Annotated in this window: 38 protein-coding genes, 1 tRNA gene and 5 pseudogenes (1 of these 44 running past the window's edge); 19 read left to right on the top strand and 25 right to left on the bottom strand. The window is 61.9% G+C overall.

The features are described 5' to 3' along the window. Both AB8841_RS06820 and AB8841_RS06825 read left to right on the top strand, forming a co-directional pair. Positions 1-361: the 3' portion of a GNAT family N-acetyltransferase gene (locus tag AB8841_RS06820; RefSeq protein WP_370435047.1), read on the top strand. Its footprint begins 131 nt before the window's first position; the window shows 361 of its 492 coding nt (coding positions 132-492); the start codon falls outside the window, past its left edge; the stop codon is at positions 359-361. 46 nt (positions 362-407) lie between these two features. Beyond that, positions 408-965, top strand: a complete 558-nt coding sequence (locus AB8841_RS06825; RefSeq protein WP_370435048.1) for an AAA family ATPase — start codon at positions 408-410, stop codon at positions 963-965. Between the two features lie 60 nt (positions 966-1025). Here AB8841_RS06825 and dinB read toward each other — a convergent pair whose 3' ends face one another. Continuing rightward, positions 1026-2102, bottom strand: coding sequence for a DNA polymerase IV (dinB, locus tag AB8841_RS06830; RefSeq protein ID WP_370435560.1), 1077 nt, complete (start codon positions 2100-2102; stop codon positions 1026-1028). 212 nt (positions 2103-2314) lie between these two features. Between dinB and AB8841_RS06835 the strand changes: the two genes are divergently transcribed. Further along, positions 2315-2770, top strand: coding sequence for a hypothetical protein (locus AB8841_RS06835; RefSeq protein WP_370435049.1), 456 nt, complete (start codon positions 2315-2317; stop codon positions 2768-2770). Positions 2771-2778: 8 nt separating this feature from the next. Beyond that, complete coding sequence (locus AB8841_RS06840; protein WP_370435050.1) at positions 2779-3177, top strand: thermonuclease family protein; 399 nt, start codon at positions 2779-2781, stop codon at positions 3175-3177. A gap of 79 nt (positions 3178-3256) precedes the next feature. Here AB8841_RS06840 and AB8841_RS06845 read toward each other — a convergent pair whose 3' ends face one another. Together AB8841_RS06845 and AB8841_RS06850 are read right to left on the bottom strand one after the other, a co-directional pair. After that, on the bottom strand, positions 3257-3907 hold the full coding sequence (locus AB8841_RS06845) for an aspartate/glutamate racemase family protein (RefSeq protein WP_370435051.1): 651 nt from the start codon (positions 3905-3907) through the stop codon (positions 3257-3259). A 193-nt stretch (positions 3908-4100) separates the two neighbouring features. Beyond that, positions 4101-4562, bottom strand: coding sequence for a MucR family transcriptional regulator (locus AB8841_RS06850; RefSeq protein WP_370435052.1), 462 nt, complete (start codon positions 4560-4562; stop codon positions 4101-4103). A gap of 363 nt (positions 4563-4925) precedes the next feature. On the opposite strand from AB8841_RS06850, the gene AB8841_RS06855 reads away from it, so the two are divergent. From AB8841_RS06855 to AB8841_RS06870, 4 genes and pseudogenes are all read left to right on the top strand, one after another. Further along, the gene (locus AB8841_RS06855) at positions 4926-5174 is read left to right on the top strand and encodes a hypothetical protein (RefSeq protein WP_370435053.1); all 249 of its coding nucleotides are present in this window, start codon (positions 4926-4928) and stop codon (positions 5172-5174) included. A 69-nt stretch (positions 5175-5243) separates the two neighbouring features. Next, a pseudogene (gene rnhA / locus AB8841_RS06860) lies at positions 5244-5696 on the top strand (ribonuclease HI); the annotation flags it as partial. 225 nt (positions 5697-5921) lie between these two features. Continuing rightward, positions 5922-6422: a hypothetical protein gene (locus AB8841_RS06865; protein WP_370435054.1), complete on the top strand. Its 501-nt coding sequence runs from the start codon at positions 5922-5924 to the stop codon at positions 6420-6422. A gap of 8 nt (positions 6423-6430) precedes the next feature. After that, positions 6431-6751: a hypothetical protein gene (locus AB8841_RS06870; protein ID WP_370435055.1), complete on the top strand. Its 321-nt coding sequence runs from the start codon at positions 6431-6433 to the stop codon at positions 6749-6751. A 9-nt stretch (positions 6752-6760) separates the two neighbouring features. On the opposite strand, the gene AB8841_RS06875 is transcribed toward AB8841_RS06870, so the two are convergent. After that, the gene (locus AB8841_RS06875; protein ID WP_370435056.1) at positions 6761-7165 is read right to left on the bottom strand and encodes a hypothetical protein; all 405 of its coding nucleotides are present in this window, start codon (positions 7163-7165) and stop codon (positions 6761-6763) included. A 232-nt stretch (positions 7166-7397) separates the two neighbouring features. Here AB8841_RS06875 and AB8841_RS06880 point away from each other — a divergent pair, with 232 nt between their 5' ends. Next, a complete protein-coding gene (locus tag AB8841_RS06880; protein WP_370435057.1) occupies positions 7398-7700 on the top strand; it encodes a hypothetical protein in 303 nt (100 codons plus the stop codon). Positions 7701-7732: 32 nt separating this feature from the next. On the opposite strand, the gene AB8841_RS06885 is transcribed toward AB8841_RS06880, so the two are convergent. Beyond that, positions 7733-8179, bottom strand: coding sequence for a GrpB family protein (locus AB8841_RS06885; protein WP_370435561.1), 447 nt, complete (start codon positions 8177-8179; stop codon positions 7733-7735). Here AB8841_RS06885 and AB8841_RS06890 point away from each other — a divergent pair. Continuing rightward, positions 8138-8506, top strand: coding sequence for a hypothetical protein (locus tag AB8841_RS06890; protein ID WP_370435058.1), 369 nt, complete (start codon positions 8138-8140; stop codon positions 8504-8506). The genes AB8841_RS06885 and AB8841_RS06890 overlap by 42 nt on opposite strands. Before the next feature lie 42 nt (positions 8507-8548). After that, positions 8549-9037 carry a shikimate kinase gene (locus AB8841_RS06895; protein WP_370435059.1) on the top strand — a complete coding sequence of 163 codons (489 nt, stop codon included), beginning with the start codon at positions 8549-8551 and terminating at the stop codon, positions 9035-9037. A 460-nt stretch (positions 9038-9497) separates the two neighbouring features. Here the strand turns inward: AB8841_RS06895 and AB8841_RS06900 are convergent, their stop codons facing one another. The 7 genes from AB8841_RS06900 to AB8841_RS06930 all read right to left on the bottom strand — a co-directional run bounded on the left by AB8841_RS06900 (position 9498) and on the right by AB8841_RS06930 (position 15921). Further along, positions 9498-10349: a sulfite exporter TauE/SafE family protein gene (locus AB8841_RS06900; protein ID WP_370435060.1), complete on the bottom strand. Its 852-nt coding sequence runs from the start codon at positions 10347-10349 to the stop codon at positions 9498-9500. A gap of 104 nt (positions 10350-10453) precedes the next feature. Beyond that, complete coding sequence (locus tag AB8841_RS06905) at positions 10454-11671, bottom strand: NADP-dependent isocitrate dehydrogenase (RefSeq protein ID WP_370435061.1); 1218 nt, start codon at positions 11669-11671, stop codon at positions 10454-10456. 127 nt (positions 11672-11798) lie between these two features. Next, positions 11799-12503 (bottom strand): fumarylacetoacetate hydrolase family protein, encoded by a 705-nt coding sequence (locus tag AB8841_RS06910; RefSeq protein ID WP_370435562.1) that lies wholly within the window; start codon positions 12501-12503, stop codon positions 11799-11801. After that, positions 12503-13255, bottom strand: coding sequence for an ABC transporter permease (locus tag AB8841_RS06915; protein ID WP_370435062.1), 753 nt, complete (start codon positions 13253-13255; stop codon positions 12503-12505). The genes AB8841_RS06910 and AB8841_RS06915 overlap by 1 nt, the downstream gene beginning before the upstream one ends. A 10-nt stretch (positions 13256-13265) precedes the next feature. Next, the gene (locus AB8841_RS06920; RefSeq protein ID WP_370435063.1) at positions 13266-14066 is read right to left on the bottom strand and encodes an ABC transporter ATP-binding protein; all 801 of its coding nucleotides are present in this window, start codon (positions 14064-14066) and stop codon (positions 13266-13268) included. Position 14067: 1 nt separating this feature from the next. Beyond that, positions 14068-14916, bottom strand: a complete 849-nt coding sequence (locus AB8841_RS06925; protein ID WP_370435064.1) for an ABC transporter permease — start codon at positions 14914-14916, stop codon at positions 14068-14070. A gap of 9 nt (positions 14917-14925) precedes the next feature. Further along, positions 14926-15921, bottom strand: a complete 996-nt coding sequence (locus AB8841_RS06930; RefSeq protein ID WP_370435065.1) for an ABC transporter substrate-binding protein — start codon at positions 15919-15921, stop codon at positions 14926-14928. A gap of 195 nt (positions 15922-16116) precedes the next feature. Between AB8841_RS06930 and AB8841_RS06935 the strand changes: the two genes are divergently transcribed. The 3 genes from AB8841_RS06935 to AB8841_RS06945 all read left to right on the top strand — a co-directional run bounded on the left by AB8841_RS06935 (position 16117) and on the right by AB8841_RS06945 (position 22405). After that, positions 16117-16818, top strand: a complete 702-nt coding sequence (locus AB8841_RS06935) for a FadR/GntR family transcriptional regulator (RefSeq protein ID WP_370435066.1) — start codon at positions 16117-16119, stop codon at positions 16816-16818. Between the two features lie 206 nt (positions 16819-17024). Beyond that, complete coding sequence (locus tag AB8841_RS06940) at positions 17025-18062, top strand: IS110 family transposase (RefSeq protein ID WP_370435067.1); 1038 nt, start codon at positions 17025-17027, stop codon at positions 18060-18062. 611 nt (positions 18063-18673) lie between these two features. Next, entirely contained in the window at positions 18674-22405 is a 3732-nt protein-coding gene (locus tag AB8841_RS06945; protein ID WP_370435068.1) for an autotransporter domain-containing protein, read from the top strand. Between the two features lie 544 nt (positions 22406-22949). On the opposite strand, the gene AB8841_RS06950 is transcribed toward AB8841_RS06945, so the two are convergent. The 6 genes and pseudogenes from AB8841_RS06950 to AB8841_RS06975 all read right to left on the bottom strand — a co-directional run. After that, positions 22950-28370: an Ig-like domain-containing protein gene (locus tag AB8841_RS06950; protein WP_370435069.1), complete on the bottom strand. Its 5421-nt coding sequence runs from the start codon at positions 28368-28370 to the stop codon at positions 22950-22952. A gap of 353 nt (positions 28371-28723) precedes the next feature. Then, positions 28724-35023 carry an Ig-like domain-containing protein gene (locus AB8841_RS06955; RefSeq protein ID WP_370435070.1) on the bottom strand — a complete coding sequence of 2100 codons (6300 nt, stop codon included), beginning with the start codon at positions 35021-35023 and terminating at the stop codon, positions 28724-28726. A 425-nt stretch (positions 35024-35448) separates the two neighbouring features. Further along, positions 35449-36078: pseudogene (locus tag AB8841_RS06960) on the bottom strand (IS6 family transposase). 35 nt (positions 36079-36113) lie between these two features. Beyond that, positions 36114-36614, bottom strand: a pseudogene (locus AB8841_RS06965) (transposase); the annotation flags it as partial. Positions 36615-37029: 415 nt separating this feature from the next. Beyond that, positions 37030-37887 carry an IS21 family transposase gene (gene istA, locus AB8841_RS06970; RefSeq protein WP_370435563.1) on the bottom strand — a complete coding sequence of 286 codons (858 nt, stop codon included), beginning with the start codon at positions 37885-37887 and terminating at the stop codon, positions 37030-37032. After that, positions 37873-38109, bottom strand: a pseudogene (locus tag AB8841_RS06975) (integrase core domain-containing protein); the annotation flags it as partial. The gene istA and the pseudogene AB8841_RS06975, both read right to left, overlap by 15 nt. A gap of 276 nt (positions 38110-38385) precedes the next feature. On the opposite strand from AB8841_RS06975, the gene AB8841_RS06980 reads away from it, so the two are divergent. Further along, a complete protein-coding gene (locus AB8841_RS06980) occupies positions 38386-39606 on the top strand; it encodes an IS110 family transposase (RefSeq protein ID WP_370435564.1) in 1221 nt (406 codons plus the stop codon). A gap of 95 nt (positions 39607-39701) precedes the next feature. Here the strand turns inward: AB8841_RS06980 and AB8841_RS06985 are convergent. Beyond that, positions 39702-40427 (bottom strand): annotated as a pseudogene (locus tag AB8841_RS06985) (DDE-type integrase/transposase/recombinase); the annotation flags it as partial. Positions 40428-40455: 28 nt separating this feature from the next. Between AB8841_RS06985 and AB8841_RS06990 the strand changes: the two are divergent. Further along, positions 40456-40776 carry a cold-shock protein gene (locus AB8841_RS06990; RefSeq protein WP_370435071.1) on the top strand — a complete coding sequence of 107 codons (321 nt, stop codon included), beginning with the start codon at positions 40456-40458 and terminating at the stop codon, positions 40774-40776. Between the two features lie 97 nt (positions 40777-40873). Here the strand turns inward: AB8841_RS06990 and AB8841_RS06995 are convergent, their stop codons facing one another. After that, complete coding sequence (locus AB8841_RS06995; RefSeq protein WP_370435072.1) at positions 40874-41233, bottom strand: hypothetical protein; 360 nt, start codon at positions 41231-41233, stop codon at positions 40874-40876. A gap of 58 nt (positions 41234-41291) precedes the next feature. Between AB8841_RS06995 and AB8841_RS07000 the strand changes: the two genes are divergently transcribed. After that, positions 41292-41528 (top strand): hypothetical protein, encoded by a 237-nt coding sequence (locus AB8841_RS07000; protein ID WP_370435073.1) that lies wholly within the window; start codon positions 41292-41294, stop codon positions 41526-41528. Between the two features lie 245 nt (positions 41529-41773). On the opposite strand, the gene AB8841_RS07005 is transcribed toward AB8841_RS07000, so the two are convergent. The 3 genes from AB8841_RS07005 to AB8841_RS07015 form a co-directional block, all read right to left on the bottom strand. After that, positions 41774-42832 carry a YhcG family protein gene (locus AB8841_RS07005; RefSeq protein ID WP_370435074.1) on the bottom strand — a complete coding sequence of 353 codons (1059 nt, stop codon included), beginning with the start codon at positions 42830-42832 and terminating at the stop codon, positions 41774-41776. Between the two features lie 263 nt (positions 42833-43095). After that, positions 43096-44529, bottom strand: a complete 1434-nt coding sequence (locus AB8841_RS07010) for a DUF6880 family protein (protein ID WP_370435075.1) — start codon at positions 44527-44529, stop codon at positions 43096-43098. A gap of 626 nt (positions 44530-45155) precedes the next feature. Beyond that, on the bottom strand, positions 45156-45398 hold the full coding sequence (locus AB8841_RS07015) for a hypothetical protein (RefSeq protein WP_370435076.1): 243 nt from the start codon (positions 45396-45398) through the stop codon (positions 45156-45158). A gap of 669 nt (positions 45399-46067) precedes the next feature. On the opposite strand from AB8841_RS07015, the gene AB8841_RS07020 reads away from it, so the two are divergent. Together AB8841_RS07020 and AB8841_RS07025 are read left to right on the top strand one after the other, a co-directional pair. Further along, positions 46068-46277, top strand: a complete 210-nt coding sequence (locus tag AB8841_RS07020) for a cold-shock protein (protein ID WP_370435077.1) — start codon at positions 46068-46070, stop codon at positions 46275-46277. Positions 46278-46323: 46 nt separating this feature from the next. Beyond that, positions 46324-46399: transfer RNA gene (locus AB8841_RS07025), tRNA-Pro, on the top strand. A 42-nt stretch (positions 46400-46441) separates the two neighbouring features. Here AB8841_RS07025 and AB8841_RS07030 read toward each other — a convergent pair. Both AB8841_RS07030 and AB8841_RS07035 read right to left on the bottom strand, forming a co-directional pair. Further along, complete coding sequence (locus AB8841_RS07030) at positions 46442-46696, bottom strand: WGR domain-containing protein (protein WP_370435078.1); 255 nt, start codon at positions 46694-46696, stop codon at positions 46442-46444. 13 nt (positions 46697-46709) lie between these two features. Further along, the gene (locus tag AB8841_RS07035) at positions 46710-47006 is read right to left on the bottom strand and encodes a hypothetical protein (protein ID WP_370435079.1); all 297 of its coding nucleotides are present in this window, start codon (positions 47004-47006) and stop codon (positions 46710-46712) included. Positions 47007-47696 lie beyond the last annotated feature (690 nt).

The following is a 47696-nucleotide window of genomic DNA, read 5'->3' on the forward strand; positions in this document are numbered from 1 at the left end:
CCGTTATCTCGTCGCTGTTGGCGGCGGCGGGAAAATCTCAGGTTATTTGATGCTTCAGGGGATTGGAGCCTCGCCTGAAAGCGTCCTGATCAAGCGTATTGCTGTCATGCAACCCGGTGGGGGTGTTGGCCGCGCTCTGATCGAACGCGCGCTATCGGTCATTTTTGATGAGCTAGCCGCCAAGAGGGTCACTTTGACAGTCCGTCCGCATAATGAGCGCGGCGTCGCCCTCTATCGCAGGGTTGGCCTGACCAATGATGGAGTGGAGGAAGTTCTGCGAAACGGCAAGCCCGCTTTCAATACGGTCATGTCGATGAACGCTGACACTTATCGGATCCGTCAGGCCGCGAATTTCCGATAAGCGCCTTTATGGGACCGGTAACAACCCAACAGACCGGAGAGGGTGAATGGAGCGGTTTGTCGTAATTTCTGGCTGTTCCGGCGGTGGCAAATCCACTTTGCTTGCCGAGCTTGGTAGGCGCGGTCACGCCATCGTGGAGGAACCTGGTCGCCGGATCGTCCGACAGGAGCTCGAAGAAGGAGGGTTGGCGCTTCCCTGGAAAGACGAACAAGCATTTGCACATCGTGCAATGACTATGGCCCTAGAAGATCGAGCAGCAGCCACCGCTCTGAACGGGTGGGTGTTTTTCGACAGGGGCCTGGTCGATGCTGCGGCTTTCCTACAGCACCTGACAAATGAGCCAGTTCTGGCTGCACTCGCTCAGGCGCATCGCTACTGCCAAACTGTGTTTCTAACGCCGCCCTGGCCAGAAATTTACGCGAATGACCCAGAACGGCGTCATGGCATGGAGGCAGCCGAAGCTGAATATTCTCGGTTGCTCGAAGCCTACCCACCGCTTGGATACAAAGTTTCTATCTTGCCCAAGGTCAGTGTGTCGGAGCGTGCCAACTTCATCGAAAGGGCTTTGTCCGAGGCGAAGGAGTCGCACTCCTCGCAGCACTAATGAGCCTTTGCCTCAAACACTTCGCAATGTCTCATTTGCTTCGCAACCACCCACCAGGGATCACAAACCAAGGCTCAACTGAGGGCTCTGCGGCCCCTCATCGGTATTCAGCGCGGACAAGGACATCCCCAGGGGACGCACGGGTTGCCCGAAGGGGAGAAGCGAGACCAAGAGGCCAGTTGCGATCTCGTCCAAGCCGCTCCGGCTCTCAACAAGCGCGCCCAGTGTGCGACTACGGGTGATCTGCTGAAAATCGGAAAATTTCACCTTCAGCGTGACCGTCCGGCCCCTCACTCCAGACTGGTCACAGTAGCGCCAGACCTTGTCGATGATCGGCTGAAGCGCTGCCTTCATCTCATCGAGGCTGCTCAGGTCGGCGGAGAACGTGTTCTCGGCGCCGACGGACTTCCGGGTCCGGTCCGGCCGGACCGGGCGGTCATCGATCCCACGCGCGAGCCAGTAGTAATAGCTCCCGGCTTTACCGAACCGCTCCTGCAGGAACTCCAGCGGTCGGGATTTCAGGTCCAGGCCGGTGAAAATACCGAGGGCATGGAACTTCGCAGCCGTTGCAGGTCCAACCCCATGAAACTTCTCGATAAGAAGCGACTCCATGAAGACCGGGCCCATCTCGGGCGTGATGACAAACATCCCGTTCGGCTTGCGCTGGTCCGACGCCATTTTGGCAAGGAAGCGGCAATATGAGACGCCCGCCGACGCTGTCAGCCCGGTCTCTTCGAAGATTCTCGCCCTGATCTCCCGGGCGATTTGGGTCGCATACGCAATGCCCTTGAGGTTCTCCGTCACATCCAGGTAAGCCTCGTCGAGCGACAGCGGCTCGACCAAGGGTGTGTACTCGTGAAAGATCTCTCGAATCTGCAAGGAAACCTGCTTGTAGACGTCAAAGCGCGGCTTCACGAAGATCAGGTGTGGGCACTTCCGGCGCGCCGTGACTGACGGCATCGCCGAATGCACGCCGAAGCGACGAGCCTCATAGCTCGCGGCTGCGACAACCCCTCGCTCACGCGAGCCACCGACCGCGACCGGTTTCCCACGGAGTTCCGGATTATCCCGCTGCTCGACCGAGGCATAGAAGGCGTCGAGGTCCACATGCGCGATACGCCGATCCGTGACGGGTATTGATCGGTCTACCCGCTCCGGCTTGAACCCGGCGGCGGCTGGATCAAGGTCGATGTTCAACGTGGTTCTCACGGCTGAAAACAAGCAGCATCATCCGTCATATAGCATCCTGTGTTCCCTTTTTGTACTCCCGCCCCGGGTTTCCAACCGTTTTCTGCCGGGCCGCCATATCGAGATCGTTTTCGATCAATCCCCGAAATCAGGAGCGTCCCATGCCTGCTGACAAACATAGAAGCCTTGCCCGGCGCACCGCCTACCTGCGCCTGGCGGCCCACAGCGGGTTCGCCGTACAGATCAAGTGGGGCTACGCGGTCACTCCGGATGTTCTGGCTCTCGTTCAGCGTGGACACCTTCGCCGGACCCGGAATTCCGCCGGCGGACGCAAGCGCATCACCTGCATGGAGGTCACGCCAAGCGGCCGCAAGTTCCTGCAGGACACCCTCGCCCGCCGCGGACAGGATTTCGGACCCGTCTCCCTGATCCGGGACCTCGATCCCCGCAAAATCCGCAAGGAGGAAAAGCGCAGGGCCGCCGGCTATGTCAGTCCCCGGGTCTATACGGGCATTCGCCACCTGGATGCTGCGATCGCGGCTCAGCACCTTCGGCGCATCAGGCGCGCCATGGCCTTCCCGGGATCCTACCTCACCGGCTCCACGGCAACGGCCTGAGGCACGGCATGGACAGGCTCATCCCGATCGCCGTCGCCATGCTGTTTCTATGGCTGATCTGGCGGGTCATCCGCCATTCGACGCGGGAAACCATCGATCCACGCACTCTCTGTGTGGTCGACGGGGACACCATCTGGATTCTGAAGCCGGATCGCACCGTCTCGGAAAAAGTCCGAGTTCAGAACATCGACGCACCCGAGCTTAGGCGCCCTCGGTCTCGTCGGGAGCTCAGCCGCGCCGTTGCTGCAACGGAGTTCGTGAGAGACACGATCCGCCAGGCCGATACGGTGACGATCCGTCGGCGAGGCAAAGATCGATACGGCCGAACGCTCGCCCGTATCGCCATTGACGGCCTCGATCTTGGCCGCCTGCTAATCCGCAGGGGGCACGCGAGGCGGTGGACCTAGTGGTAAAAGTCTGACGTGACGTACCCAAAAGCTTAGAGGTCGCATTGGGCGGCGAGCAGACCTCTACTTGTCACGAAAATCAGCCCTTTTGCGAAAGCTGCTCGGCAGCGGCAGCCAAAGCCGCCGTTGGGCTTCTGAGCGGTTTCGGCCCCTTTCTGACAAGATCGGCAGCGCCCGCCATTGATGCCTGAGCCAGAGCGACAATTGAGGCCCCTTCATCATAAGCTGCATCCCCAGCCTCTGCGATTGCCGAAAGATAGCCATCCCGGTCCCCAGCCTTGAACAAAGCCCATGCACCAGGAACAAGGCGAACTTCAACTGTCGCACCGAATTGGTGCGCCGCGTCAGCAAAGAGCTGGCCCGTCGGCTCCATAGTGGTTTCGACAGCACAGAGAACGACAATCTTACCGCCTGCCTGGACGGCGTTTTCAGCAAGCGCCCCATCCGCCCTTAGAATGGGAGCCGACGCAGCCTTCCCGGCTTCGGCGGCAGCAGGCCCCAAGGTCGAGCATGTCAGAACGACAGCATCAGCGTCACGGGCGAGACCAAGCAGCACCGAACCCGTCTCGCTTGCGATATCTGGCGTAAGACCGCCCGCTTGTTCCGCAGCGGCAAGAAGCTCTGGGCGGACTACGTGACGAAGGATTCCATCCGGAAAGCCGAGTTCTCTGGCGGCGGCTTCAAAGACAGCGATATTGCTTTCGGCCGTGTGCAGGCAGACTATTGTCACGGTATTGTCTTCTGTCAAAACGTGTCGCGGACCTCTCGATCAAAGAGAAGCTTCCGCGTCCGTCTACGGTGGCCCTCATAGGAGGCTTTGCATAAATATCCGAACCGGTCCAGGGCGAACACGATTGGCGATCGAAAGTGCACCGCTATCAGCGGGGTACCAAGCGTCAGGTTTTATCCACTAGCAGGAGGTCTCAGGCTGCCGCAGCGCGCCGACTGCCCGTCTTCTTGGCCTTCTTCTGCGGCGCGCCCAGACCCATCGATTTCGCCATCTCGGACCGTTGCTTCGAGTAGTTCGGTGCCACCATCGGATAGTCGGCCGGAAGGTCCCACTTGGCGCGATACTCCTGAGGCGTCAGGCCCAGACCGCGCAGGTGACGCTTGAGGGTGCGGTACTGGCGGCCATCTTCCAGACTGATGAGGAAGTCGGGTGTAATCGTCTTCTTGATCGGCATCCGCGGCGCAAGCGGCTCGCGAGCCTTTTCGGTCTGACCGCCGAGATGAATTTTTGAGAAGGCTGCGTAAACACTTTCGATCAGCGACGGAAGGTTCTCGCGAACGACTGAGTTATTCGCCCCATAGGCGGTCACAACATCCGCTGTCGTTTCGATCAAATTGGTGGTGGTTGAAGCGCTCTTAGATTCCGTTGCGGACATTAGAATACTCTCTTCGGTCGATTGTAGTTCAGAGAATGAAGGAAAATCTTACGGTTGAGATCTTCCTCCGAAGGTTAATTGATTAGGGCAAAAGGCTATTAGGATGTTCCAGTAGCGTTTGTGTTCAATCTGGGATCTGCTGTGTTTTGGATGTCTGGTCAACGGACCAGTTTCAGGGCGAAAAATGGCGGGGCATCTAAATCCCAAAAGGCTCTTAACGTCGAACGAATCTCTTTCCAAGATGTATTCATGTCTTCTCAAATAGCCTCGAAATCGGTTCACAAGATCAGAGAAAACCCCAAAAGTCCGCCGGATATCAACGACGGCGAACAGGCAAGCTGATCCAACACGAGAGTAGAGTACATGATCGCGATCGAAACGAACTCCCGTTACGTCACCCTCACCCAGCTGCGCGACCGGTATCGCCGCATGTACGAGCCGACCCACGGCGCTCTCAAGGCGATAAGCCTCAATCTCATCAGCAGTGAAGATCGGGCGACCCTCATGCTGAATTTTGCGGCCGACACAGGTCTCCCGCGCAAAATGACCGCGGAGGTCTCGTTCGACCCTGGCGCCACGACAGATGCCAGCCTCGCCTCCCGCTGGCACTAGCTTGGGTCACGCGGGGGCGCACACGCGCCCCCAACCGCCTCGAAACCATCCCCAGCCGAGATCCTCTGCATGTTTGACCAGCATTTCGCACGCGATGCCGCGGGCCGCCTTGTCGTCACCGCCTATGTCGACGGCGCCTGCTCCGGAAATCCGGGGCCCGGCGGCTTTGGCGTCGTCATTCTCGACAGGCACGGTCACGCGCATTCCCTTTCCGGCTACGGCAGACCGCAGACCACCAACAACAAGATGGAGCTCTCGGCCGCTATTGCGCTGCTCGAGTTATTCGAATCCGAGAAATGCAGTTTCACGATCCATGCGGACAGCCAGTACGTGATCAAAGGGATCACGGAATGGATCGTGAATTGGAAGCGCAAGGGCTGGCGCAACGCCCAGAACAAGCCGGTCGAGAACCAGGACCTGTGGCAGGCCTTGGATCGTCTTGCGTCCATGCATGAAATCAAATGGGTGTGGGTCCGCGGACACAGCGGCAATCGCTACAATGAGATGGCCGACCGCCTCGCCGTCGACGCCGGCCGGGGCACGATTGTCGTCCCTGACTTCAATCGTGTCGACACTCCCAGGGAGGCATCAGCGACGGTGAGCCTCAGCCCACAAAAATCCCCAGAAGAGCTTCTGATCGGCCACCTGGAGGACGCTCTTGCCTCGGGCTCCCTCGCCGATCTCCGAAGTGCCGCCCGGGCTGCCCTTGACCACCTGAAATCCCGCTAACCCCGCGAGAGGACAATCATGACGATCATTGCACCCCAGGCCCTGGCCTGGGCACGATCCCGCTTGCTCCGAACCATCTGGACCAAGTTCGACGAGGGACCGGTACTGTGCGCAACCGTGATCTTCGTGGCTCTCGCAATTTTCGACATGATCCTCGGCACGTCGATCGCATGGGTATTCCTGATGATCACCGTTGGTGCCGCAGTTCTCAGCTACGTCTCCGCGCGGCTTCGGCGAACCCCAATGCAAAAGCGCCTTGCCGATCTCGCGACCCACCCGCTTCAGCTGTTTGTCACAATCGCCGAGATCAGGGTCGAGCCTCCCCTGGTAGAAAAGCCAGGCTCACTCGTCCTGATGGTCGGCCGGCGGTCCCGTCAGCGGGCAGAAATCGCGGGAAAGTCGGACGGCCAGATCCTGGACCTCCTGTTCGACCTGATGGGCTTCTGCAAGGCACAGGATCTCGACTTCGCCGCGATCATTGCTGACCTCCGGGCCGAGCGCCCCATGATCAATCAGTGAGGCGAACAATGCTCGACAGAGAAAAGGCACGGATCGGCGTCCTAGCGGCAGTCAGGCAGATGGCTGCAGAATATCCCGACGCCTCATATTGCGAGGCTCGCGAGCAGTTTGGGCTGCTTGGCCAAATTAAGCGCATCTGCGGCAACGCCATGCCCACGGCCCGCCGCTACTGGGAGCACATCGGGCTCGACCGCTCGAAGCTCGTCGACGAGTTTACCTTCGCGCAAGAAGATCTAAGGAAGGCAAGCCGCCTGCGGCTCTATCCGCATCAGGAACGAGCTCTGGAAGCGCTGCGGAGGACCGAGCGCTTCATCCTCCAAATGCGGTAAAGAGATCCCTCAGGAACGGCAGAACCACTGCATCCTGGTGACCGTGTCCTTCCAGATATAGGTCCACGTCAGGTTTTCGGTGTCTGCGTTATAGTAGAAGGCGTGGGGGAAGCCCGCCCGCACGCCCGATCCGTAGATGCCGGTCACATCCTTCCGGACAAGGAAGCTATCTCCCTTCGGATCGAAGATGTCGCCTTTGGCTGACCGAAAGCTCCACTCCGGTTCACTCGGCATGTAGCGCGAGTACATGTGAACTTCGTTCGCCACTTCGTCGAGGACAAATCGGTTCACCGACTCCATCCGCTCCGCTTCCACCGGGTCGCTAATCAGTTCGCACCTCAGATTCAGCGCGAAACCTGGAGCCGTGGACAAACACAGCATGGCGGATGCGATAAGGCACTTGGATTTCATCATTCGATCCCAGGGTCGGTCAGGTCGTCGCCAGAAGGGACAGTCCTTTTTTTCCTAAACGGACCGATCCGGCAATCCGGATCGGTGGTCTGGGACATGACGAACGACTCAGTCGCTCCCCTTACCCCCTTGCGAGGTCAATATGGATAACAGCTCACCACTTCCGACTGGCGAGGTTCGTGCCTATTGCGATCTCCATCGCCCGTGCAGCTCGCTGAAAGCGATGACCGGCGAAATGAAAGGCAGAGTTGTCTCCAAGCCGAAGCAGATCGTGCTCAGAGATGTCCGCTTTGAGGTTAGCCAGGCGGGGCTGCGCCGGACGCGAGAGGAGAACGTCCCGAACGTCCATGCCTACGCCAGAGGTTTTGTCCGCGACCAAGACGTCGAGGCAGTCCGAAACCATCCCGATTGTGTTCGCGTCCGATACAATCCTCACCTCTTCGACACCTTTGTCCGTGCCGACACCGAGGAGCCGATTACCAGCGCCCAGGTCCTCGCCATCGATGGCAAGTCCTCTTTCGCCATCGGCGTCGCCTGAAACATGCTCCCGCCCGTCATCCAGCAGGCCCACTATCCACCGACCCAACCCTGATGTTTAAAGATATCGCGATAGATCTCGCGCACTACATTCTGCTTTCTCAGATTGTAGTCCGGTGCAGTCGTTACTCCATCTTTTGCCAGCATTTTTGCATCAGCATAGCGTTGCCTGTCCGCTGGCCGCTCGCGGAGCCAGTCTCGAAATAGGATATGGCGGATGTGCTCGGGGCATCCTGGCCCGAACACGTGCAGATTCACGCGCGGGTTATCATGGCGCAGCATACGGTGCTGATACCACGAGCGCTCCCTCACCGTTGGATCGTACCCAAGCGAGGTCAGAGCCGGGACATAGTCCTGCTCCTGCTCAGGGTCCGCAACGATCAGATCAATGTCGATCACTGGCTTCGCGAGTAGCCCTGGCACTGCCGTCGAACCGACATGTTCGATGCTCAGCGCAACCTTCGGAAGCGCCGCTTCGATCGCCGCACTGCAGCGTTCAAACTTTTATGCCCAAAGTGGATTATAACCTTCGACCTCAATCTCTTCACGCTTGGGCTCGCCCTTGACCCAAGGGTTTTCGTCGGGATCGCCTTCTTCGAAGGTAACAATAGAGGCTTCGTCCGGCCAAGTATCATCGTTCATTTGCACGGCTATCCTTTTACTCTCGAGCGGTTGATGGTCAGCAATCGCCGCCGTTTTGGTGTCGACAAGCAGCGGCTCGGCGGACACACTCTGGCCCTTGAAGCAGGCACCCAAACGTGGGTTCGATTTCCTGTCAACTGCAAGGCAGTGCTTGAACTGCTATGAAGGGCCTTTATAGATTGCGAGTGGCTGTGGTAGAGCGCTACAATGTTGACCGTCATCCATCTCAACGGCCCAATTAATAGTGGTAAATCCTCGGTTGGTCGGGGCCTGGCCGATCTCCTGCCCCGTGCCGTCTTCATTGATGGCGATGATCACGACGCTCCGGATGATGCACCTCTCGACACGAAGATCCAGGCCGCTTTGCGCCGGATCGAGACCCAGATCGCGGAGGCCACAGAGGACTATCTGATTGTGGCTTATCCTCTGGATCAGGCACACTACAACCAGGTTAAAGGTGCCTCAGAGAGGCGGGGAGCTCGCCTCTTGGTTCTCACGCTAGCACCTCCCTTGGAGGTGGCGCTCAGTGACCGGGGAGCCCGGAGGCTCACACCTGACGAGCGAGAACGTATCCTCGAGATGTATGAGGAGGGCTACCAAGCCCGTTCCTTCAGCAATGCCATTCTTGATACGGCTGGACTGACACCTGAACAGAGCGCACAGCAGGCTGCCGAAGCGGTTCTTGCTATCGGGTAGTTTCCGAAAACGGGACGTTATGGAATGCAGAGCCACATGATAGCCCGCCCCAGGGCAACCAGGGACTTGGAGCGATAGTCTCTGAAGGTCCGCTGCGCGTTGTCCGTTGGACGCTGATCTTGGTCCGAGGCCACCACAGCTCTGATGCGGAAGGACTTTGCCTTGCTTTGCGGCAACTCTCTTAGAGCACGGCCATCTGGTCTTGAGAAATCCCCGTCGTTTCACGGACTTACGTGCGGGGAACTTCGCTTCCCACTACACCTATGAGGTGAGAAGCAAAGTTCGGCCCAATTGACCGATTGTTGCCGCAACCGACCAGAATGGAGGCCGCCACTCAGGCGGCCTTTCTTTTACCGGCACGAGTAACCTTAGTCCGCTTTTGCCCTACGGGCAGACATTCGGCTTATCTCTAGAACGTGCCAAAAGCTGCCCTTCATCCGACGCCGCTGCCCGAGGTTCCTTAAACCAGGAGGCTTGCGGTGAAGCGGGCGCAGACGAGCAGCAGGAAGATGCCGAAGGCCATTTCCAGCCGGCGCTTCGACAGACGGTGCGCGAGACGCGCGCCGACGGGAGCGATCCAGGCGCTGGTGGGAATGAACAGCACCAGGCCGAGCAGCGACACATAGCCCAGCGCCAGAGGCGGCTGGAAGGCCATGACATTCGGATAATCCGCCATGTGCGGCCAGCCCGCATAGATGTAGCCGATGAGGCCAGGGATCGAGATCAGGATGCCTAAGCCCGAGGAGGTCGCCACCGCCTGATGGATCGGGCGGTTGTAGAAGGTCATGAACAGGTTCGAGAGCTGCCCGCCGCCGATGCCCATGAGCGCCGAGAGCACGCCGATGAGCCAGCCATAGGCCACCATGATGGGCTTGGCGGGCATGTCGAGGCCGAAGCGCCAGGTGTCCTTGCCGAAGAGCAGGCGGATCGCCGAAAAGCCCGCCACCACCACGAACACGCCCTTGAACAGATCCGCCGGCGCATAGCGCGCGATCACGCTGCCCATGATGACGCCGATCACCACCGGTACGGCCCAGACCCTCAGGATCGACATGTCGACCGCGCCCTTGGCCCGGTGCGCGTTGAAGGAGCGGATCGAGGTGGGCACGATGATGGCGAGCGACGTGCCGACCGAGAGCGGCATGCGCACATCGTCCGGCACGTCGAGGAACCGGAACAGCTCGTAGAGGATCGGCACGGCCACCGCGCCGCCGCCGACGCCGAAGACGCCGGCGAGTAGGCCCGTGACGGCACCGGCCGCCAGAAGCGCCACGACGAGCCAGGCGAGATCGAAAAGGGGAATGCCGAACATGAGGGTCCGTATCTATTGAAGAACGCGGCTTCTCGGGAATGCAATCGGCCCGAATGACTAAATGGTAGAAAGCCCCTCCCGTTTTCTGGGGAGGGGCTTTGGTCTCAAGAGGCCGTCATGGCGATTTTGAGGTTCTCGTCGATCTTGTCGAGGAAGCCGGTGGTGGAGAGCCACTTCTGCTCGGCACCGACGAGGAGCGCGAGGTCCTTGGTCATGAAGCCGGCCTCGACCGTGTCGACGCAGACCTTCTCGAGGGTGGCGGCGAACTTGGCCAGCTCCGGATTGTCGTCGAGCTTGGCGCGATGGCTGAGGCCGCGGGTCCAGGCGAAGATCGACGCGATCGAGTTGGTCGAGGTCTCCTTGCCCTTCTGGTGCTCGCGGTAGTGGCGCGTCACCGTGCCGTGGGCAGCTTCCGCCTCGACGGTCTGGCCGTCCGGCGTCATCAGCACCGAGGTCATCAGGCCGAGCGAGCCGAAGCCCTGCGCCACCGTATCCGACTGCACGTCGCCGTCGTAGTTCTTGCACGCCCAGACATAGCCGCCCGACCACTTCAGGGCCGAGGCCACCATGTCGTCGATCAGGCGGTGCTCGTAGGTGATCCCGGCCGCCGCGAACTTGGCCTTGAACTCGGCCTCGTAGACCTCCTGGAAGATGTCCTTGAAGCGCCCGTCATAGGCCTTGAGGATGGTGTTCTTGGTCGACAGATAGACCGGGTACTTGCGCATCAGGCCGTAGTTCATCGAAGCCCGGGCGAAGTCGCGGATCGACTCGTCGAGGTTGTACATGGCCATCGCCACGCCGGCATCCGGGAACTTGAACACTTCCTTCTCGATGACGGTGCCGTCCTCGCCCTCGAACTTGATCGTCAGGCGGCCCTTGCCGGGCACCTTGAAGTCGGTCGCGCGGTACTGGTCGCCGAAGGCATGGCGGCCGACGACGATCGGCTGGGTCCAGCCCGGCACCAGGCGCGGCACGTTCTTGCAGATGATCGGCTCGCGGAAGATCACGCCGCCGAGGATGTTGCGGATCGTGCCGTTGGGCGACTTCCACATCTCCTTGAGGTTGAACTCCTCGACTCGGCCCTCGTCGGGCGTGATCGTGGCGCATTTGACGCCCACGCCGTACTTTTTGATCGCCTCGGCGGCCTCGACCGTGACCTTGTCGTTGGTGGCGTCGCGGTGCTCGATGCCCAGATCGTAGTACTTCAGGTCGATGTCGAGATAGGGGTGGATCAGCTTGTCTTTGATGAACTGCCAAATGATGCGGGTCATCTCGTCGCCGTCGAGCTCGACGACCGGATTGGCAACCTTGATCTTCGCCACGTGTAGCTCCTGTTATGTCAGACATTGGCGGTTGTCCCGCCGCAAATTTTCACCGCAGCACATGCTATGCGCTGCGGTGCTGTTATTCCCCCTACCCGCGCTCTTACGAAAATGCGGGCATTGCGGATCAGGCGACCACGACTTCGATCTTACCGACACCCTCGACGTAACCCTCGAGAACGTCACCCCGCACGACCGCGCCAACGCCGGCCGGCGTGCCGGTCATGATGATGTCGCCCGGCTGCAGGGTGAAGAGACCAGAGAGATACGAGATCATCTCGGGCACCTTCCAGATCAGCTGGTTGAGGTCGCCCTGCTGACGGAGTTCGCCATTCACCTTCAGCGTGACCGCGCCCGAATTCGGGTGGCCGATCTCGCTTGCCGGAACGAGCGGCCCGCAGGGAGCGGACGCCTCGAACGCCTTACCGACTTCCCAGGGGCGCCCCAGCTTCTTGGCCTCGCCCTGAAGATCGCGGCGGGTCATGTCGAGACCGACGCCATAGCCGAAAACATGTTCGAGAGCCTTTTCCACCAGGATGTTGTCGCCGCCCTCGGCAAGGGCCACGACCATTTCGATCTCGTGGTGCACGTCCGAGGTCTGGCTCGGATAGGGAAACTTGCCGTCGGTGACGATGTTGTCCGGATTCTTCTGGAAGAAGAACGGCGGCTCCTTGGACGGATCATGCCCCATCTCGATTGCGTGCTCGGCATAGTTACGGCCCACGCAATAGATGCGATGGATCGGGAACAGCTTGTCGCTGCCCTTGACGGGCAAGGTGACAACCGGGGCCGGCTGAACGACGTAGCCGGTCATAGCGAGAGGCGCATTCATCATCTTACTCCTGCGTAATAGTCGACTTTTTTCTCAATGTGTTCAATGGCTGCAGACATCAGCATCGCCGCGGCGAAGAGGATGATCGTCAAGGCCCAGAAGTTCTCCATGTCGAAGCTGCGTGAGTAGAGCTCAAACAGTTCGCCATAACCAATGATCGCCACCAGAAGCTGGCCGATCACAACACCCTTTACACCGCGCACAAGACCAAGTCGGATCCCTGCGAGGATCTCCGGCAGTGCGGCAAGGAGAACGATTTTCCCGTAAAGAGCGAAGGGAGAGGCGCCATAGCAGCGCCCCATCTCTATCAGCGAGTTCGGCACGTGCTGAATGCCGGCTCGCGTATCCAACACGATGATCCACACCGCGAAGAGAAAGACCGTGACGATCACCGTCGTCTCGCCCATTCCGAAGAGGATCATCAGCACCGGAACCAGTGCCGAAAGCGGCGCACTGACGAAGATGTTGACCCAGATGCTGAACAGCTCGTCCGCGGCCTTGAAGCGCCCCATCAGCACGCCGAGCGTGATGCCGACCACGATGGCCAGCGCCATGCCGATGACGAAGCTGTGCAGCGTGATCAAGGCGGCCGACTGCCATGTGCCTGTCTGCACCATCGCATTGCCGGCCATCAGCACGCTTGAGAGCGGCGGCACCAGGAACATCAAGCCGGACTGGCCGACAAGCTCCCAGATCAAGCACCAGACCAGGAGAGATGCCATCATCGGCACCCGATACCCATAGATTTTCATAGCCGCCTCCTCAATCCACGTAGTGCTTGAGGCCCTGCCAGATCTCCTCGACGGTATCGAGATAGCCCTGGTCACGGCGGATGGCGTCGGGGGAGGCAGTCCGATCGATCTTCGGCTCTATGATCTGCGCAACCCGGCTCGGACGGCGGGAAAGAAGCACGATCCGATCCGATATGTAGACCGCCTCCTCGATGCTGTGAGTGACGAAGATGAACGTCTTGCGCTCCTTCCCCACCAGATGCAGCAGATCCTCCTGGAACTTGCGGCGATTCTGCTCGTCCACCGCCGAGAACGGCTCGTCGAGAAGCAGCACTTCCGCGTTGACGGCAAAGGCGCGAGCCAGGCCTACACGCTGGCGCATACCGCCGGAGAGTTCGTGGGGATATTTGTCCTCGAATCCGGTCAGGCCGACTTCAGCGATGTAATGGCGCGCGATGGATTGGCGCTCGACCTTTCCCATGCCCTTCAACTCAAGCCCGAAGGCCACGTTGCGCATGACCGTCGCCCACGGCATTAGGGCGAAGTCCTGGAACACGAAGGCGCGCTCCGGCCCCGGGCCCGTGACGACCTTGCCATTGACGTGCACCTCTCCGGAGGTCGGCTCGATGAGTCCTGCGACGATCTTGAGCAGGGTCGTCTTCCCGCATCCGGAGGGCCCCAGCAGCGTCGTGAGCTTGCCGCGTGGAAAGTCGAGATCGATCAGACGAAGAGCTTCGACTTCGGCGTAGTTCTTGCAGATGCTTCGAACTTCGACGGCATTGTCGCCCTCAGCGCGAGGCATGGCATTCATGGAAGAAGCAGGTACAGTCATGTCAGCCTCTCTTCTTTTCGGGGCGCAGTACCCGGATTTCGAAAGCCTCCAAAGCTGCGAGTGTCAGGGTCGAGACCAGGATGATGGAGACCACAGCGGCATACATCTCTGCGTAATTGGCCACTGAACGGTGATAGGTAATGAGATCGCCGATCCCGGTGGGCGTGATCAGCAGTTCCGCCAGAATGACGCCGATGAAGCCGGCCGCGAGACCAAGACGAAGCCCGGCAAAGATCACTGGGCTGGCGTCGGGAATGATGATCTTGATGATCTGCTGCATCCGCGTGCCCTGGAACGAGCGGCACATGGCGACCAGAGACGGATTGGCATTGCGGACCGCCTTGTAGCCGTTGAGGACGATCACCGGCAAAGCGAGCATGATCACCGCGAGGGTCTTTGCCGCCAATCCGATGCCGTACACGAACGTGATCAGCGGGATGAGGGCCGCCATAGGGGCCGATTGCAGAACGATGAACAGGGGCGCCACAAGCCACTCGGCCTTGCGCGACAGGCCCATCACGATGCCGAGCCCCACTCCGACCACCCCGGAAATGGCGATGCCGATGATCAATGGCTGAAGGGTCGATGCATAGGCCACGAAGAGACTGCCATCGAGCAGCATCGTCACCAAGGCATAGAACGTGTCCAGGAATGTCGGGAACGCGTAGCTGATCGGCACACGCCCAGCGATTTCCCAGGCAAGGAAGAACAGGCCGAGAGAGACGATCCTTGCAATGATGGGGTGGCTTGCAAACAGCCGGCCAAAGCTCAGGCCGCGATCTGCCGGCGGCAAATGGACGGCCCGCACGGGGCCGTTCACTTGGGAATTGACTTGGGTGGAAGCCATCATACCGGCGCCTCACATGGTGCCGACTTTGACGAGCACGCGATCCAACGGACGGGTATCCCAGAAATCCTCCACCTTCAGACTTGCGGGATCACCCGTAATCTGACCGGACAAGGTGTAGAATGCGAAGTCGTCCTTCGCCGCGGCAGCTCCACCGCCATTGAGCGGGAACGCTTTACCTTTGGCCAGTTCCTCGAAATACGGGCCGATCTCGCTCACCTGTCCCGCAGGCAAGTCAGGAAGCAGCTTGTACTTGGCGCGCCACTCGGCAACGACGCCGGGATTGGCCGTCACTTCGCGCCAGGTGGTAAGGATGGCCTCGACGATCTTGTCGACGTCCTCCGCATTCTTCTCAAGAAAGTTCGTGTTGGCGAACAGCGCTTCGTCCGTCGCATTCACGCCTTCGAGAGGGAGAATGACGAACTTGCCGGGAGCCTGGGTTTCAAGGAGACGGCGGCCGGAGGAATCGACGATGGTGGCCTTTACATTGCCCTGAAGCAGAGCGCCCGTACGAACCTCTGCGCCTGGAATGTAGCTGATCTTGGAGAACTTGATGCGTTGCCGCTGCTCCATCAGCTTCATGATGGCCTCGGTTCCGGAACCACGTGAGTGAACCGCAACCTCTTGCCCATCGAGATCCTTCCAGGTCTTATAGAATTCTCCGTTGACGGCTGGGTAGAACCGCAGTGTCGACAACTGCATGAACATCCGGATGGGCGCTTTGACCTTCTGGACGAGCGCGTAAGGTCCGCCAACGCCGATATCGGCTTGGCCGCCGACCACAGCCTGAGCAGCAATGTCCTCAGACTTGAGATAGGTGACTTCGATATCGACGCCCTTCTCCCTTGCCTGCTCGAAAGCGGCCAGCAGATGGAGGGATTCGACGCTGGGGATGTCGCCGAAGGCAACGCGAACCTTCGCAGCTTCCGCTACGCTCGACGTGATCATCGCCACACTAACGGCGACCGCCGCCGCACTGGTCTTTAAGCACAACAAGCCCTTGAACATATTTCTCTCCCGAGGTTTCAGGCGGTTGTTCCGCTCTTTTGCCAGCCGCACCATTCGCGACCAATGTGTTATTGGTTGCAATTGGGCGGGGAAGTGTCAAGCATTTTTCTAATTGACTGTATTTATTTTTCTAATTGACTGTATTTATTGTTGAGATAATAGATCCAACCAATTCAAGATTGGTTGGATCATATAATGCATATTTTGAGTGAGGCAGGACCCAATCGCAGCGTTGTCACCCAACTGCGAGCATTCCTCGCGCAGGCAGAACTGCCCGAGGATGGCCGCCTGCCACCGGAACGGGATCTGGCTTCGGCTCTTGGTGTTACGCGCACGGAGCTGAGAAAGGCGCTTGGAACGCTTGAGGCGGAGGGGCAGATATGGCGCCACGTCGGCAAGGGCACATTCATCGGCAATCGCCCGACGGACTCCCTCTCGGACATCGCGACCTTGGCTAAGCGAACTAATCCGGCTGAGCTGATGCGGGCCCGGTTGATCATCGAGCCCGAAATCGCGAGGGCAGCCGCCCTGACCGCGACTCCCATGCATCTTGCCGAACTCAGGCTATGTCAGACGCGCACCCGCGACGCCGCAACATGGCGGCAATATGAGAACTGGGACACGCGCCTACACCGAACTATCGCTGAAGCAACGCAAAATACCCCGCTCCTCGGGATGTTCGATATGCTCAACTCCCTGCGCCGGGCAGTCACCTGGGGCCGGCTCCGCTCGGATCCCATTAAGCCAAGCCCCAATCATCACAGCTTCGAAGAGCATGAAGTGATTATTACGGCTATCGAAAACCGTGACATGAATGGCGCTGCAGCGGCGATGCGCACGCATCTCCAGAGCGTCGAACGCAATCTCCTGGCCCGGCAGTCTGATGCAGCAGATTGATTGTGCTAAGATTCGGGTTACGGCACCGGCCTAGTTGAGAGGCGAGCCACAGTCCGCTTGGGGTCATCCAAGGAAATTGCTGCTGTCTCGGGAATGTCTGTTGTGCCCTTCGTCAGCAGCAGATGAGGTGGATGGCTCCCACTGACGGCATCTGAGTGCCAGGATGGGTTGCTGTCAGGCAAACCCGGAGCAAGGAGCCATCCGTCATGAAAGTTACCACAATCGGCCTGGATCTGGCCAAGCATGTGTTTCAGGTCCACGCCGTGAATGCAGAAGGTACCATCGTCCTGCGCAAGGCTCTGCGGCGGGGACAAATGCTGCCCTTCTTTGCCAAGCTGCCCCGGTGCCTGATCGGGATTGAGGCCTGCGGCACCTCGCATCATTGGGCCCGCGAGCTGATGCGCCTGGGACATGACGTGCGCCTGATGCCGCCGGCGTATGTGAAGCCTTATGTGAAGCGCGGCAAGACCGATGCGTCCGACGCCGAAGCCATCTGCGAGGCAGTTACGCGGCCGAGTATGCGCTTTGTGGCGGTCAAGTCGGCCGAGCAGCAGGCCGCCTTATCGCTTCATCGCACCCGTGACCTACTGATCCGGCAGCGCACCCAACTGGTGAACATGATCCGCGGCATGCTGGCCGAGTTCGGGATCGTCCTGGCGGACGGCGTGGAACGGGCGCTAGGGCTCGCGCGCCAGATCCACGCCCAGGAGGCCATGCCCGATGTGCCGGCCACAGCCCAGGAGGTCCTCAGTCTGCTGTGCGGGCAGGTACTCGACACCCATGCCCGGGCCCAGGCGATCGACCGTTCGCTGCTGGCTGTCCACCGGACCAACGAAGTGGCGCGGCGCCTGGCCTCCATCCCTGGTATCGGTCCGGTCGGCGCCACGGCGCTCGCCGCGTCGGTGGCTGACCCGCGGCAGTTCCGGTCCGGTCGTGAGTTTGCGGCTTGGCTCGGGCTGACGCCCTTGCAGAACTCCAGCGGCGGCAAGGAGCGGCTCGGCCGCATCAGCAAGATGGGCGACCGCTATCTGCGCAAGCTGCTGGTCGTCGGCGCCACCGCGCTGGTCCGGCACGCGAGGCATAAGCCGGACCGGGCGGATCCCCGCCTGCTGGCTCTGCTGGCCCGCAAGCCGGTGCGGGTGGCGAGCGTAGCGATGGCCAACAAGATGGCGCGTGTTGTTGGGGCTATCCTGGCGCGCGGGGAGACGTACCAGCCCCGTCATGTGCCGGCGCCGGCCGGATGAGCAGCAGGGTATAGGAGATCGAGCCGGAATGATCGGCTCTGAGAGGTTGTGAGAGCGACGCGATGTGATGGCGAGACCGGTCAGGCCGGGAACAGGGACAACCCGTCGAATGTCAGAGGCGTCAGAGCCTGCTCAGCAGATTGGGACCGTGTTGGCCGCCCCCATCAGGGCCAGCAGCCGCAATCCGGCTGCATCAACAGGCCGGACAGAAGACTGCACCCGACCAGCGCGTCAGAACGTCAAATCAGCTCTTGCAATGTGGGAGCCATCCACAGAGGACATTCAGCCTACTTCGCAAATGTGCCATTTGCCGACCTTTGAGAACTCTCCAAGCGTCAAACGCTCACCGATAACAGCCGCCAAGCCTGGCGCGTCGTGGAGAGCGTCATTCGCACAAGAACGCCTAGCATCGGCTACCAGGACGACTTCAGAAGCATCCTTTTAAGCTTAGAAGGATCCTCCACGCAGCTACCTACCCTTCCCCTGTTGTACGTTTCCTACACCCGTCGATCTTTCCTCGACGAAGGTTGGAATTGCTTGTGTGCACGGGGCCGCTCGTGCATCAGGAGACCTCAGGAATCGCCACGAATTCCTAGGGGCATACTCACATTATGAAGAATATAAATCAGACGAGGGCCGCATCGGTGGGTCTCAAGGCCAGGCTCGCGGCAGGCACCGCGCTTCCGCTCCTCATTGCGCTCGGCGGGATGCCCTTGACCGCCACGGACGTGCTGGCGGACTCGTCGTACTGCTCCGCCACGAATATCGGGCTCACCGAGTGCTCCTCCAGCGGCGTGACTGCCGTGACGACCGACCCCAACCAGCCTTCCTCCCTGACCGTCGATAGCGGGGGCGACACGATCGGCGATGTGTCTTTCACCCAGTCGAACGGATCTTCTGGAAGCGGCTCCATGTCGCTTGAGATCACCGGTGACACGACGATCGTAACCCCGGAGACGATGGCCGCGGCGGGAGTCATCGTCGGAAACGCCGACGGCGACGTTCGCGCGGAATTCGGTTCCCGGGTGAGCATCACCAACCTGGGTACCCTGAATATCTACAGGAAGGGGGTGTACCTCCTCACGGGCAAGGGTAACGTCGATCTCGTGACGGGTGCGACCATCGAGGCGGGGGAGAATGCGATCCACGCCCAGTCCTTTGATGGTAACGTCTCGATCGAGAACACGGGAACCCTCATTTCTCGGGAAGGGAGTGGGATCCAGGCGGAGAACGGGTCGACGGGCCCGTCCACCGTACGGATCACCAATACGGGAAGGGTGGATGCGCGCAAGGACGCAATCTCCGCGACCAATACCGGCGGCGCCGTCCTTGTCGCAAACGAAATCGACGGCAGCGTCGAGACGACGATCGGGAATGGCATCGTCGCCGATGCCCGCGGCGGCAACGCGACAGTTCTGAATGACGGGTTCATCGCCTCGATGGGCGGATCCGGCATCGTGGCGCGGTCGGATACCGATAACGTCCTTGTCAAAAACGACGGTCTCGTGACGAGCCTTAGCGACTTCTCGGCAGGTATCGAGGCTCGGGCGTTGAACGGCACCGTCCATGTCGTGAACTCCGGAGCCGTCATGGGCCATGACGGCATCCTGTCGCTCTTCGGCAACACGACCATCGAGAACTCCGGCGTCATCCAGGGCATGACGGAGACGGGCGGTTCCGCTATCCGCCTCGCCAACGGCAACCACTCCCTCGTCCTGAAGGAAGGCTCTGCCATCGTCGGCGACATCGTCGCGGGCGGGAAGCTGGCCATCGACGCACAGACCGACGTGACGATCGCATATGCCATCCTCGACGGCGGTTACATGCCGAACTTCGCTGCCATGGCTTCTCCCATGAACGGACTCAGCCTGACGAAGAAGGGCGAGGGCGTCCTCACGCTCTCCGGCGACAACACCTACTCGGGCGGCACCACCATCGAGGCCGGCGTGTTGCAGGTGTCGAAGGACGCCAACCTCGGCGGGGCCGGCAATCCTATCGTGTACGGCTTCGCGTCCGCAGCTGCCTCGTCCGCGCCCCTCGGCGGCATCACCCTCGCAGGCGGCACGCTGCGCTACCTCGCCGGCTTCGACAGCGCCCGCACGCTGACGGTCGAGGCCGCAGGCGGCACCATCGACACCAACGGCAGGAATGCCTCCCTGTCGGGTCTCGTCCTGGGTTCCGGCAACCTGAACAAGACGGGCCTCGGCACCCTCGCCCTGACGGGCAACGGCAGCGGCTACGGCGGCACCCTGTCCATCAATCAGGGCACCATCGCGCTCGTCGGTGGCAGCCTCGGCGGCAAGATCGACATCAAGAAGAACGGCTCGCTGCTCGTCGGCGACGGCAGGGTCGATGGACACCTGCTAGCGGACACCACCAACAACGGCACGCTCGTCTTCAACCAGACCGGCAACTACAATTACACCGGCGACCTCGACGGCAATGGCGCCCTCGTGAAGAAGGGTTCGGGTGAACTGCGCCTCAGCGGCGAGTACCGCTACACGGGTTCCACCGTCGTCCAAGGCGGCTCCGTGCTTCTCGAGGCCGGGCTCAGCCAGGAGACGGACCTCGTCATCGACGGCGGCACGTTCGACCTCAGCGGCCGCGACCAGACCGTAGCCGGTCTTTCCGGCCGTAGCGGCAGCCTCCTGCTCGGCAATGGCAACCTCGTCGTCGACCAGGGCGAGGGTTCGACCTTCGGCGGCGCGATCAACGGATCGGGCACCTTCACGAAGATAGGCGCGGGTCGCCTCGACCTGACCGGCAACAGCCCGTTCACGGGCGGCACTTTCGTCAATGGCGGCACCCTGGCCGTCAACGGCTCGCTCTCCGGCTCGAACGTGACCGTCAACAACGGCGGTACGCTCGGCGGCAACGGCACGGTCGGCGGCATCGTGGCCGGCAATGGCGGCATCGTCGCTCCCGGAAACTCCATCGGCAACCTGAAGGTGTCGGGCGACGTGACCTTCGGCCTCGGCTCCATCTACGTCGTGGAGACGAATGCGGCCGGACAGGCCGACCGGATCGACGCGACGGGCAAGGCCACCATCTCGGGCGGCACGGTCCGCGTGCTGGCCGAGAACGGCAGCTACAATCCCACCACGAACTACACGATCCTGACGGCCGGCGATGGCGTCACGGGGACGTTCGCGGGCGTCACCTCCAACCTCGCGTTCCTAACGCCAAGCCTTGCCTACGGGGCCAACGACGTCATTCTCACCCTGATCCGCAAGGGTACGGGCGGCGGCGATACCCCGGTCCGGTTCTCGGACGTCGCAGTCACCCGCAACCAGTTCAACACGGCCGAGGCCGTGGAGGATCTGGGGGCAGGCAACGGCGTGTTCGACGCGGTCGTCGGCCAGAGCGTCCCCGGCGCCCGTCTCGCCTTCGACTCCCTCTCGGGCGAGATCCATGCCGGCGTGGCGGGCACCTTGATCGAGGACAGCCGCCTCATGCGTGACGTCCTCCTGAACCGCCTCGGCGGGATCTACGGCACCGAAACGGGGCAGTGGGGCTTCTGGGGGCAGGGCCTGGGTTCGTGGGGCCAGAGCGACCGGACCGACAACGCCGGCCAGCTCGACCGCTCTACCGCGGGCTTCCTGATCGGCCTCGACGGCGACGTCATGGCGGCGGGCAACGCTTGGCGCCTGGGCATCGCGGGCGGCTACACCAGCACCTCGGTCGACCTCGACGCACGGACCTCCTCGGCGGAGATCGACAGCTACCATGTCGCGATCTACGGCGGGACCCACTTCGGGAACCTCGGCGTCCGCGGCGGCGCGGCTTACACCTGGAGCCAGGTCGACGCGAAGCGCTCGGTGGCCTTCCCCGGTTTCTCCGACACCCTGTCGGAGAAGTACGACGCCCGCACCGCCCAGGTGTTCGGCGAGGTGGGCTACCGCTTCGACCTCGGCGGCTTCGCCATCGAACCGATCGCCGGGCTTGCCTACGTCAACGTGGACGTGGACGGCTTCCGTGAGAACGGCGGCGTGGCGGCCCTCACGAGTCTCGGCGGCAGCCAGGACGTGACCTACTCCACGCTCGGTGCCCGCTTCTCGACGGACTTCGTGGCCTCCGGCGATACGACCCTGTCCGCGAAGGGCATGCTCGGCTGGCGTCACGCCTTCGGCGACGTCACCCCGTCCTCGCTGCTCGCTTTCGGCAGCGCTGGCAACCCGTTCACGGTGTCCAGCCTCCCGATCGCCACCGACGCACTCGTCATGGAAGCGGGTCTCGGGATGGAGATCGGCAGCAATGCGACCGTCAGCGTCTCGTATGGCGGACAGTTCGCTCGCAAGGTGCAGGACCACAGCATCAGGGCGGGCCTCGAGGTCCGCTTCTGATCCGTGTGACCGAACTCCCCTGGGACGCCTCAGGCTGTTCCCAGGGGAGTTCTGAGGTTTGTGTGGTCGTATAATCCGGCACTCGGTGGCGACGGCCACCGGGTGTGAGCTAAGGGGCTGGCTGGAAAGGTTTTTGCCGCTTCTGTCGGATTCTACCGAATGACCTGGCCCGCAATCGCGAGCACCTCCGGTGGAACGGTGACGCCGATCTGCCTGGCGATCCTGAGACTGACGATTAATTCAGGCTGCATGCCGCGCTCGACCATCCTGGCCATCTGCCGCGCCGCCGCGAGACTCGTGTTACAGCCGCCAACGCGGCGTCACTGTCCTCCTCGCGTATGATCTGGGAGTCGATTCGACCGAGGAGTCCGCGCTGATGGATCGCCAAAGCAGAGGCGGCTCGAACTGCGGTTCTCCTTCACCCCAAGGATTCTGACGGGGCTACTGTCCACAAAGCCTAGAAAGCTGGTCAAGAACCATCGACCGTCGCATGGATGGAACGCCCCACCCGTGTTTGGCGGGAGGGGCGCGTCGGCTCTTGCTGCTAGACGATCTGGAAGTCGAGGTACGTGAGGGCGAGTCCCTTGCCGATGTTGGCAAATTTGACTGCCGCCCCGGCCCCGTTCCCGTCGGCGTCGTAAAACAGCGCGCCTGCGGAGCTGTCGTAGATGATACGGTCATCCGCATCGAGCGCCTTCGTCCCGATGACGAACGAACCCACCGCCAGCGTCCCTACCTTGGTGAAGGCAGTGAACGCGGCCCGGTCGAGACGGATGGTGTCGTAGACCGGGTTGAAGTCCGTGATCGTGTCGACGTTGTTCGGCCCGAGGGGCGTGTCGAAGACGAAGGTGTCGTATCCGTCCCCACCCGTGAGCACGTCGTTGCCCGCACCGCCGTAGATGAGGTCGTTTCCGGCGCCGCCGTCGATGGTGTCATTGCCCGCCTCGCCGCGCAGGATGTCGTTGCCTGCATCCCCGCGGATCACGTCGTTGCCGTCGCCGCCGCGGATCTCGTCGATGCCGTCGCCGCCGATCAGGAGGTCGTTGCCCGCTCCGCCCTCGATGTAGTCATCACCCGCGCCGCCGTCGATGGTGTCCGCCCCTGCCCCGCCGTAGAGCCTGTCATTGCCGCCGTAGCCCTTGAGATCGCTGCCCTTGGCCAAGGCGTAGATGGCGTTCGCCAGCTCGTTGCCATAGCCCCGGATCGCGTTTCCGGTCAGGTACAGGTTCTCGATGCCGGAACCGAGCGTGTAGTCGATCGAGGAGTGGACGGTGTCGATACCTCCGGCGTCGACGATCACGTCGCCGATGTGATCCACGACGTAAGTGTCGTTGCCGAGACCGCCGTCCATGAGGTCGGCGCCTTGCCCGCCGTCGATGTAGTCGTTGCCGGCTCCACCGTAGATCGTGTCGCTCCCGGCCCCGCCGTAGACGGTATCGTTGCCGTCCCCGAGTTGGATGGTCTGGTCGCCCGAGTCACCGTAGATGACATTGGTTCCATAGGCTGCCGTCACCTTGGCATTGCCCATGATCGCCGCGAAGGCGACGCCCTCGAGCTGGATCTCGGTCCCGGTCGGCACGTTGCGGGCATCGATCACGAGAGCGGTGGCCTTCCCGAACGCAGCGGCGCCCGTGATGACGAGGGGGAGCCCCGTCGCCCTGAAGTCGTTGACCACTACCGTCTGCACAAGGACCTCACGGTTGGACGGCAAGGTGCCGAGGAACCCGATGCTACCGTTCCTGATCTGGGACTGGTCCGCGGATCCGGCGGCCGTATGAGCTTCGATCTGCCGGACGAGGTCAGCTACGGAGCTGGCAGCCGTCTTCGCCGTGGTCAGGCCCGTGACCTCGAGGTCCGTGGCAACCGGAATCCGGAGAGAAAGGAGGGCATTGCCGTACCCGTCCACGACCACCGGGATGTCGGCGCGGAGAGGATCGCCGACCTGATCCACGCGAGTCGGCAGGACCGTCGGAATGACGAGCGTCTGGGTCGATGTGCCGTCTTCGTTTTCGGTCAGGAACTTCGTAACGGGTGTCCCGTCAATGAGGACTGGACCGTTGTTCTGGCCTGCAACCGTGAAGTTGAGCAGGGTGTCGGAGGAATTGCCCTGGGTAATATTGCCTGCTCTGTCCTCGACCACGCCCCCGTCCCATCGGATCGAAATGTTCTTGCCCTCGGGCAGGAGGACGGTCGGATCGATGGTGATCGTACCGGTGCCCCATCCCGTGATGGCAGGCGAGTCGACCTGAATGGTCTCGAGGATGGTGCCGTCCGTCACGTTGAAGATAACGATGGCACCATTGCTTCCGCGATAAACTGCCTCGCTGAATTGCAGGACGATGTCGGTGTCCGGCTGGACGCCTGTGCCGTTGTCGGCCGGGGTCGATGCCGCAGTGTCGATGGTCGGGGCAGCGGTATCCAAGGTATAGCTCTGGCTCCGCACCGGACCGCCAATCCCGGCGGCATTGACCACTCGCACCATAACGGTGTGCGTGCCTTCCGCCAGCGTCGTCGACAGCGACCATAAGGGGGTCATGTCGCTGTCGGCGGACGTCCAAGTGCCACCGCCGTCGAACGATACCTCGACGTGCTCTCCAGGTGCCAGGGCGGAGTCCAAGATGCCGGAGATGGTTTGGTAGGCCGTCTTCGTGACGAAGTCGGTGGCAGAGGAGCCGCTGTCACTCGAGAATGCCACTCCGATCACCTTCGTGCTGGGCGCGTCGGTGACGACGATGATAACCAGTGACTGCGATGCCGGACTGGCGTTTCCTGCGGTGTCGGTCGCCACTGCGGTGATGCTGTGCGGACCCACGCCGAGCGTGGAACTGGTGATGCTCCAGGTTCCGTCAGTGGCGACGACGGAGCCGATCTCGGTTGCGCCGTCGTACAGCCGGACCGTGGCTCCGACTTCCGCCATGCCGCTGAAGGTCGGGGTCGTGTCTCCCGTGATGTTGTCGCTGTTGGAGCTGCCGGTGTCCGACGCATCGACGAGGTCAGGCACGGACGGGGCTTCGGGTGCCTTGGTATCGAAGGTCAGGGACGTGAGCGAGCCGCCCCCGCCGGCATTACCCGCCGCATCCGTGTAGGAGCCAGCCGTAACCTTGATGGTTGCCGTGCCGCCGTCGACACCTGGATTCGGGGTGAACACGGCCGTGCGCGTCGTACCCATCCCCATCAGCTCGCCCAGCGTGCCTCCGACGACAGTGATGTCGGCACTCGTGAACGTTGCCCCCGGATCCTCGCTGAAGTTGAAAGTGATGGTAGCCGTTTCACCCACCTTCAACCAGTCGGTATTGCTGGTGATGCTCACTGTCGGCGCGGTCTTGTCGATGGTGACTTCCATGCCACTGCTTGCGGCGCTGGTGTTGCCGTAGGCATCACGCGCGATGGCGGTAATCGTGTGAGTACCCCCCGACAAGGCGGCATCAGGCGTGATCGACCAGGTACCGCCAACTGCGGTCCCGCTGCCGATCACGTCACCTCGGCTGTTGTACAACGTCACCGTGGCACCGGATTCAGCAGTTCCGGTGAAGGTCGGCCTGTCGTTGGCGGTCAGGTTGTCAGTGCTGGATGTGCCGGTATCGCTACCCGGAGCCAGCTTCGGAACGGAAGGGGCATCTGGGGCCAAGGTATCGAAGGTCAGGGCCGGGAGTGTGCCGACTCCGCCGGCATTGCCAGCCGTGTCCGTGTAGGAGCCGCCTGCTACGGTGATGCTGGCCGTTTCACCGTTGACGCCGGGGTTCGGGGTGAAGGTCGCCGTTCGTGTCGTGCCGGTTCCGGAGATGGCACTGAGAGTGCCTCCGGTCACAACGACATCGCCGGAAGACCCGTCCCACGTGAAGGTGTTCCCCGGATCCTCGCTGAAGGTGAAGGTGATCGTTGCCGTTTCTCCCGCCTTCAGATAGTCGATACTGCTGGTGATCGAGAGCGTCGGCGCCGTGGTGTCTACGGTGACGGAGAGAGTCGTCGAGGCGGGACCGGTGTTGCCGGCAGCGTCGGTGGCCCTTGCAGTGATGTCGTGCGTGCCGTCCGGCAGGGCGCTCGTCTTGATCGTCCAGGCTCCGCCGACGGCTGTTCCGGTGCCGATCACGTTGCCGTTGCCGTCGTAGAGCGTGACAAGTGAACCCGCCTCGGCGGTGCCGGTCAGGGTTACCGTGTTTACGGCGGTGGTATTGTCGGAGCTGTCCCACCCCGTGTCACTGTCAGCACGCAGGACTGGTTTCGAGGGCTTGGCCGGGGCGGTGTTGTCGATCGTATATGTCTCTCCTGAGGTGTAGCCTCCCTTGACCGGATTCCCGTATGCGTCGGCGATGCCCGTGCCGGAATGGTTCAGGTCGAGGCGGAGAATTCCGTCGCCGGACACGTAGTCCACCGTGACGACGTAGATTTTGCCGCTGCCGCTGACCGACGTGACGAACCCGCTAGCCGTCCCGATGCCAGACATGGTGAAATCGTCCACCGTGACGCCTGAGACGGACTCGCTGAACGTGACCGTATAGGTGACCGAGTCCTGACCCGTCAGTTCTGGACCGTTGCGAACGATGGAGGTCACTTCGGGGAGCGTCGCCTCGACCATGACCCCGGCTGTCGACGGAACGCCTGAAAGTCCGAGGGACGCGTCGTTGCCTGCCGCGTCCTTGATCGTGCCGCCGTTCGTCCTGAGCGATCCGACCGAGATGCCGTCGGCATCGAGCTGCGCGGCCTGGACCGTGTACCGGAAGGTCAAGGTCGACCCGGACCCCGACACGTAGTCGGCATAGACGGTCTGCCCGCCGATCTCGATGGCGAGCTGCGGCGTGCCTCCGACGGTCACGTCCTCGTCGAAGGTCACCGTGAATTCCAGCACGGATCCCGCCTTGTAGATGCCGTCCAGAGGCACCGTGACGGAGGCGACATTAGGCGGAGTGGTGTCGACAGGCGCGGCACCCTTGACGTCGCGAATGTCGAAGTTGTTGAAGACCACGTAATGGTCCGCAGTGATCTCAAGCTTCACCACGTCGTCGATCGGAGGGTTGAACCCGCCCTTTCTCACGAGTTCGTAGGCAGTCTCCAGGCTGATAACGGTGGTCCCGGTGCTTCCGTCGGCACGGGTGAAATCGATGCGGATTTCCGCGCTCTCGCCAGCCTGAAGCTCATCGCTGTAGATGTCGATGCTGTTCAGGTCGAAGGTGTGTCCATCGGCGACGGCGATCGTCAGGGACACGTCGTTGCTACGAGGATCTTCGTCATTCATGTGGAATGCATAGAGGCCGCCGTTCCCCACCCCGAGACCTACACCTTCCTCGTGCATGGGATAGGTTTGGGAGAACGTGAACTCAACGCCCTCGACGGTGGCGTTCACGCTTGGCACCGCGTAGACGTCGAAGTCGGTCTCCTCGAAGTGGACGAATTCGCCACCCGTGCCCGGGTTCGGCCCGGACAGATCGACGACGATATCGTCGATCTGCAAGTCGGTCTCCTCGCTGAAGCTGAAACGGATCTCGTCCACGCCCGCGTATTCGGCACCGAAGGACAAGGTGCCGTGCCGATAGTACGTGTCCATGTGCTCGCGAACATATTGGAGACCGCCCGATTGGCCGCTGGAGGCGAGGTCGACGGTCACATCCGACACCACGAGAATCCCGTCCTTGTAGGCCGAGATGGTCACGAGCGAGGACTTGCTGGCCATGTTGCCGAGCTTGAGCGAAGCAAGGGAGAACTCCGCGCCGTCCGCCGACTTCATGGAGAAGTCGTGGCCGTCGTTCACGCCTCCGTCCGCGCTGCCGCCCCAGTTGAGCAGGACGACCTTGTCCGAGGAGTCGTTCCCGCTGTCGATCATGAGCGATGTCGCCCCGTTGTCAGCGGCGCTGAGTACGGCCACGCCAGCACCCTGCGCCGTGAACGTGAAACCGCCCACCGTCAAGGGTGATCCCTGGTCCCCGATGGTCGTTTCGATGGCGTCGAAGTTCTGGGTCGTGGTGGTCATGGGCTACCTGCCTCACTGTTCATGTATTCGATGGTCAGTCTTGTCCGGGATCCGTCGCGCGCTGCGCCTATGCAGGGTCCGGCGGGCCTGCTGGTGGTTGCGGGGCTTTGCGGGGAGGTGGAACGGGTGGATCGGCCGCACCTGACGTCGGACTCAAGAAAAGCTCTAGGATTACGGTCCAACGACCGTCCTTCGCGGCTACGTTTCCGGCCACGGCACGGGGATGTCAAGGACGGTGCGACAAAATTCCTCTCAACACAGTGCGGCAATCCTCACCCGAAAGGACTCGGCAGTTCCGTTGAAAAGGAAGGCCCGCCAGGTGGCGGGCCTGAGATTCTGCATCGGTAGCCGGATCAGACGATCTGGAAATCCAGGTACGTCAGGGCGAGACCCTTGCCGATGTTGGCGAACTTCACTGCCTGTCCGGCACCATTCCCGTCCGCGTCGTAGTACAGCGCGCCTGCGGAGCTGTCGTAGATGATGCGGTCGTCGGCATCGAGTGCTTTCGTGCCAATCACGAACGATCCCGCTGCCAGCGGGCCCACCTTGGTGAAGGCCGTGAACACCGCCTTGCTCAACTGGATCGTGTCGAAGGCGGGGTTGAAGTCCTCGATCGTATCCACGTTGTTCGCACCGAGGGCGGTGTCGAAGACGAAGGTGTCGTACCCGTCGCCGCCGTTGAGGACATCATTGCCTGCACCTCCGTAGATCACGTCGTTGCCTGCCCCGCCGAGGATGGTGTCGTTCCCGGCATCGCCATAGAGGCGGTCGTTGCCCGCGTCGCCGCGGATGTAGTCGTTGCCGTCTCCGCCCTTGATCTCGTCGATGCCGTCCCCGCCGTAGATCACGTCGTTACCGCCCCTGCCCTCGATCCGATCATCGCCGTCACCACCGTCGATGGTGTCGTTCCCGGCACCGCCATACATGCGGTCGTTTCCGCCGAAGCCTTTCAGGTCAGTGCCGACTGTCGTCTCGGCGGTCATCGTGTTGGAAAGGTCGTTGCCCCGCCCGCGAACCGCGTTCCCCATGAGGTAAAGGTTCTCGAGGTTGTTGCCGAGCGTGAAGTCCACAGAGGTGTAGACCGTGTCGGTTCCTCCCCCGGGGAGCTCGACTACGACGTCGAGCGGGTTATCGACGAAGTAGATGTCGTTGCCCATCCCACCGTCCATGTAGTCGATACCCTCTCCGCCAACGATGTAGTCGTTTCCGTCCCCGCCGAAGATCGTGTCGTTGCCACCGCCGCCGTAGACGGTGTCGTTGCCGCCACCCAGCTCGATGGTCTGGGCACCGGCATCGCCGTAGATGACGTCATTGCCGTGGCCCGTCGTCACCTTCGCGTTCCCGACAATGGCCGCGAAGGCAATGTCCTCGAACTGGATCTCCGTCCCAGCCGGCACGTTCCTGGCATCGACGACCAGCGCCGTGGACTTGCCGAAGGCCTGGCTGCCCGTGATGACGATGGGAAGGCCCACGGCCCCGAAGGCATTGACGACTACAGTCTGAACCAGCACCTCGCGCCCGGAAGGCAGGGTGCCGAGGAAGCTCATGCCGCCATTCCTCATCTGGGTCTGGTCTAGCGATCCAGCCCGCGTGCGGGCCTCGATCTCACGCACGAGATCCGCAACCGAGTTGGCTGCCGTCTTCGTGGTGGTCAGACCCTTGACCTCGAGGTCAGTAAAGACCGGAACCCTGACGCCGAGAAGGACGTTGCCGCTGCCGTCCGTAAGCACCGGGATGTCGGCGCGTAGCGGATCTCCCACCTGCTCGACGCGGGAGGGCGATACGACCGGAATGATCACCCTCTGGGTCGAGGTACCGTCGCCGTTGTCCGTCACGAACCTGGATACGCTCGTTCCGTCGATGATCTCGGGGTCGTAGGTGCCGTTGACGGTGACCGTAACGGTCTTCTCGGTCCCGTCCAAGGACTTGACCTTGAAGGTCTCTTGCCTTGTCTCACCTGCGTTCAGTGCCTGAACGGCGTCGCTGTCGTTGTCTAGCGTGTAGGTCCACGTGCCCGTCAGATGGTTGAACGAGAACGTGCCGTAGGTGCCGTGGACGTCGGCCTGGGCCTGGAATGCCGATTGGCCATTGTCGGCGTCGCTGACCGTCAGGATGCCACTTGCGACCAGGGTGCCGTCCTCCGTGACTGTACCTGCGTCCGACCCCGTGAAGACCGCGACGTCATTCACCCCATCGATCCGGAAATAGAGGAGTTGCGTGGTCGTTCCGCCATTGCCGTCCGACGCGGTATACGTGAAGTAGTCATGCGCGTAGTCGCCTGCGCCAAGGAAGTCGGCCCGGTCGGCAACGTAAGTGTAGCCGCCGTCCGCGTTGATGGTCAGAGTGCCGAACGACCCGGCCAGTGGGATGCCCACTGTTCCGATGCCTCCGCCGTTCGCATGAATGCCCGTCACAGTCAGGACGTCGCCGTCCGGATCGTGATCGTTGGCCAGCACGCCGTTCGCGGCGCCGGCCGATACGGTGCCCTTCTCGTACATCGCCGGCCCGCTGTCGGGGAAGGCGACCGGATCGTCGTTGACGGGGGCGATCACGATATCGAACTCCGCCGTGTCCGTCTTCGCTCCATCGACCCCGGTGTTGCCGCGGTCATCCACCGTCACGGTCACCTTCACCGTTCCGTAGGTGTCGAGGGCACCCAGGAACCGAAGGTTTGACGCGGCGATGAACGCGTTGATGTCGGCGATTGATCCCGTCAGGGTCAGGGCCGAGGCGGTTCCTCCGACCGTCACGCCGGAGCCGGAGATGGCCGACAGCGTGCCGGACAGGACGCTGACGAGCACTGTGACGGGTGCCGACCCCGCATCGGCATCGGAGATGCTGATGCCCGTCAGCGCCGTCATGACGTCCTCATCCGCCGAGACGCTCGAGGGCACAGTGACCACGGGCGCGTCGTTTACGGGGATGATGGACAGATCGACCGTCCTGGTGTCGCTCAATGCACCGCCGGCACCTGTGTTGTCCCCGTCATTGATCGTGACCGTCAGGACACGCTGGGCAACGTCATTGGGGGCGGTGACATAGGTGACCCCGTTGGCCGCGATGAACGCATTGATGTCGGCTAGCGTGCCCGTCAAGGTCAGGGTCGAGGGGGTGCCTCCGACCGTCACGCCGGAACCCGAGGTTGCCGCCAGAGTTCCGGCAGACACGCTGAACGTCACGATGACCATGCCAGGACCAGCATCGATATCCGAGAAGCTGATGCCCGTGAGCGCTGTCGGGGCGTCTTCCAGCACGTCGATGCTTGGAGGAGCCCAGGCAATCGGAGCATCGTTGACGGGAGTTACCGTGACGTTCGCCGTGACCTTGCCGCTCAGGCCCGTCCCGTGCTCGTCAAGGCTGGCCTGCGCGTCGAAATGCGCAGTGCCGTTGAAGTCCGGCGCGGGCGTGAACTTCAGCCCCTTCTCGGCTTCGGCGATCGAGATGAAGCTGCCCTCGGCCACGGACGTGGCTCCGTCGTTGAGGTACAGGGTGCCGCCCATGATGCCCGTGATCTTGACGTACTGGACATTCATCCCGTCGAACATCGAGCGGCTGATCACCAGACCGCTATCGGACTGGGTGTCCTCTGCGGTCGTCGCATCGGTGACCTCCGGGGCATCGGCCACCGACCTGACCGTGATCTGGACCGACTGACCTCCCACGCCGCCGTTGTCGTCGTTGAAGGTGATGGACAAGGTGAGATCGCCCGAGAAGTTCGCCTTCGGCGTAAGGTGGATGCCCCCTGCCGCCACGAAGGCCTTGAGATCGGCGATGGTGCCCTTGAGGACAAGATTCACCCCGTCGGCGGTATGGACCGTGATGCCAGGGTAGGCCTTGGCCGTGAGGGAACCCGCATGCGTGGTCAGCGCGAGCGTGTAGATGCCCGTGCCAGCATCGGGGTCGTCGAGGATGATCGAGGTCAGGGCGATGGTCCCATCCTCGTCCACGGACACCCCGGGCGCCATCGAGGCGTACGGATTGTCGTTGATATCGGTCACGTCAAGCGTGGCCTTGCCGGTGGAGGCGGAAACACTATTCGCGACCCTGACATCGATGTAGTAGCGGGAGCCGTTGGCCGACGGCAGCGGCCCCGTGCCGTCATAGGCGCGGAAGAACATCTCCGGTGTCTCTCCGCGCTCCCCATCCGGGACGTAGCGGACCAACGTATTGGCGCTGAGCAGCAGGGCCATCGATTCGGACACGGATTCGAAAGACGTCCAGAAGTTACCGTCGGTCGAGTACTCCCAGGTTCCGTTGCCCGTAAAGCCCGTCACCGCGATGCCGAACGAGGTCGTGCCGTCGACGTCGGTCACGCCGAGAGTCTGGGCGATCGTCTTCGCCAGCGTTGGGGTCGAGGCGGTGTCCTCGTCCGTCCCCGTCAGGGTGACGGTGCCGGGGGACATGACCGGGGCATCGTTGACGGACACGATGTTGATCGTTGCGGTGCTCTGTCCGACCGCCCCTTGGGAATCGGTTGCGGAGATCGTGATGGTCCGCGCGACCGTGACGGGTGCCTGACTGTCGTTGTCGTACACCATGGCACGCATAACGCTCTGGTACACCGCCGCGGAAGCCGTCCCGGAGATCGTGAATGTGTGGGTCGCCGGATCGTAGCTTCCGGTCAGCCCGAGTGACATAAGGGAGGCCCCGCCGTTGAAGGCGGGATTGTAGGCGATGCGTTCCAATGAGCCATCAGGGGCAGCGGCCATCACCAAGGTCAGGCCCGAGATCGTCCCGGCATCGGTCAGTGTCGCATCGCTGGTCGTGATGCGCACGGCGCCGCCGTCCTCGGTGTGGGTGGTGCTGCTGGTCATTCCGGCACCGGAGCCATTGGCATCCAATACCGGGGCCGCCGTGTCGATCGTGACTCGCAGTCCCTGAGAGTCCCACGAGGCATTCCCGGCGGTATCCACGGCACGTGCCGTGATCGTGTAGGTTCCCTGGTCAAGGGTGTTTGCGGTGATCGTCCAGTTCCCCGAAGCGTCCGCGGTGGTGGACCCGACCTGGATCCCATCGGCATACAGGCGGACGGTCTCCCCTGCATCCGCCGTGCCCGTGAAGGTCGGCGTCGTGTCGCCCGTGATGTTGTCGGCGCCGGAAAGCCCAGTGTCACTGGCAGTTGTCAGGTCCGGAACAGAGGGCGCGGAGGGAGCGGTGTAGTCGATGGTTACCTTCAGCGGAGGAGAATCGGCACTTTCGACCCCCGCCTTGTCGACGACGCGCGCCGTGATCACGTGGTCTCCCTCGGACAAGCGGGCGAACGGGTTGGTGGTCCAGATGCCAGCAGCGTTCGCCGTGGCGGTGCCGATCAGGACACCGTCGGCATAGAGGTTGACGGTCGCCCCGGGTAGAGCTCCGAACCCGCCGAAGGCGGGCATGGCATTTGCGGTGATGTTGTCGGAGTTCGATGACCCGCTGTCGTCGGCCTGGAACAGATCCGGCAGTTCAGGAGCCGGGGGCGGACCGTTGTCGAACACGACGCCCGCGTCCCCGATGACGTATTTGATGTCGCGGATATCGGTGTCCTCGGTGACGATCATGACCTTCCCGTCGGACCCGACCGCCATCGTGATCTCCTGGTAGGGATAGCTAAACACGCCGCTGAGGACGAAGGAGTTGCCCTCCTTCCAGTCGCCGCCCTCGACGCGGTAGTACACCGCGCCCTCGGAGTACGACCAGTCGGCGGCATAGCGCTGGATGAGCACGTACTCGGTGCCGTCCACGACCTGGTAGGAGTGGGCCATGTACTGGTCGTTCCAACCGCCGGAGACGAGGGTCTCGGTGGAGAAACCGCTCCCGTAGGTGCCGCTGACGTGGAACACGTCCGTCCAAAGCGTGTCGTAAGTAGTGTTGTCATAGGCGAACGTGGTGTACATGACGTGGATCTTGCCGTCCGCGTCGATGGTCGGGGAGTAAAGCACCCCCTGGGTCGCTCCGGGGCCGGCCTGGTTCGAGTTGTCGTCGATGAGCATCACGGGCGCCGACCAGCCGGAGCTGCCGGTCTTCGTGCTGAGGTGGTAGTTCCCGACGACGACGTTCTGGCCGTCCTCCTTCACGAAGGCGACGTTGACCGTGCCGTCCGGTCCCAGACCGATCCAGGGATCCTTCACCTCATCCGTGGTCCCGGTACTCGCCGTGACCTGCTCAGTGGTCCACGCGCCCGGGGTGCCCGAAACGTACTTGATCGCGGTAGGGCGGTTGCTCGGACCGGCATCGTAGAACCTGTAGGCGACGTGGACCTGGCCCGAAGAGTCGACCACCATGTACGGGTCTTCGATGGACTGGAAGTTGCTGCTCACGGTTCCCAGGGTGGAGAAACTCCAGGCGATGCCGTCGAACGTGGCATACCTGAGCGTGCCGTTCGGGTTGCTCGCGCCGGGCGCGGTGAAGGCCACGTGAACCTTACCCTGCGTGTCGATCGTGATGTCGATGTCGTTGCCGACGGTGCCCGTGCCCGCCTGTGCGGTGGTGAAGGAGGCATACGGGACGAATGCGCTGCCGTTCCACTGCGCCACGGTCACGCCGGTACTGCCGTCGCTCCTGTAGCACACATAGAACTTGCCGTCGTCCCCGGCGACGACCTCGCTCTGCGCCCAGGTGTTGACCGCATAGGTGTGAACTGTGCCGGTGACGGTGTCAGGGGCAGTGGGCATGTCGTAACTCTTTTCGTGGCAGGGCGCGGTCGAGGCAGGGGATGGACGTGTAAGGGCTCAGGGTGTCCCTGGGACGACATTCGGATGCGATGTGCCAGGGCAGAGGCCTCGGATTGGGAGGGGATGAGGGTCCGAGGGGTCTCTGGACGGGATTCCCTTGCAGGCGGTGCGGCGGAATCATGGAAGGGCGATAGACATCAGGCGTGGCTCCCGAGGGCTCTGACCCATAGGGCCGGCTAGGGATAAATGCAACGTTTCCGTCCCGCCGCCGGTGTCAACACCATCCATGGTCTCACGGGATCGGGTTCCCGGGAACGTGCCTCCTCCAGCAAACCCCGAGGGCGTCGTCACGCTCACTGAAGCCGGACGAATTGAGAGGATTTCGCGGCCTGACTGGCTCACGCGGTAACGCAGGCCCTAGACTTCTACGCCGCCATGGCGGTGAGGCGATGTAGATGGGTGGCAAAGGCCGAGCGACGGGAGCGGGGCGGAACAAAGAGATTATGGACCGCCGAGAAGATAGAAACGAACCGTTACAAACCTCCCGGCGATCGAAAGCCCTGCATGACCCGCTCTCGCCGACGCAAGGGCAAATGCGAATTCTCCGCACGGTTATTGAGCCCTTTACGTGAGTGGTGCTCAACTGCCGGCATGATCTGGCGACGGGCGGCAGCGTGGGAAGCGAGCTTGTCAGTGGTCATTCGTCGTGGAGGGCGGCCCTGTTTCTTCAGGAGGCGCCTTAGCAGTCTTTTAGCCGCTTTGGTGTCGCGTCGGCTCTGAACAATCTTGTCGAGCACGTAACCGTTCTGGTCGACGGCTCGCCACAGCCAATGTTTCCGACCGGCAATGGTGATCACAACTTCGTCCAGATGCCAGATGTCGTGGCCGCTCGGCGCCCTGCGCTTGAGGCGGCGAGCGTAGTCCGGTCCAAACTTCAGAGCTCAGCGGCGGACGGTCTCATAGGAGACCACAATACCGCGTTCGATAAGCATCTCTTCAATCAACCGCAGGCTCAGAGGAAACCTGAAGTACAACCAGACAGCATGGGCGATGATCTCGAGCTATGACGGATTTTAGGTGACAGGGCCGGTCAGGCGGCGCTGTTTGTCGGCATCGGAATGACCTCACTGCCGTCCTTAAACCTGACACCCGCGATGACCTTCGGCAACTGGTTTTCGCCCATCAGCCGACGCCAGTTTTTCGCGGCTGCCATCACCAGCTTGAACACCATCAGCCGGGCGGTGGTTGGCGACAACGAGCCCTTGGTGCGCACGGTCCGATGCCGCACCGTCGCGAACCCACTTTCAATGGGATTTGTCGTCCGCAGATGGATCCAATGCTCAGCGGGCCAATCATAGAAGGCCATCAGCGCCCGCTGGTCCTTGCGCACGCACTCCGCCGCCTTGGGATAGCGCGCCCCATACGCGCCCTCAAACAGATCAACAGCGACTTCGGCTTGGGCGCGGGTCGGGGCGAGGTAGATCTCGCGCAGGGCCGCCTTCATGCCGGGCTGCACCGACTTCGGCACTTTGTTGAGCACATTGGCGGTCTTGTGCAGCCAGCAGCGCTGATGATGGGTGCCGGGAAAGATCCGGCAGCCTCAAGTCGCGCATGCTGGCAAGATAGGCCTCAGCCTCGATCTCAATGGCTTGGGCCAGTAACTTGCGAGCACCAGCTCGAAGAATATCCGTCAGAGGATCGTCAATCGTATCGGGCTGACGAAAGCGGAAAACATTGGTAGTCTCGTTCATGGCGTCTCGCTCTCTCGAAGAGGTTCTGGCAGGCTCGACACCCGCCTCGATACGCCGCCCTTCTCACACCGTCATCACCCAGTTTCCGCCATAGCTCACGAGCATTCCGTTCCGCCCGCAAGACCTCTTCCAAGAAGTCACTGTACGACACATCCCGCGCGGCGGCAGCCTGTGCGGCTGGACCATACAGATCCACCATCGCGCTCAAGCGCAGCTCGGCACATAAATCAGCGATACGCGCGTGCTGAAGATCGGTCATGCGACCACTCCCGCGACGGCATCATACAGCGCGAGCGGATGCTGGAAGCCCAGGATCGGCCGCTGGGCGGCGCGCTGCGGGATCTGCCGCCCGGTCAGGCCACTATAGGGGCCTTGAACGGGCTGGAGATGGGTTCTCTCGCTCTCAAGCCGCGCAGCCGGCACGGCCTTCGTGGTGGCATGCACGCGAGCGTTGGCCACCTCCCGCAACCAGCGGCGCACGGCAATGGTAGCCGCCTCGCGGTCCACAACCAGACCATCCTGCGCATACTGGCTGGCCAGCGGCACCCAAAAGCTGGCCCGCAGATAGCGGATGAAGCGCTCGACCTTGCCCTTGGTCTGAGCTCGATAGGGGCGGCAGAGCCGCGGGCGAAAGCCGCAATGACCGGCAAAATCCGCAAAACCCGCATGGAAGCGGTGGCGGCCGCGGCCATAGGCATCGCGCTCGACCACCACCGTCTTGATGTTGTCGTAGAGCACCTCGCGCGGCACGCCACCGAAGGCCAGGAAAGCATGCTCGTGGCAGGCGATCAGGGTCTCAAGGCGCTCGTCCGACACAAACTCGGCATAGGTGTTGCGCGACCAGCCGAGCGTTGCCACGAACACCGACAGGCGGCTGGTGCCCCGCCGGATGGTGGCCCAGTCCACCTGCATCTGCTCGCCGGGCGCGGTCTCAAACCGGACCACCGGCTCCGGCGGCATCGCTGGCCTGAGCGAGGCCATGAAGGCTTTGATCATCGTGTCGCTGCCGGCATAACCGCGCTCGCGACACTCGTTCAACAGCACGGTGGCTGGAATGAGATCCGGCGCGGCCGCAGCCAAACGCTGTTGGATGTAGGTGTTTAGTCCCGGCATTTGATGGATTGGGTTGAGAGTGAATCTTCCCGGCTCCTGTGTCCAGCCTTTGCAGATGAACTCGTAGGGTGTAAGGCCCCTGAGGGTCTTCAGCCTTCGGCCGAAGTTGTAGGCCAAGATGAAGTCGGCCAGGTGCTGGCGGAGCTGGTTGTGCTCGTCGTAGTGGAAGCGCTTGACGGTGGCCTCCTTGATCGTCCGGTTCATCCGCTCGACCTGACCGTTATCGGGCATGATGTTTGCGGTGCCTTATGCGTCCATCTGCTTTCTTCGGAAAGCGGTGCTATGGTGAGCCCATCTGGGACGCGGGGCACCGGGAGCACGAAGGTGCGGGCAGGCCGCCAATAGACGTTGGGCTGAGAGCCCGAGCTCGTTACATGGCCGCCCCCTTGCGACTTGCCCGGATGCGCTGCGAGCGCGGATCAGTAGGTGTCGTGTTGCCCGCCAGCTCCCGTTTTGGACGAGCACAGCTCGGAGGGAGCCGGCATGCGCATCATCGGACTGGATATCCATCGCGCCTTCGCCGAGGCGGTCGCCTGGCAGGAGGGCAAGCTCAAGCGGATCGGGCGCATCGACATGCGCCGCGACCAGCTGACCGCCTTCGCAGCCTCGCTGTTGAGCACTGACGTGGTCGTGGTGGAGGCGACCGGCAACGCAGCAGCCGTGGCGGCGGTGATCAGCCCGCATGTGAAGCGGGTCGTCGTTGCCAATCCCATGCAGGTAAGGGTGATCGCCCATGCCAAGATCAAGACCGACACCATTGATGCCGGCGTCCTGGCCCAGCTCTATGCCAGTGGGTTCCTGCCGGAGGTCTGGTTTGCTGACGAGGCGACCCAGGCATTGCGGCGGCAGGTCACACGGCGCAATCAGGTCGTGCGCCAGCGCTCCCGGCTCAAGAATATCATCCAATCGATCCTGCATGCTCATCTGATCCCCGCGTGTCCCGCGGCTGATCTGTGTGGCCCTAAAGGACGGGCCTGGCTATCGGAACAGGTCCTGCCGGACGATGAGCGCTTTGCCATTGAGCGCCATCTGCGGGAATTCGACCGGTTGGCGGACGATCTACGGGTCATCGAGCGCGACCTCGCGCGCTCCGCTCTGGCTAACGAGAGCGTCGCGCGCCTGATGACCATCCCGGGCGTCGACATGGTGGTGGCGCTCGCGCTGACGGCAGCCATCGGCGATATCCAGCGCTTCGAGGCACCCGAGAAGCTGGTCAGCTATCTCGGGCTGAACCCGAGTGTGCGCCAGTCCGGTCCTGGGCCAGCCCATCACGGCCGGATCACCAAGCAGGGACGCGGGCATGCCCGCGGCATGCTGGTCGCGGCCGCCTGGGCCGCGGCGCGAGCCCCTGGTCCCCTGCGGGCGTTCTTCCTCCGGGTGAGCAGCCGGCGCGGCCAGCATGTGGCGGCGGTGGCAACAGCCCGCAAGCTGGCTGTCCTCATCTGGCATTTGCTGCACAAGGGTGAGAGCTACCTGTGGGCCCGCCCGGCGCTGCATGCCAAGAAGATGCGTGAGCTCGAACTCAAGGCCGGATACCCGGTCACCCGTGGCCAGAAAGGAGCGGCCCACGCCTACAATCTCAAGAGCCATCGTGATCAGGAACGCCGCTGGGTCGAGCAGGCCGAGGCGGCCTACACGCGGTTTGTGGCCGGCTGGAATCCTCGTGGTCCGAGATCCGGAAAGGTGCGCACGGGCGCTCTAAAGGAGGAGCGACGATAAAGGCTGCGCGGCAGGGTTTGCACCTCAAGCCCTGCTCTTTGCCACAGAGTCACCCGTGCGCGAGAGGAGAATACACCAGTTGAGGCAAAAAAGCTCTTGTCGATCACATCAGTCGTCCAGGGGTGCTTCACCTTGGTGAGCCGGTGCTCGATGCCGTGTTCGCGACAGATGCGGTCAAAGATGTGTTCGAAGGCGTAGCGGTCGCACGCCCGATTGGTGAACTGGATCCCGTTGTCGGTCAGAACGGTATGGATGGTGTAGGGCACCGCGGCCATCAGGTTGCGCAGGAACTGGGCCGCCGCCATCTTGCCCGCCTTTTCGTGCAGCTCCGCGTAGGCGAACTTGGAGGTGCGGTCGATGGCGACAAACAGGTAGAGCTTGCCCTCGGCGGTCTGCACCTCGGCGATGTCGATGTGGAAGTATCCGATCGGATAGGACTTGAACTTCTTGCGAACCGGTTTGTCGCCTTTGACCTCCGGCAGGCGGCTGATCCCGTGGCGCTGCAGGCAGCGATGCAACGAGGACCGCGTCAGGTGTGGGATGGTGGGCTGAAGGGCGTAGAGGCAGTCGTCCAGCGGCAGCAGCGTGTGCTGGCGGAAGGCGACGATGAGTGCCCCCTCGTCCAGCGCCAGCACCGTCGAGCGTGGCTCTTTCGGTCCGGTCGGCCGATCGGCCACCGAGTTGCGCTTCTTCCACTTCGCAACCGTCTTCTGGTTGATGTTGTAACGCTCGGAAAGTGCCCTCAGGCTCTCTTGACTAATCTGGATTGCTCGACGGACTGCCTCTGTCGTCGTGGCGCTGCCGTGTAGAACCTGCCCCATAGTGCTTCCTTCCACTCAGGCGAAAAGATTGCACCATCAAAACCTGGGATCAAACAAGAGTCCCCGGGCCGGGCGGCCCGAGGCCTTCGGACGGCAGGGAACCGTCCGCCCAGAGCAGAACAGGCCGACCATTCCGGGTGCGGTCAAATGGTTCAATCTGGCGAAATGGTTCAATCTGGCGAAGGGCTTTGGGTTCGTGGCGGTCGAAGGCGAGAGCAAGGACCTCTTCCTTCACATCTCCGTTGTGGAGCGAGCGGGCCTTGGCGCATTGGCGCCAGGACAGGCAGTCCGTGTTGCGATCGTGGACGGCCGCAAGGGGCGTGAGGTCGCCGCGATTGAGGCGGCTTAACAAGCCTCTCTCAGCCATCTCGGGCACGAGCGCGTGAGGAGGTTGAGCGAGAGACGGAGCACATCCACACCGATCCCGCTCGACCAATGCAGTGGTCTCACTCGCTTTCTGAAGAAGCGCGTTTCCTGGGGGACCTCCGCTTGTCGGTTCCGCGGCTGCTCTCGGTCCCCTCGTTCTCAACATCGGATGAACCAATGCCCTCGAGCATCATTCCCGTTGTGGCATCTGTCACCACCTCTGTAGTGGCTTCTGCCATACCAAGTGCTCCGGAAATCATTTCGGCGGCTGGATTGGTGACGGGATCGCTCGTGTGCATACCCTGACCCAACGCTTCCCCGAGGCGGCGCGCTCCTCCACTATCGCGGCCTTGGGCGCGCTGATCGTGGCGGTCGAGAACAGTCGCGATTGCCCGCAGCGCCTCAGCGATGATCTCGCGTCCCTCACGGGTGGTGATCATGGTCTCGATGGAGGTCAGCCAGTTCTGCGCACCGGCGGTTTGAGAGCGACGTGGGGTCGTGCTGCGGCTGACAGTTCTGGTATTGCCGCTGGATCTCATTGCAGCAGCTGTCGTGTTCGACCTGGCGGCGGGTCGCGCCTTGGTTGGCAGCTTCATTGACTTGGTTGCAGTCCTGGAACTGCCCATTGCCTTGGGCTGCGCCCGTGTGGTCGCGGCTGATGTCTTTGATGTGCTCCGGGATCGGGTCGGCGATTGCCCTGTCGACTTCCGGCTGGCCCGGGAGGATGTCGTATGATCCTTCTTGCTTGCAGCCATGGGGACTCATTCCTCTCGCTCGTTCAGTTGCCAGGAGGCAGAGATGTTTGGTGCCTCTTGCCCTACAATGATTCCGATGGAGATTAGTTTTCAGGGGCTGGCGAATACCTCTGAGCAGCACCAGTCACACGGGAATGGATGCCCGTGGGCGAGAATCCCGTTGGGCAAACAAGGCTCGTAAGGCAGATCGAGCTTTCGTCATCTGCCAAGATTGGCCTTCAACGATCAACTTTTGCTGACGTCGAGTGGTGAGCGACTCCTCAAGGGATTGAGGGCCTCCAAGAGCCGAGTGCCAACCTCCATGGCTTGCTCGGCTGCATCCGGGTCAACATCAAGGCCGTGCGAAGCTTGGTTCATCACCTGCAACGCGATCTCAAAGTTACCCACGCCCTGGAGGATGACGCCATCCCGGTCTAATTCCTGGAGCATCGGACCGATGCCAATCCCGCCCGTGCTTCGACCGCGTGCTTGCAACACTAAGCGCAGCTCGCGCTCAATCTCGATCCGAAGCTTCACCGCCGACATCAAGGGGAATTCGCGAGCAAGCTCCTCGGCAGTTGGCAGGTTGCCTTGGGGCTGGATCGGAAGCGAGGGAGAGAGGCGATACTCCGCGACACCCATTGGCCTTGCGGAGTCGCGTAAGGCATATTCCACCACCACCGCGTTCTTCCCCTTGCAGAGGATAATCCCGATGCTCGGACCGTCGGTTTCGTGCCGCAGGTGGTCATCGACGGCCGAGAGATAGAAGTTCATCTTCCCGGCGTACTCTGGCTTGAACTCCTCGATCTTGAGTTCGAGAACCACGAAGAAGCGTAGGCGCAGATGGTAGAAAAGCAGATCGAGATAGTAGTCCTGACCTCCAACCTGCAGCGGGTATTGGCTACCCACGAACGCAAAGCCCTTGCCGAGCTCAAGGATGAGGGAACGGAGATGATCGAGGAGGCTGCGCTCAAGTTCGCGCTCGGACATGTCTGGACCGAGTGCCAAGAAGTCGAAGCTGTAGGGATCCTTGACCAACTCCCTGGCGAGTTCTGATTGGGGCGTGGGCAGGGTCCGTTCGAAGTTGGTGATGGCTTTGCCTTGGCGATGGTACAGATCACTTTCGATCTGGTGGACCAGGATGTTGCGGCTCCAGCCATGCTCGATGGCCTGACGGGCGTACCAGAGCCGCTCTGCCGGATCCTTCACGGCCTCGACAAGGCGAACATTATGGCCCCACGGCAATCGTGCAACAACCTGTTGCACGATCTCCTGATCGGGATAGGCTTCAGCGAACGCCCGCATTCAGGCTCTCGACAAGATACCTCGCGAGACGATCGTTGATCCTTGTGCCATCGTCTTCGCCAAAGATGATCCGCGGCTCGCCTTGAGGATCCCGGATGACGTGCTGCCGATCTCGTCCGGGGCGGGCGATGAAAAACGTCCATTGTGAAGATGGGGTCATCGCTATTCTTCTCGCAAACTTCGGTGAAGACCTGAGCAATACTGCATTTCTGCGTCAAGCATCGCCCACATACGGCCGATTCAGACCCTGATTTCGCGCGCCCTCACATGACCAGGCTCCAGAACGAACTTTTGCGGCCATGTTGGGCTTTGAGGCGTCTCAGATAGGCCTCATGAGCCTCGAACCTCCCGAAATCCCCGATTCGGTCAGCAAGGTTTTCGCACTCCTCGAGGTGGCGAGCGGCATGCTGGTACCGCTTGGTCCGGTTCCGCTCCAGGGCAAAGTCGATCAAGGCCCGGCGGAGAACGGTGGCCGCAAGTGGATGTTTTGCCTCCAGCGCAGCCGCGGCCGGCGCCAGGATCTCGTAGAAGTCACCATTGAGGTCGTCTGCACGGGCGCGTACCAGGTGCGCGGCTTGGTCCAGCGCCGGCCAGTTCACCAGAAACCCCAAAGCATGGTGCACATTCGGATGGCTCAGCGCATGGGCGATGGCCCGCTCCTCCGCCTCGAGATCCTCAAAGTCGGGCAGGCGCTTGAGATAGGAGCGCAGATGGTCCGGATTGAGCGAGCGCTCGAAGCAGGCCCAGCGAAACGCCTGCGCCTCATCGGCTCGTCCGAGGGTCTCGAGAACCTCGATGCGCGTCTGCTCCCATTCGATAGGAATCCAGCCCGGCCGATCCTGATCGACGGCATTGATCGCAGTCCACGCCTCGTCAGCGCGGCCTACGCCTAAGAGCCGTTGCGCGATCTCCACAGCAACACTCGGAACGCCTCGAGCCTTCTCACTTTGCTGGGCGATGAAGGCGTCTACATCGCCCTGCGCATCCGCGATCGCCTCCAGCGCCATTCGAACAACGCTGCTGCGATGGCGCTCGGCTAGGTCATCGGCGTACAAGGGACCGCCCATACCCCAGCCGACGACCTTCTGGTCCTCGGCGCGGGGCTTCTGTCGCGGCTCCTTGGACAGCTTGAGGATGAGCTGCTTGAGGTGGTCGAGCCCTGCTGGGCCAAGAGCCGGGGCCAGAACCTCGATCAACCCATCGTACTGACCACACTCGTTCTCGATCAAAGCACGGTAAGCCTGCTCGGCGAGCACATTGGGGGCGGCACTCGCTGCCTTGGCAATGTCACCCAGATCACGGCAGGCAGCCTGAAAGACGGCCATTACGCTTCCACTGCTGTCGTCACAGCGAGCGAAGATCGAATTGGCCAGTGCCATGAAGCGCCAAAGGAGATCCAGTGCTTCAGCGGCATCGACTTTGACGACCTGACTGATGGCCTGTCTCTGGGTCTCGAGATCCGCGACAAGGGCCTTGCGGCGGTGCCAATCGACGAAGGAGCGGGAGCGGGCCAAGGCAGTCAGGCGTTTGCGGATCTCCTGCGCCATGTCGGCAGGGCTGGCGGCGCCGGCCAGTTCCAACCGCAGGCGGCGTTGGGCCGCCGCATTGCCCCGGCTGATCTCGATCAACAACTCAGCGAGGCGCTCGGCTCCGAGCGCCTCGAGGTTCTTCGCGTTCAGGGTTTTCCGTGAGGCCATGTGGCATCCCGAGTGCGTCCAGGGCTCTCATTTATGGGTCAGATGGATCATGATCAATCCGTGGTAGTTTGATCGCGGGAAGGGACCTCTATCCTATCCTTCGGTTTATTATAACATTATGCAATGAATATGGAACCTGAGTGGGTCCCACAGTAGCAATCAAGGCATGATGATCTTGGTGGTGAACAGAGTGCTTACGCCTATCGAACTGCTCCCGCAGGAGCGGCCCATTGTGACCGTTATGGTATCACCTCGTCACTTTGAGGATCTCCTCGACCGCTTCCGCCTGCGTGATCACACCCTGTTCATAGCGGCGCAGAACATGCTTGATCTGGGCCCGCTTTGAGCGGGAGTTCCCAATCCGTTGGTCTAAATCTGCCATGTGCCGTAGAGGTGGTGGCGTCAGTTCAGGCTTCCGAAAATAGCCAAGGCTTTTTGCAGCAGTTCCACGCGTAGCATCCGCAATAGGTAATCCTGTGGGATTTCGGCATGGAATCGGGGCCATGTCCACAGCTGTTCCAGATGGGGAGCGATAGGCCGGGGCTAAGGGCGCTCTTTAATGCAAGCATTCCGTAGCTGTGTGATGCGCAGCAAGCGTTCCTTCTCCAGCCCTGCCCGGTGCTGACCTATTCGACCGCAATTGCTTTGAGCGCGCGCTTGACAGCGACGCGAACTGCATCGACATGGCCTGAGGCCGGCAGCTCATCAACAATCCTGAGCGCCATCACTGCGTCTGGCCGCTGGACAATGTCTGCGCTCCGCCGAAGCTCCCCTGATGGCAAGCCGTCCTCGCCATTAACCTCATCTGTGTGCCCGGTGAGATAGGCAGGGCTGCACTTGAGGACCGCAGCCAGGCTGGCAAGAGCCATCCTCTGATGGATCCTCGGAACGTCCCGTGATGACGTCTTGAATGAACCCTGCTTCAAGCCCCACTTCCAGGGATGCCCTGCGCCAGGAGATCTTAAGCGCGCCGACCCGGTCTCCAATACGTTGCTTGAGGATCCCGTTCTCGCCTTGCTCCTTTAGATTGCCATGAGGCTAGACGTCAAAAAAGCGAGGAGGCGGTCCATCCGCGCGCTCCTCGCCTATCTTTCGGCAACCATCATCTTCGAGGCACAAAGGTTAATGAACAATAAACCTCCCTCAGCTGCAGAGCCACTCGGACAGCCCCCAGATCCCGGACGAGCCGGGCGTTGCCATCAGATCAACCATTCCCAAGTGCGCAGAGCCGGGATGGTTTGAACCTCACACGGTCTGTATTGCCGGTGGGGTTGGCTGATGAACTACCATGCTGAACGCCATGACAGTCCCTCCGTCGGGGGGCTTCGGCCATTGTGGTCCAGTGCAGAGCCCCACAGGCTCTAATCCGGTGAGCGCCGGTCGTGGATCGGATCGCGACGCACAGCCTGCTTGATCGGGTTCGTCGACGCGATAAGCTGGAGTCCAGAGGCTGAAGGCCGCCATGCTGCCGCTCACAAAAGCGACAGCAAGGGCGCAGCCCTCGTCTCGCATCAGGATCGGAAAGAGGGTAGAATTTCGTGGCGACAGGTACCGTGAAGTGGTTCAACGACCAGAAGGGCTATGGCTTTATTCAACCGGACACCGGCGGCAAGGATGTGTTCGTGCACATCAGCGCGGTTGAGCGCGCCGGCCTGCGCGGCCTCGTGGAAGGCCAGAAGATCTCCTACGAGGTTCAAGCCGACCGCCGCACCGGCAAAGAGTCTGCGGTCGATCTAAGGATAGCCTGAGGGAGCAAGCAAGGGCGGATTGTCCGCCGGTGCTTCTGGCTGGAAACGGGCGTAGCGCAGTCTGGTAGTGCATCTGCTTTGGGAGCAGAGAGGCGCGGGTTCAAATCCTGCCACCCTGACCAGCCGGAGGCAGGAAATCTCGACCGAGAGCCGCCGATGGCGGCTCAAAGATCCGTGTAGCCCTTTTGCCGCTGGGCAGTCGCCCAGATCTCCAGCGCCTGAGCGGCTTCGGCCCCATTGGAGAAGATCTCGACCCGCTCCTGGCCTTTGGACTCGACTGGCCCCCAGTTCCGGACCAGGCGGATCGTGCCGAACAGATCATGCTCGATCATCAGGCTAAAGAACCGCGCCCTGCCCTGCTCCGAGGCACGCCGATAGAGCACCCGGTGGTGCCGGATGGGCGAACGAGCATCGGGCACCTCCCAGCGGTCCTTAAGCGGGTTTGCCTTTCGGGAGCGTCCGCTCCATGTCGCGCATCATGGCGTCCTCGATTTCGTCGAGATTGACCGCAACGGCGTCACTGCTGGTCCGTGCCTGGACAGCGGAGTGGCCATCCAGGGTATCGATCAGGCTGTTGAGTGCCGCATCGGACAGCGGGATTTCCGGAGCCGCATCGAGCCCTCGCAGGCCAATGGACCGATGGGTATAGCGCGGATGTCCCGTCACCTCAGGGCCGAACCACTCCAGCGGGCGAAAGGCGCTCGCCTCCTCGTCAGGGGCAAATTCCACGGTAACGAGGTGCAGGACCCGGGGCCGGACGATCTCATCGATGAGGGCATGCCCGTCCCCGATGGGCAGAATGGTTCGGGTGTAATCAACCGCGCCGGCGCAGGCCTCGAGCAGCGCCTGGGCATAGGTCAGCGGTTGTGAGGATCAGCAGCCCCCTGCCCTCTTCGAGGTGCCCCCAGGCCGAGCGCTCCCGCAGTTGTGGAAGAAGCCTTCGACGTGGCGCAGCCCACCGCTCTCGCGCCGGATCAGGCGGGCGAAGGACGGGGCGAGGAGAAAGCGGCGGCGAACAGTCATGAGGCCCAAGGAATGGAAGGGATTGCGGACGCCTGTCTTTCGTGCAGGGTGGACGACGAGCAAGGCGACCCGGAACGGAGAATGTCGGCGGTCTCTTGGATTCGCTTGCGTCCCACGCGCTAGCGTTCCTACCTGGAAAGACAGTGTCAACGCCGCTCGTCGTGAACCGTGCCCTCCGTCCGATGGCAGACCCTACATATCGGGCTGCGGCGCGCCGACGTCCGAGGCGTCGAGCTGATGCTCCTGGCACCCGGAGATCGTGTTTGTGGCGCGCCGACCTGAGCGAGGCCAGCTGAACCCAGCCCGGTGGCAATCACGGTGAACTGCTGGCCGATGTACCCCTTGTATTCTCAATAGCGGCAACCATATCTCGTTCCCAGGCGCTGCCGGTCAGGC

This window comes from Microvirga sp. TS319 (assembly GCF_041276405.1).
GTDB lineage: Bacteria > Pseudomonadota > Alphaproteobacteria > Rhizobiales > Beijerinckiaceae > Microvirga.

Excerpts from the sequence above, each read along its gene's own strand:
- AB8841_RS07010 (WP_370435075.1), bottom strand. The coding sequence starts at position 44,529 with ATGGCCTCACGGAAAACCCTGAACGCGAAGAACCTCGAGGCGCTCGGA.
- AB8841_RS06935 (WP_370435066.1), top strand. The coding sequence starts at position 16,117 with ATGCATATTTTGAGTGAGGCAGGACCCAATCGCAGCGTTGTCACCCAA.
- AB8841_RS06900 (WP_370435060.1), bottom strand. The coding sequence starts at position 10,349 with ATGTTCGGCATTCCCCTTTTCGATCTCGCCTGGCTCGTCGTGGCGCTT.
- AB8841_RS06955 (WP_370435070.1), bottom strand. The coding sequence starts at position 35,023 with ATGCCCACTGCCCCTGACACCGTCACCGGCACAGTTCACACCTATGCG.
- AB8841_RS06930 (WP_370435065.1), bottom strand. The coding sequence starts at position 15,921 with ATGTTCAAGGGCTTGTTGTGCTTAAAGACCAGTGCGGCGGCGGTCGCC.
- AB8841_RS06890 (WP_370435058.1), top strand. The coding sequence starts at position 8,138 with ATGTTCGATGCTCAGCGCAACCTTCGGAAGCGCCGCTTCGATCGCCGC.
- AB8841_RS06895 (WP_370435059.1), top strand. The coding sequence starts at position 8,549 with ATGTTGACCGTCATCCATCTCAACGGCCCAATTAATAGTGGTAAATCC.
- AB8841_RS06925 (WP_370435064.1), bottom strand. The coding sequence starts at position 14,916 with ATGATGGCTTCCACCCAAGTCAATTCCCAAGTGAACGGCCCCGTGCGG.
- AB8841_RS06940 (WP_370435067.1), top strand. The coding sequence starts at position 17,025 with ATGAAAGTTACCACAATCGGCCTGGATCTGGCCAAGCATGTGTTTCAG.
- AB8841_RS06945 (WP_370435068.1), top strand. The coding sequence starts at position 18,674 with ATGAAGAATATAAATCAGACGAGGGCCGCATCGGTGGGTCTCAAGGCC.
- AB8841_RS06915 (WP_370435062.1), bottom strand. The coding sequence starts at position 13,255 with ATGAAAATCTATGGGTATCGGGTGCCGATGATGGCATCTCTCCTGGTC.
- AB8841_RS06840 (WP_370435050.1), top strand. The coding sequence starts at position 2,779 with ATGGACAGGCTCATCCCGATCGCCGTCGCCATGCTGTTTCTATGGCTG.
- AB8841_RS07005 (WP_370435074.1), bottom strand. The coding sequence starts at position 42,832 with ATGCGGGCGTTCGCTGAAGCCTATCCCGATCAGGAGATCGTGCAACAG.
- AB8841_RS06865 (WP_370435054.1), top strand. The coding sequence starts at position 5,922 with ATGACGATCATTGCACCCCAGGCCCTGGCCTGGGCACGATCCCGCTTG.
- AB8841_RS06835 (WP_370435049.1), top strand. The coding sequence starts at position 2,315 with ATGCCTGCTGACAAACATAGAAGCCTTGCCCGGCGCACCGCCTACCTG.
- AB8841_RS06875 (WP_370435056.1), bottom strand. The coding sequence starts at position 7,165 with ATGATGAAATCCAAGTGCCTTATCGCATCCGCCATGCTGTGTTTGTCC.
- AB8841_RS06855 (WP_370435053.1), top strand. The coding sequence starts at position 4,926 with ATGATCGCGATCGAAACGAACTCCCGTTACGTCACCCTCACCCAGCTG.
- AB8841_RS06920 (WP_370435063.1), bottom strand. The coding sequence starts at position 14,066 with ATGACTGTACCTGCTTCTTCCATGAATGCCATGCCTCGCGCTGAGGGC.
- AB8841_RS06850 (WP_370435052.1), bottom strand. The coding sequence starts at position 4,562 with ATGTCCGCAACGGAATCTAAGAGCGCTTCAACCACCACCAATTTGATC.
- AB8841_RS06950 (WP_370435069.1), bottom strand. The coding sequence starts at position 28,370 with ATGACCACCACGACCCAGAACTTCGACGCCATCGAAACGACCATCGGG.
- AB8841_RS06910 (WP_370435562.1), bottom strand. The coding sequence starts at position 12,503 with ATGAATGCGCCTCTCGCTATGACCGGCTACGTCGTTCAGCCGGCCCCG.
- AB8841_RS06825 (WP_370435048.1), top strand. The coding sequence starts at position 408 with ATGGAGCGGTTTGTCGTAATTTCTGGCTGTTCCGGCGGTGGCAAATCC.
- AB8841_RS06995 (WP_370435072.1), bottom strand. The coding sequence starts at position 41,233 with ATGATCACCACCCGTGAGGGACGCGAGATCATCGCTGAGGCGCTGCGG.
- AB8841_RS07015 (WP_370435076.1), bottom strand. The coding sequence starts at position 45,398 with ATGGCTCTTGCCAGCCTGGCTGCGGTCCTCAAGTGCAGCCCTGCCTAT.
- AB8841_RS06880 (WP_370435057.1), top strand. The coding sequence starts at position 7,398 with ATGAAAGGCAGAGTTGTCTCCAAGCCGAAGCAGATCGTGCTCAGAGAT.
- AB8841_RS06870 (WP_370435055.1), top strand. The coding sequence starts at position 6,431 with ATGCTCGACAGAGAAAAGGCACGGATCGGCGTCCTAGCGGCAGTCAGG.
- istA (WP_370435563.1), bottom strand. The coding sequence starts at position 37,887 with ATGCCGGGACTAAACACCTACATCCAACAGCGTTTGGCTGCGGCCGCG.